Consider the following 50,201-nt stretch of genomic DNA (forward strand, 5'->3'; position numbering starts at 1 on the left):
GACGGCATCTGCGAATACGTGCCCAACAGCGCGCTGTGGAGCAATTCGATCCGCAATTACAGCCGCAATCCCACGCGCCGGCTCGACCTCGAAGTGGAGGTCTCGGTGCGCGACGACGTGAACCGCGCCATCGAGGTGCTGCGCACGCTCGCGGCTGCCGAGCCGCACGTGCTCGAAGCGCCCGCGCCGCAAGTGATGGTGAGCCGCTTCGACGACAGCACGGCAGTCCTGAATATTCGCTTGTGGTGCAACATCGACACGTTCTGGGAGATGCGCTGGAATCTCTCGCGCAAGGTGCGCCAGGCGCTCAACGACGCGCAATGCGCACTGCCGCTGCGCACGCGCGAGCTCCATATCGTGCAGACGCAGCCCGAGCCGTCGGCACAGGCTGCACCAAACACATCATCCGCACCAGCCGCCGCGGCGGGCCAGCCGGCCCAGCACGGCGCGTAACGTGACGCGAGTGACGTGAAGCCCAACCCGCCGACACCGCCATGAACGCCTTCGCGCGCCGCCTGCGCACGCTCGCCACCCAGCTCGTGCCGCATGGGTATCTCGCGCTGCTGCTCGTCGTCGACGGGCTGATGCTGCTGCGCCCCGTGGCCGAAAACGTGCTGCGCCATTCGCGCGGCTCGTGGTTCGAGGACTGGATCTCGCTCATCAACGCCTTCGGCGTGCTCGCGCTGCCCCAGGCCGTGATCGCGGCGGGCCTCACGACGATGGCCATCGGCATCGCGCTGCGCGCCCGCGTGGCGTGGGCGCTCTCGCTCCTGCTGCTCGCCGCGGCCGGCAGCATCAGCCTCTGGGGCGACTATCGCAGCAGCGTGGTGTTCGCGTTCACGCTCGCGCTGGCCGTCGCGCTCGTCTACTACTGGCGGCGCTTCGACCGCTCGAGCTTCGCCGCCAGCACATTGTTCGCGGTCCTGAGCATCAGTTCGCTGCTCATCTATGCGGTGTTCGGCGCGCTCTATCTCGGCGACGACTTCGCACCGCCCATCCGCACCATCGTCACGGCGTTCTACTTCTCGATCGTGTCGATGTCGACGGTGGGCTACGGCGATATCGTGCCGCGCTCGGATACCGCGCGGCTGTTTACGGCTTCGGTGATCGTGCTCGGCATTACCGTGTTCGCCACGTCGATCAGCGCCGTGCTCGGGCCGGTGATCGGCGGCAAGCTCAAACGCATCGTGAAGGGAGGCATCTCGAACGTGACCCGCAAGAACCATTATTTGATCGTCGGCGCCTCGCCGCTCGCGCATAGCGTGTACGCGGGCCTGAAGAAGCGCGGCTATGCCGTCACGGTGATCGTCGCGCCCGGCACGCAGCATAACTATCCGCCCGAGGCCGACCTCGTGGAAGGCGACGCGAGCGACACGGCCACGCTCCATCACGCGGGCGCGGAAACGGCGCTCGCCGTGCTCGCGCTACGCATGGACGACGCCGAGAACGCGTTCGTGATCCTCGCGATCAAGGAGCTCGCGCCGAAGGTGCGCACCGTGGCGCTCGTGAACGACAGCCGCAACCTGCAGCGCCTGCGCCTGCTGCAGCCCGACATGGTGTTCTCGCCGCAACTGCTCGCGGGGGAATTGCTCGCGCGCACGCTCAACAACGAGACCATCGACAACGATCTCATCGAGCATCTGCTGTTCGGCAAGACGGAGGCGGGCGGGGCCGCGTCGTAAGGCCGGCCTGCGTGAGGCGAAGCCGCTTGACGGCGCTGCGCCGGTTGCCCGGCGTGCCGATGCTTCAGCGCGTACGAGACGGCAGGCGGCGAAACAGCGTGGGATAGTCGATCACGAGGCCGTCTTCGTCGACGCGCAGGTTCGCGGTGAAGTCGCGGAAGATGCCTTCGTAGCGATACTCGCGATCCGGCTCGATGCAGACGTAGGCCTGTTCGACGCGCCTGGGCACGAGGCCGGGCGCCGCGATGTACGCGACCTCGATGGGCCGGCGCTCGCCGCGCGCGAGTCTCAGGCGCCGGATCGGCAGCGTATTCGTGAAGGGCGTGGCCGCGATGTCGATGTCGATGCAGCCTTCGATCGCCTTGAGCGCGCGGCCCTCGCCGTCGCGCCAGTGGCCCTGGCCGTCGCCATGCATGGCGATGGCCTTGCCGCCCATCACGCGAAACGCCGCGTAGGTCACGCGCCAACCGGCGTCGCAATGGACCGTGTAGCAGAGGCCATACGCCTTGCCGTAGCGCTGCCCGATCACCACGCTCTCCACGCGGATCGTGCCGCCGCTCGCGTCGAAGGCCAGATGCTCGATGCCTTCGCCCTCCTCCGAAGCCCAACGTACCTCGCGCATGATTCGTCTCCAGGCGGCTGTCCGGCCGCTGCGGCCATCGTAGCGCAGACGGCGGCGCCGGCACGCGATGCCCGTGAAGCCGGCGACGCCGCGCCCGCGGCCTCGCGCGGCGAAGTTCCGCCGGCAGCGCTCCCCCGCCCGCCATCGGCAAATAGCGACTATCAACGCCCGCGCATGCGCAGGACGGCCCGCTTCGCCTATCCTCGCGATGCGGGTCGTCCGGGCGCGGTTTCCGGCTCGCTGCTGCTGGTTTTCTGGTCAGCGCTTCGGGTCCGCGGTTCAGACCGCTGCGACCGCTGCTCGCTCGAATCCGCATTTCGCAGGCCGCGCCTTCCTCGCTTCCGTTCGCCCATCATGTCCACCCCAGCGCCCGACCAAGCCGATCCGGACGCCGCTTATGTCAGCCCGTGCGCCGACGACGCCTCGGCCACGGACGCCCCGCCGGGCCTCGCCGGGCCGTTGCGCACGCTGCTGCGCAGCCTCGGTCAGATCGTCCTGCAGCGGCATGCCGGCACCGGGATCTGCGTGCTCGCCGCGCTCGCCCTGTGCGATTGGCGGCTCGCGTGCGCGGCGCTGATCGGCGCGACGACGGCCAATCTCTGCGCGCTGCTGGGCCCCCAGTCGCGGCAATGGCATCAATCGCGCCAGGAAATCCGCGACGGCCTCGCGGGCTTCAACGGTGCGCTCGCGGGACTCGCGGCGTTCACCTTCGCGGGCGATACGGTCACGGGCGTCGCCCTCGCGCTGCTCGCGTCGGCGGCCAGCGCGTGGATAGGCGCACCACTCGCGCGCTGGCTGCGCCACGCGGGCCTCTCCGTCTATTCGACGCCCTGCCTCATTGTCACCTGGGCGTGGCTCGCGTTGGGCGCCGGCGGCAAGGCCACCGCTGCGGCCAGCGCGCTTGCGCCGGCCCGGCTCGCGCGGCCCTGGCTCGACGCGGCGGCGGGCGTCTTGAGCGGCGTCGCGCAGACCACGTTCGCCTCGGGCGCGCTCCCTGGCCTCGTGCTGCTCGCGGGCCTCGCCTGGTCGTCGCGCCGCGCGGCGGCCTTGGCGCTCGGCGGCGCGGCGCTCGCGAGCGCCATCGAATCTCTGTGCGGCGCGCCGGGCGCGAGCTTCGCCGCCGGGCTCTGCGGCTTCAACGGCGCGCTCGCGGCGCTCGCCGCCAGCGCGCTCGGCACGCGCGCCGCAGTCTGTGCGACGATGCTAGCCGCGGTGCTGCATCTAGCCGCCGTGCGTCTGCGCCTGCCCGCCATGACCGCGCCGTTCGCGCTCGCCGGCTGGACCGTGCACGGCGCATGGCGCTTGATGGCGTTCGAGGGGTCACGGCGAGGCCAAGGACTTGCAACCGGCGAAGTGCCCGCAGCGGGCGCTCGCGCCGTGCCTGGCGATGTGGTGCCCGCCGATACGGACATGCTCGCCGTGCCGCGAACGGGATTGCGGATCGGCGCGCTAGCTGAATCGCGAACCGATGCGAGAATCGGGGCGTCAACCCAATTGCCAATCGAATCGCCAATCGGTACGGAAACCCCACGCGAATCGCCACGCGACCCGCAAACCGTGCAACAAGCCTGGCCGCGAAACGAACCTCGCGCCCGCCCTGCCGTCCGCTGAAGGAGCCGTCCATGTCATTCGCCCACCGCCCGGCCAGCATCACCGACGACGCCGCGCCGCCCTCCGCCGCGGAGCAGCAACTGCGCGTGGACCTCGCCGCCGCCTACCGGCTCATCGCGCTTTACGGCTGGGACGACCTGATCTACACGCACGTCTCCGCCGCCGTGCCCGGCGAGCCGGGCCGCTTCCTGATCAACCCGTTCGGCCTCGCCTTCGACGAGGTGTGCGCTTCGAATCTCGTGAAGATCGACACCGAAGGCCGCATCGTCGGCAAGAGCGAGCATCCGGTCAACGCGACCGGTTTCGCGCTGCACGCGGCCGTGCATCTCGCGCGCCCCGATGCCGTCTGCGTGATGCATCTGCACAATACGGCGGGCATCGCCGTCTCGATCCAGCGCGACGGCCTGCTGCCCGCCTCGCAGCATGCGCTGCGTTTCTACGGCCAGCTTGGCTGGCACGATTACGAGGGCCTCGCGTTCTCGCCCGCCGAGGGCGCGCGCCTCACCGCGAGCCTGGACACGCATCCCGCGATGCTGCTGCGCAACCACGGCACGCTCACCACGGGCCGCACCATCGCCGAGGCGTGGGTGCTGATGGCAACGCTCATCAAGGCCTGCGAAATCCAGTTGCAGGCCCAGGCGGGCGGCGTGCCGCTCGTAATGCCGACGCCCGAGGTCTGTGCGCACACGGCCGAACAACTGCGCGACGGCGGCGCGATCGAGGGCGTGCTCGAATGGCCCGCACTGCTGCGCAAGCTCGATCGCATCGACACGTCGTATCGAGACTAAACCGGCGACTAAACCCGCGACTGAATCTGTTTCACTACCCCTGCAAACAAGGAGATCCGTATGCCGACTTTCCACATCGAAATGTTCGAAGGCCGCAGCGTCGAGAAGAAGCGCGAACTCGCTGCCGCGCTCACCGAGACCACCTGCAAGGTGCTGGGCGTGGACGCCCAATCCGTCGACATCATCTTCACCGACGTGAAGACCGAAAACTGGGCGACGGCCGGCAAGCTGTGGAGCGATCCGCGCTGAGTCCGCTCGACCCATAGATCGTTATCCTGACGATTTTTCGCGAGGCTTTGCCGCGGCTTCGACCGCAGGGTCCTCCAGACGCCGCGCGGCCTCGCACCTGCCCCATCAAACCGATTCGAACACCTCACATCTTCGCACCTGGGCGAATTGACGCACCACACGCCCCCGCATCCCGAATCGCGCCCGATTTGACGCAAATTGACGCAGTGTGCCCCCGCTATGCGCCCGATCAATCTGTAGCGAACTCTTAATCTAGTTGATCGTTATCAACGATTTAGCGCACGATTTTGCTACTCGGCGATTGACTGCTGCGACACGCTGGCGCACGTCGCAGTGCAGCAAAACACGTCCTGTTCCCCTATGCTTACGTCCATTCGCACGACGCCTCGCGCGAACGCGCTTTCCGCTACGCAAGCACACAGCAGGCACGCACATGCAATCGTCCATCCCCGCATTACAGACGTTATCGTCGCTCTCGGCATTCGATCTGGCCCGGCTGCAATTCGCCTTCACCGTCTCGTTCCACATCGTCTTTCCGGCGCTCTCCATCGGCCTCGCGAGCTTCATCGCGGTGCTCGAAGGCTGCTGGCTCAAGACACGCAAACCGTTCTACAAGGACCTGTGCCTGTTCTGGTCGAAGATCTTCGCCGTGGCCTTCGGCATGGGCGTGGTCTCGGGCGTGGTCATGAGCTACGAGTTCGGCACCAACTGGGGCGGCTTCTCGTCGTTCGCGGGGCCCATCACCGGCCCGCTGCTCATGTACGAGGTGATGACCGCGTTCTTCCTCGAAGCGGGCTTCCTCGGCATCATGCTATTCGGCTGGAACCGCGTGAGCCCGCGCGCGCACTTCGGCGCGACGCTGATGGTCGCCATCGGCACGCTCATCTCCACCTTCTGGATTCTCGCTTCGAATAGCTGGATGCAGACGCCGCAAGGCTTCAAGATCGTGGACGGCCACGTCGTGCCCACCGACTGGTTCAAGGTCATCTTCAACCCCTCGTTCCCGTACCGCCTCGCGCACATGGCGATTGCCGCGTTCATCGTGGCCGCGCTCGTGGTGGCCGCGACCGGCGCGTGGCATCTGCTCAAGGGCCGGCGCGATGCAGCCGTCAAGAAGATGTTCTCGATGGCGCTCGGCCTCCTGCTCGTGCTTGCGCCCGTGCAGGCCATGGTGGGCGACGCGCACGGCCTGAACACACGCGAATATCAGCCCGCCAAGATCGCCGCGATCGAAGGTCTTTGGGACACCGAACAAGGCGGCACCGCGCTCAACCTGTTCGGCATTCCCGACATGCAGGCGGAAACCACGCGCTACGCCGTGAAGATTCCGCATCTGGGCAGCCTGATCCTCACGCATAGCTGGGACGGCGAGATCAAGGGTCTCAAGTCGTTCCCGCCCGATCAGCGCCCGAACTCGACGCTCATCTTCTGGACTTTTCGCGTGATGGTTGGATTAGGCATCCTGATGATCGTGCTGGGCGTGGCGGGCTGGTGGCTACGCAAGCGCGGCACGCTCTACGAGTCGCGCGCGTTCCAGCGCTTCGCGCTGGCGATGGGCCCCACCGGCTTCATCACGCTGCTCGCGGGCTGGATCACGACCGAAGCGGGCCGCCAGCCGTGGGTGGTCTATGGCGTGATGCGCACCTCGCAGGCGGTCTCGCCGCTCACGGCGCAGCAGGTGGGCGTCTCGCTGATTGTGTTCGTCGCCGTGTACTTCCTCGTGTTCGGTACGGGCATCTATTACATGCTCAAGCTGATGCGCGGCGGTCCCGCGCTGCCCGGCGCCACGTCGGGCACGAAACCGCCCGCGTTGCGTCCGCTTGAAAATCCGCAGCCCGGTGCAGCCGCCACGGGCCCGCGTCTCGCGCCCGCCGCGCTCGCCCCGCTCGTCACAAGCCAGGCCGCGCGCCATTCGACTGCCGACGCAAACGCCGACCAACTGATCGACGCCTGAACCCGAGATCCGCGCGAACCGCAAACCACGCACACGAACCGCATTCGAAACGAGGCAACGCAAACATGGACGTCACCGTCATCTGGGCCGCGATCATCGCGCTCGGCCTTTTACTCTACGTGGTGCTCGACGGCTTCGATCTGGGCATCGGCATCGTGTTTCCGCTCTTTCCCGACGAAGAAGAGCGCGATCTCATGATGAATACGGTCGCGCCCGTCTGGGACGGCAACGAGACCTGGCTCGTGCTGGGCGGCGCGGGGCTCTTCGCCGTGTTCCCCGTCGTCTATTCGACGGTGCTCTCGGCGCTCTATCTGCCGCTCGTGTTCATGCTCGTGTGCCTGATCTTCCGCGGCGTCGCCTTCGAGATCCGCGCGAAGGCCAATCGCACGAAGCATCTGTGGGATCTCGCGTTCATCGGCGGATCGACGGGGGCGGCGTTCTTCCAGGGCATCGCGCTGGGCGCCTTCCTGCAGGGCATTCCGATGGCCGACGGGCGCTTCGCCGGCGACGCCTTCGGCTGGCTCACGCCGTTCAGCCTGCTCTCGGGCTTCGGGCTCGTGGCGACCTATGCGCTGCTCGGCAGTTGCTGGCTCATCGCCAAGACCGAAGGCGATCTGCAGCGCCGCCTGCACAAGCTCGTGTGGCCGCTCACGGTCATGCTGCTCGGCTTCATCGCGCTCGTGAGCGTGTGGACGCCGCTGCAGGACCCCGTCATTGCGCAGCGCTGGTTCGGCTCGGGTCTGTTCTGGCGGCTCGCGCCGGTGCCGCTGCTCGTGATTGCGTGCGCCGTGTGGATGCGCTGGGCCGTGCAATCGCGCCATCACAAGACGCCGTTCGCCGCCGCGCTCGCGCTCGTGCTGCTCGGCTATCTGGGGCTGCTCGTGAGCCTGTGGCCCTACGCGATTCCGCAGCAGCTCACGCTCTGGCAAGCGGCCGCGCCGCGCGAAAGTCAGACGTTCACGCTGGTTGGCGCATCGTTCATCCTGCCCATCATCGTCGCGTACACCGCGATGAGCTACTGGGTCTTCCGAGGCAAGCTCCGTCATGGCGACACCCATCACTACCACTAAGGCCGCAAGCGCCGGCATGTCCGGCAGGCGCGCTTCGCGCGAGCCACGCACCCTGCCCGGCTGGCTCTGGTTCGTGCTGCTCTGGTGCGGCGGCGTGGGCGCGGCGGTCTCGCTCGGCTATGCGTTCAAGATCTTCATGAACCTCACGCTCTTCGCGATTAAATAACGCGGGCATCCACGCGCCCGTCACTCGCGCCGCGTTAGACTGTAGGCCATCTGTAACTCTTGCGATAAAAATCATGCAGCAGATGACCTTCATGGAATGCGTGAAACACGCGTGGAAAAGCGCCGGGGAAGCGCTCACGCGCATGCCGGCACTCGTGCTCGGCACCTTCGTGGCCTATGCCGTGCTCGGCTGGCTCGCGCTGGCCGGGCGGCCCGTGCCGGGAGAAGGCGACTTGCCGTCCGTGGGCCTCGTGCTCGCCGCGAATGTGGCCTCGCTGCTCAACGGGCTCGTCTACGTTTGGTTCACGCTCAAGGTCTACCGCTTCGTGCTGCTCGACGAGCGAACCACGCCGCTAATGGCGTCCGGCGCGAGGCCGTTGCTGCGCGTCGTGGCGCTGGGCCTCCTCATGATGCTCGCGCTGATGGGCCTCGCGTTCGCCTTCTGGCTCGTGCTGCGTCCGCGCCACGAGGGCGGCGTGATCTTTCTTTCGCTGATCGTCGGCGTGATCTGGCTGTTCATCGGCGTGCGGCTCAGCCTGCTCTATCCGTCGCTCGCGATCGGCGGCCGCTTCGCGCTCGGCGCGGCGTGGCGCGACAGCCGCGGACACTTCTGGAGCGTGCTGGGCGTCGGGTTGGTCGCGGCGCTGCCGCTGCTCGTATGCGGTGTGGTCGCGCTGATCGGATTCGGCGTCGCCGGCGTCACGCCCGATACCGTGCAGACGCCCGCGGGTTTCACCGCGCTCGCCATCGGGCAGAGCGTCGTCAACGTGGCCTTCGCACTGCTCACGAGTTCGGCGCTCGCCTGGCTCTATCGGTGCTATGCGAACGAGCTCGCAAGCGGTCGCTGAACCTCGTCGATACCGCATTGCCCGGCCCTCACCAGATGCCGGGCACGAAGCGATACTTCACCCGCTCCAGATACGCGCCATAGCCCGGCAGTTCGGCGGCGAGCGCGCGTTCTTCCCGCACGGCGCGCCAGCCGATTCCCGCGACCATGAACGGCACGCACGCGAGGCCCCACCACGAGCCGAGCATGAGCGGCGTGCCCGCGAGCAGCAGGATCGCGAACGCATACATGGGATGGCGCACGTAGGCATAGGGGCCGCTATCGGTCACTGAATGGCCGCGCTCGCGCTGGATCTTCACGACGGGCGCAGCGTAGCGATTGGCCGCGAACACCGCGCGCGTGGCGTAGAGGTCGATGAAGATCGCCACCGCGCCGCACACGCTGAGCCAGAGCGGCACGTGCGACCAGCGAAAGCGCATCGCGTCGATACCCATGAGGACCAGAAATGCGCACCAGCCCACCGAGACCACCACCATGAAGATGCGGTCCCAGGCGGCCTGTTCGCGCTGCGCGAATGGCGCGAGCCGCTCGGCCAGCAGACCCGGGTCGGTGCGCGCGAGCCACAGGCCGATCCACGCGCCCAGCACGGCCCATTCGAGCAGCCAGAGCCACGCAGCGGTCCACGCCAGCGTGCCCGCCGCGACGAACAGCAGCGCGCCCTGAAACGCGAGCCAGATGAGCGTCTGCGTGAACAGACGCTTGACGAGAGGTTTGTCCATCGTGTCCTCCTGTGTCTTTCAGCGATTGACGCCCCGCCCTCGCACGCGCGCGAACAGCGCGTCCATGTCGAAGCCCGCCGTATCGAGACCGAAGCGCGCGCTCAGGCATCGCTCCAGTTCCTCCGGACTCCCGATCAAATGCTCGCTCGCCTGCTGGCCCGTGGCGTCGCGCTCCGAATAGCGGTCGTTGAAGAGGATCGCGCGGCTGTCTTCGCGCGCAATGCACGCAATCAGGTTCTCCCTGAAGAACGATTGCGGCGCCGCCGAGGTGTACCAGTTCGCCACTTCGTAATCGATCCATTGCGCGGGCGCGTCGTCGAAGCGATAGACGTCGGTCCACGCATTGCCGTCGTACTGCTCGAGCGTCCACTCGCGCTCGCCGAGCGGCGTGAGACGCGCCGGCTCGAGCAGCGTCTCCTGCGCGCCGCGCTCGGCGAACGCCATCGGCGCGCATAGCGACGCGCTGCCAAAACCCACGTCGGCGAGCCAGGCCGCGCCGTCCACGTGCACGCGCAGCAGCATATGCGTGCGCGGCGTGATCGTGCCGGGCGGCCGGCCGAACAGCACGCGCGCGGCCAGCGGCTCGACGCGAAAGCCCAATTGCATGAGCGCGTGCGCGAGCACTGTGTTGTGCTCGAAGCAGTAGCCGCCGCGCCGCGACGCCACGAGCTTGGCGAACACGTCGGGCGGCGCGACCGACACGGGCCGCGCGGCAAACGGATCGAGGTTCTCAAAAGCAATCGCGCGCGGATGCAGACGATGCACGGCGCGCAGTACGTCGAGCGACGCCTTGCGCTCGCCGTCGTAACCGATGCGCGCGAAATAACGATCGAGGTCGAAACGGAAGTCGGAATCGGACATGGAGGCGACTCGCTATTCGAAAGATGCGAAAGAGGCGAAGGGTTCGAAGAGGCCGAAGAATCCCGAAAGAGCCCGGAAAACGGCCCGATGTATCGATGATATTCGAGTTCTTTCCTCATACCGAACCGCGTCGAAGCTGACCGATTGTAATCAAGCGAATCGCTATTGACAGGCATTCGTAAAGCTCGCGCTTACACTAAGTAATTGTTTTGATAATCATTCTCATTTGTGTTGACGTCCGTATTCACGGTGAGTACGATTGGCGCCGTTCTGGAGGTAAATGATTCAAGCCGCTTGCATATGGCGCACGCGGATTCGGCCCGGCAAAAGAAAGCAAAAAGTAAGGAATGCAATGAAATTCAACCGGTCAACCCGTTCATCTGGACGACGCGCCCCCGCCGTGCGAGGACTCGCGTTGTGGGCAGCTTGTGCTGCGTTCATGTGCGGCAGCGCGCACGCGCAATCGAGCGGCAATCCCGATGCCGCGCCCGAGGCCCCCGAGGCCGATCTCTCGATCAAGGCGCAGCCCGGTGATTTCTGGACCGGTATCTGGACGCGCCAGAACCTGCTCGGCGACATGGGCGGTATCCGTCCGTGGCTCGGCAAATACGGCGTGACCTTTCAGTTGACCGAAACAAGTGAATATCTCGCGAACCTGCGCGGCGGCCTGAATCGCGGCGGCACCTACGACGGCCTCACCACGGCGACGGTCCAGGTGGACACGAGCAAGGCGCTCGGCATTCCCGGCGGCCTCTTCAATATCAGCGCGCTGCAGATTCACGGCTCGAACCTGAGCGCGGCGAACCTGGGCACGCTGAACACGGCGAGCGGCATCGAAGCGCAGGACACCACGCGCCTCTGGGAGATGTGGTACCAGCAGTCGTTCCTCGACAAGAAAGTCGACGTGAAGATCGGTCAGCAGAGCATCGACCAGGAATTCATCACGAGCCAGTACGCCGCGCTCTTCGTGAACACGATGTTCGGCTGGCCCGCGCTGCCCTCGTACGACATGCCCTCGGGCGGTCCGGCCTACCCGCTCTCGGGTCTCGGCGTGCGCGTGCGCGGCCAGATCACGCCTTCGCTCACGGGCCTCATCGGCGTGTTCGACGGCGACCCGCTCGGCAACAACCCGAACAACCTGAGCGGCACGAACTTCAACTTGCACAACGGCACGATGGTGATCGGCGAGTTGCAGTACGCGATCAATCAGCCGTCCGAAGGCGAGCTCGTGAGCGCCGACACCAGCCACGCGCTGCCCGGCACCTACAAGCTCGGCTTCTGGTACAACAACGAGTCGTTCGCCGACCAGCGCTACGACAACACGGGCCTTTCGCTGAACAATCCGGCCACGACCGGCATCCCGGCGCAGCATCACGGCGACTTCAGCATTTATGCCGTGGCCGACCAGATGATCTGGCGCCCCGACCCCGACGAGCCGCGCAGCATCGGCGTATTCGCGCGCGTGATGGGCGCGCCCGGCGACCGCAATCTCGTCGATTTCGCCGCCAACGCGGGCATCGTGATGAAGGCGCCGTTCAAGGGCCGCGACAACGACAGCGTGGGCCTCGCGCTCACCTACATCAAGGTCGGCAACTACGTGCACGACCTCGACATGGACTATCGCACCTTCAACACGGGGCCGTACGGCGTGCGTACCCAGGAGACGACGCTCGAAGCGACGTACCAGTACCAGGTCAACCCGTGGTGGCAATTGCAGGCCGACGCGCAATACACCTTCAACGCGGGCGCCGGCCAGAACCCGAACGACGCGACCCAGCCGCTGCGCAACACCTTCGTGGTGGGCGTGCGCACCAACATTACTTTCTAAGCATCATGTCCAACCCCAGGTCCTCGCACGCACTGTCGATTGAAGCCGCAACGCTTGCACGCGGCGCACGCGAGGCGCGGAGAAATACGATGAAACACGCCACGCGCCAGCTCCTGCTGTGCTCGGCCCATGCCACCCGCGCGGCGCTCGCGCTCGGCGCCGCTGCCCTCCTCGGCGGCGCGCCGCTCGCCGCCCACGCGGATCCGCAAGGCCTGCTCGAAACCGTCCACCACCACACCACGCTCATCAACACGGTGCCCGACAACGGCGACCAGAACCCGTATGCGATCGTCGTCGCGCCGGTGAGCGCCGGAACCGTGAAGCAGGGCGACGTGCTGGTCGACAACTTCAACAACGCCGCGAACATGCAGGGCACCGGCAGCACCATCGTCGACTATCACCCCGATACGAAGCAGATGACGCTGTTCGCGACCATTCCGCGTAATCTGAAGGAATGTCCGGGCGGCGTGGGCCTCTCCACCGCGATGACGATGCTGAAGTCGGGCTGGGTGGTCGTCGGCAGCACGCCGAGCAACGACGGCACGACCAACACCAAGGGCGCGGGCTGCCTGATCGTGCTCGACAGCAACGGCAAGATCGCGAAGGCGATCAGTACCCCGAACATCAACGACCCGTGGGGCAACATGGCCGTGGTCGACAACGGCGACCATGCCACGCTGTTCGTGAGCAACGCGGGCTTCGGCGTGGGCGGCGCGGACGGCGACCCGCCCGTGTTCAAGCAGGCCACGGTGCTGCGCCTCGACCTCGACATTCCGGAAGGCCAGGCGCCGGTCGTGAAGAAAGAAACGGTGGTCGCGAGCGGCTTCGGCGCGCAAGCCGACAAGGGCGTGTTCCTCGTCGGCCCGACCGGGCTCGCGCTCTCGCCCGACAACAAGCTGCTCTACGTGTCGGATGCGATCGGCAACCGCATCAATGTGATCGAAGACCCGCTCACGCGCGACTCCAGCGCGGGCGTGGGCCGCCAGCTCACCGCCGATGGCATGCTGCATCGCCCGCTCGCGATGATCCTGACGCCTCAGAACCACCTGCTCGTGACGAACGCGCTCAATGGCCAGGTGATCGAGATCGACCCGGCAACGGGCAAGCAGCTCTACGCGCGCTGGATCGACACCGACAAGGCGCAGACGCCGCCGGGCAATGGCGACCTGTTCGGCATCGCGCTCACTCCGGCAGGCGACGGCTTCTATTATGTTGAAGACGACGTGAATACTCTTGTGCTGGCGAAATAATCATGTCCTCCGATGATTCCCAAGACCGCCCGGCGCGCCTCGCGCGGCGCGGTTTCCTGAAGGCAGGCGGCGCCGCCGTAGCCGCGGGCGCCTCGCTGGGCGCGGGTCTCGCGGCGCCGGGCCTCGCGCAGGCCGCCGAGGCGAAGCGCCAGGCGATGGCCGCCGACCCGATGAACGCTGTCGAGCCGTTCTACGGCGAGCACCAGGGCGGCATCGTCACGCCGCAGCAGGCGCACACCTATGTGGCGGCGTTCGACCTCACGACCGCCTCGCGCGACGACGTGATCAAGCTGCTGCGCGAGTGGACCGAGTCCGCCGCGCGCATGACGCAAGGCCATAGCGCGGCTGCGCTCGACGGCGTGAGCGACGATCATCCCGCGCCGGATTCGGGCGACGTGCTCGGACTCGGGCCCGCCGGTCTCACCGTGACCTTCGGCTTCGGTCCCGGCTTGTTCACCTCGGCGGGCAAGGACCGTTACGGCCTCGCGCATCGGCGGCCCGCCGCGCTCGTCGATCTGCCGCGCTTCAACGGCGACCAGTTGATCGCCGAGAAAACCGGCGGCGACCTCTACGTGCAGGCCTGCGCGAACGACGCGCAAGTGGCCTTCCACGCGGTGCGCCAGCTCGCGCGCCAGGGCTATGGCAAGCTGACCATGCGCTGGGGCCAGGCCGGCTTCCTCTCGGGCCCGCGCGGGCAAACGCCGCGCAATCTCATGGGCTTCAAGGACGGCACCAACAATCCGCCGACCAACGACCCGAAGCTGATGAACCAGTTCGTCTGGGCCGGCGCGGCCGACGCGCCGTGGATGCAGGGCGGCACCTATACCGTGGTGCGCCGCATCCGCATCACGCTCGAGCACTGGGACCAGATGGAGCTCGGCTTCCAGGAGCAGGTGTTCGGCCGCCGCAAGTACAGCGGCGCGCCCATCGGCCAGGCCAAGGAGTTCGATGCAGTCGACCTGACCGCCCAGGACAAGGACGGCAATCCGCTGATTCCCGAGAACTCGCACGTGCATCTCTCGAATCGCGCCTCGAACAACGGCGCGCAGATCCTGCGCCGCTCGTACTCGTACAACGACAGCACGAACTTCTACATCGAGCGCTGGCCGCCGTGGCGCCAGGAAACCGAATACGACGCGGGCCTCATCTTCATCGCCCACCAGGGCGACCCGCGCACGGGCTTCATTCCGATCAACGAGAAGCTCTCGAAGTTCGACATGATGAACCAGTTCACCACCCACGTGGGCAGCGCGGTCTTCGCGTGCCCGCCGGGTGCGAAGGCGGGCTCGTTCATCGGCGCCGAGCTGTTCGAGGCCTGAGCACAGGCCCAGAAGCAGGCCCAGATTCAAACCGGATTCAATCGACAAGAACGGACAAAGACAGATATGAACACGATGTTTTTCCGTGCACGCGCCATTGCCGTTGCCATGACGCTCGCCGGCGCCCTGCCGCTCGCCGCGCATGCCGCTTCGATCACGCTCTACAGCGCGCAGCACGAGCAGGTGGTGAACCAGCTCGCCAAGGACTTCGAAAAAGAAAGCGGCATCGACGTGAAGATCCGCAGCGGCGAAGGTCCCGCGCTCGCCGCGCAGCTCGTGGCCGAAGGCGAGAAGACGCCCGCCGACGTCTACTTCACCGAAAACTCGCCCGAGCTGATGCTGCTCGAAGAGAAGGGCCTGCTCGCGCCCGTGCAGAATTCGACGCTCACGCAAGTGCCCGCGCGCTACAACTCGCCGGCTGGCCAGTGGGTCGCCGTGACCGCGCGCCAGAACGTGCTCGCCTATAACACGACGAAGGTGCAGCCTTCGCAACTGCCGCAATCGATCTTCGATCTCGCGAAACCCGAGTGGAAGGGTAAAGTGGGCATCGCGCCGAGCGACGCCGACTTCCTGCCGCTCGTGGACGCCGTGCTCGCCGAGAAGGGCGAAGCCGCGACGCTCGCCTGGCTCAAGGGCCTGAAGACCAACGCGCAGATCTTCGACGACGACGAAGGCGTGGTGGCCGCCGTGAACCGCGGCGCGGTGGCGACGGGCATCATCAACAACTACTACTGGGACCGCCTGCACGCCGAGATCGGCGACAAGCAGACGCGCAGCGCCGTGGCGCAATTCGCCGATGGCGACGTGGGTGCGCTCGTGAACGTGTCCGGCGCGGCGGTCACGAAGACCGCGCACAACCCGGACGGCGCGCAGAAGTTCCTCGCCTACCTCGTGAGCGAGCGCGCGCAGAAGCTGATGGCGCAAGGGCATATCAGCTTCGAGTATCCGCTGCGCCCCGGTGTGGCCGGCGACCCGATCAACAAGCCGTTCGATCAACTGAAGCCGCCCGCGCTGACGATCCAGCAGCTCGGCGACGACAGCCAGGCGGGCCGCCTGCTGCGCCAGGCGGGCCTCCTGTAATTTGCAGAGGATGCCTGAGTAAATTGTGAGTGAAGCTGTAACCCCGGCGCAAGCCGTGCCGCAAGGCCCCGACGACGCAGCGGGCAAGCCCGCGCGCCGGCAGGCGCCGCGCGCGCTTTTTCTGGCCGCCGCACTGGGTCCCGTGCTGGTGTTGCTGCCGCTCGCGCTGACGTTCTGGCGCGCGCTTTCGTTTGGCTTCGCCGATGCGGCCGAGCTGCTGTTCAGGCCGCTCGTTGGCGAACTGCTCGTCAATACGCTGAGCATCACCGTGAGCGCGACGCTGGCCTCGGCGGTGCTCGGCACCGCGCTCGCCTGGTTCGTCGAGCGCACCGACGTGCCGGGGCGCCGCGTCTGGGCCTTGCTCGCCGCCGCGCCGCTCGCGATGCCGGCGTTCATCACGAGCTATGCGTGGGTCTCGCTGAGCCTCGATCTGCAGGACTTTCTCGGCGCGCTCGTCGTCATCACGACCGCCTATTTCCCGCTCGTCTATCTGCCCGTGGCCGCCGCGCTGCGCGGGCTCGATCCCGCGCTTGAAGAATGCGCGCGCGCGCTCGGCTGCAGCCGCTGGACCACCTTCGTACGCGTGGTGCTGCCGCAATTGCGCCCTGCCCTGCTCGGCTCGATGCTGCTGGTCGCGCTCGGCGTGCTCTCCGAATTCGGCGCGTTCACGCTGCTGCGCTTTCGCACCTTCACCACCGAAATCTACGCGGAATACCGCACGAGCTTCGATGGCGGCGGCGCGTCGCTGCTCGCCTGCGTGCTGATCGTGCTGTGTCTCGCGTGCCTCGCGTTCGAGTTCCGCGTGCGCGGGCGCGCGCGTTACGAGCGCGTCGACCGCGGCACGCGGCGCGCGGGCGTGCGCCACGCGCTCGGACGCTGGCGCTGGCCCGTGGCCGCGGGCTTCGTCGCGCTCAACGTGGGCACGCTCGGCGTGCCGCTCGGGATGATCGGCTATTGGCTCACGCAGCCCGGCGCCGCCGCGATCACGCCCGCCGAGGTCTCGCCCGAGTTGCTGTTCTCGACCACGCTGGCGTCGCTGCGCCTCGGGCTCATTGCCGCCGTCTTCACGACGCTGCTCGCGCTGCCGCTCGCGTACCTGCTCGCGCGCTTCCCGGGCCGCGCGGCCACCTTTCTCGAGCGCACCGCGTTCATCGCGCAGGGCGTGCCAGGCCTCGTCATCGCGCTTGCGATCGTCTCGCTCGCCGTGCGTGCGCTCGAGCCGCTCTACCAGGGCACCACGCTCTTGATCGTCGCCTATGCGATCCTGTTCCTGCCGCTCGCGCTCGTGAGCGTGCGCGCGGCCTTGCTGCAGGCGCAGCAGCGGCTCGAAGAAACGGCGCGCTCGCTCGGCCTCGGCTGGTTCGCCACGCTGCGCCGCGTCGTGCTGCCGCTCGCAGGGCCGGGGCTCGGCGCGGCGGCCTCGATGGTGTTCATCTCGGTCGTGACCGAGCTCAACGCGACGCTGCTGCTCGCGCCCATCGGCACGCAAACGCTCGCCACCCAGGTATGGTCCGATACCTCGACGCTCGCATTCGCCGCCGCCGCGCCCTATGCGGCGCTCCTCACCGCGCTCTCGCTAGCGGCCTCGGGCCTGCTGTTCGCGTTCGCGGGCAAGTCGGCGCTCGCGGCGCACGCGTCCGGGCCGCTGCCCCCGTCAGCCGATGAGACGCCGCCTTCCGATGCCCCCTGATTGTTTCGCCCCGTTCAGCCCGCCACGTTCATGAGCACACTTCGCATTTCCGGCGTCTCCAAGTCCTTCGACAGCCAGCCCGTGCTGCACGACATTCACCTCACGGTGAACTCGGGCACGCTGGTCGCCCTGCTCGGCCCGTCGGGCAGCGGCAAGACCACGCTGCTGCGCCTGCTGTGCGGCTTCGAGCGCGCCGATGCGGGCACGATCGAGATAGGCGGCCAGCGCGTGGCCGGCGAGTCGCTGCATCTGGCTGCGGAGCAGCGGCAGATCGGCTACGTGCCGCAGGAAGGCGCGCTGTTTCCGCACCTGAGCGTCGCCGAGAACATCGTGTTCGGACTCCCGCGCGCGCAACGGCGCACGCAGCATCGCGTGGCCGAGTTGCTGGAGCTCGTCGGTCTTCCGCAGTCCTATGCAAATCGCGCGCCGCAGCAACTCTCGGGCGGGCAGCAGCAGCGCGTGGCGCTCGCGCGCGCACTCGCGCCCTCGCCGACGCTCGTGATGCTCGACGAGCCGTTCTCGTCGCTCGACGCGGCGCTGCGCGTGGAAACGCGCGAGGCCGTGGCGCGCGCGCTCGCGGCCGCGGGCGCGACCGCGGTGCTGGTCACGCACGACCAGGCCGAAGCGCTTTCGCTCGGCCATGAAGTGGCCGTGCTGTGGCGCGGACGTCTCATGCAGACCGCGCCGCCGCAAACGCTCTACCGCCGCCCCGTCACACGCGAGCTGGCTGCGTTCGTGGGCGAAGCGGTGCTGTTGCCGGGGCGCGTCGCGGGAGGCGCCGCGCATTGCGCGCTGGGCGCGTTGCCGCTGGCCGAAGGCACCCGGCCCGAAGACGGCGAAGTCGACGTGATGCTGCGCCCCGAGCAAATCGACGTGCTGCCCCAAACCGCGGCGCGCGACGGCGCGCAGACTACGCATGAGGCGCTCGTGCGCGAGGTCACGTTCCAGGGGCAAGACGCGGCGCTCACCCTCGAACTCGCCGGCACGCCGACGACGCTGCGCGCCCGCGTGCCGGGCTATCGCACGCCGCGCGCTGGCGAGCGCGTGCGCATCGCCGTGGGCGGCGAAGTCAGCGTTTATCCGCGCTGACGCCTGACCGAGAGATCCTGAACCATCTGTTGTACGAAGTAATCGCAGGTGGGCCGGTTCGACTTCACGCTGCGCGCGACGATGATATCGAGCGGCTCGATTTTCGGCAGCCCCTGCGCCTCGCCAAGAATCTCGAAGCGCGGCGGCACGCTGCAACGCGTGAGCGCCACCACGGCGATGCCCGCCTCCACGGTCGCCATCAACCCCATCAGGCTCGCGCTGCTATAGGCCGCGCGATAGCGGATGCGCGCCGCGTCGAGCGCGGCCACCGTATGCGCGCGCGCCACGCTGCCGTGCTCATAAAGACCCACCGGCAGCGGCGACATCGAGAGCGGCGCCGGATCGTCGGGCGAGCCCACCCACACCATGTCCTCGCTGCGCACGAATTCGCCGCGCAGCTTCCGGTCGCGCGTGACGAAAGCCACGTCGATCTTGTTGTCCGCGAGCATCGGCCCGAGCGCCACGCTCTGCGCGCACACGATCTCGATCTCCACATGCGGATAGAGCGTCGAAAAACGCTTGAGCACCGGCGAAAGCAGCGCTGCCATGTAGTCGTCGGGCGCGCCCAGCACCACGCGCCCCGTCACCTCGGGCCGCACCAGCGCCGACCACGCCTCCTCCTGCAGATCGAGCGCGCGCCGCGCATATTCGAGCAGCGTATTGCCGGGCCGCGTGAGCGCGAGATTGCGCGTATCGCGCGTGAACAGCATGGTGCCGAGCATCTGCTCCAGCCGCTTGATCTGCATGCTCACCGCCGCCTGCGAGCGATGCACGGTCACGGCGGCCTTCGTGAAGCTGCCCGCGTCCGCGACGGCCACGAAGGTGCGCAACAGGTCGAGGTCGAACTCGGGATTCATGATTCATAAGCCACGTTGATGGAATTCTTAAATTTAATTCGTTTGCCGATACCCCGCAACTGACGAATACTGGGCCGGTTTTCAACACGCTTTCTATCCACGGATTCCGGCCATGCAATCCGAACTCCACAGCGGCCGCCGCGAAGGCGTCTTCATGCTCGCGGGCGGCGGGCTCCTGATGGGCACGATCGGCATCTTCGTCGAGGAAGCGCGCCTCGGCGCGCTCACACTCGTGTTCTTTCGCTGCTTCTTCGGCATGCTCGCGCTCGCCGCGTACTGCACGTGGAAGGGCTGGCTCGCGCCAGCCCAGATCAAGCGCCAGTTCACGCGCCGCACGTTCGCGCTCGCGTTCATCTCGGGCGTGCTGATGGTCACGCAGTGGGTGGGTTTCTTCGATTCGATCCATCGCACGAGCATCGCGGTCGCGACGGTCGTGTTTCATGTGCAACCGTTCTGGGTCGTGCTGATGGGCGCGGCGCTCTTTCACGAGCGGCTGGGCGCGGACCGGCTCGGCTGGATCGCGATTGCTTTCGTGGGCCTCGTGCTCGCCTCGGGCGTGCTCGCGGAAAGCCATGTCGCGGACCATCCGCGCTATCTGATCGGTCTCGCCGAAGCGCTGGGCGGCTCCGTGCTCTATGCGAGCGTCACGCTGATCGCGAAAAGCCTGCGTGAATTCCGCCCGCATCTGCTCACGCTCACGCAATGCGCGGTGGGGACGATCTGCCTGCCGCTCATCGCGCCCTTCATCGCGCCGCTCGAATTCGCGCATATTGGCCCGGCGCAATGGGGCTGGCTCATCGGCATGGGCGTGCTGCACACGGGGCTCTCTTACGTGCTGATCTACGGCGCGCTGCCCAGGCTCACCACGCCCGTGATCGCCGTGCTGCTGTTCGTCTACCCGCTCACGGCGATCGCCGTCGATGCCATCGTCTACGGCCGCGCACTGAGCGCGCCGCAACTCGCGGGCATGGTGCTGATCGTGCTGGCGAGTCTCGGCGTGAATCTCGGCTGGCGTCTCTCGCCGATGGGTCTCGTGCTCAGGCGGCGCTGAAACGCGCCGCCTGGCGTGGCGCCCGAAAGCGTCGTGTAGCTCGCCTCACGCGGGCAGCGTCTCGCCCTTCGTCTCCGGTGCGAACGGAATGATGAGCAGGCCGAGCACGAATGCGATTGCCGTGAGCGCGACCGGCACGCCCAGGGTGTGCATATGCAGCACGGCCGCGCCCAGCAGGAAGTTCACGCCCGCGCCCACGAAGCGCCCGAACGAGGTGCAGAACGCGAACGCCGTGGCCCGCACGCGCGTCTCGAACTGCTCGGGCAGCCAGAGGCTGAAGAGCGCGAAATTGCCGCCGAAAAAGCCCAGCACGAACAGGATCGCGATGAACGGCACGAGCCCGTTCTCGAGGTAATACGCCCAGCCGAAGCTCGCCGCGATCGTCACAGCCATGCCCGCGAAATAGACCGCGAGCGTCCATTTGCGCCCGATGCGCTCGGCCATCGGCGGCAGCGCGAGACAGCCGAGAATCGTGCCGATCGAGAGAATACCGGTGGCGATCGACGCGGTGCGGATGGCGTCGGCCTTGCTCGCGCCCGCGCGGGTCGCGAGCTGGATCACGGCGGAGGGCTCGTACACGGCGCCCGCCCACAGGCCGATGATCGCGATGGTCAGGAGCGCGCACGCCACGACGGTGCGCAAACGATACGCACTGCCGAAGATCTCGCGCAGCGGGCGGCCGCGATGCACGTGGCTCGCCTCGGAGCGCTGCCATTTGGCCGGCTCCTCCACGCGCGTGAGCACGAGAATGGCGACCACCACGGGAATCGCTCCCGTGAGGAACATCGCGCGCCAGCCGAAGTGCACGCCCACCGTGTAGTTGAGCGCCGCCGCGATGAAAAAGCCCGCGTAATAGCCGGTCTGCAGATAGCCGGCGCCCATCTTGCGGCGATCCTCGGGCCACGACTCGGCCACATAGGTGCCCGCGAGCGCCCATTCGCCGCCGATGCCCACGCCCGCGAGAAAGCGGTAGATGCCGAGCGCCCAGACGCTTTGCGCCGTCGCCGAAAGACCCGTGAAGATCGCGAACATGAAGATCGTGCCCGCGAGCACGCGCGTGCGGCCGAAGCGATCCGCCATCGGCCCCCAGATGAACGACAGGCCCCATCCCACCAGAAAAAGCGCGAACAGGATCGAGCCCGCGAGGCCGACGTGCGCGGGCGTGGCCGTGTAGCCCGAGTGCGGCAGCAACTCGGTGAGCGCCGGCGTGAGCACGAGCGCGTAGATGAACGAGTCCATGCCGTCGAGCGTCCAGCCGGCCCAGGCGCCCCAGAAACCGGCGATCTGCGAGCGATTGAGCGGTGTTTTCTGGGCGCGCCGTGCGGCCCCGCTGATCGAATTCATGCGTCTGTCTCCTATCTGTGATGCCTTGCGCAAAAGCGCCAGGGCCACACGGTATGGAACGCGACCGGACTTGCGCCGGCTGTCTCCAGTTCCCTTCAGATCTTTGCTGCACCCACCGGAATACCCTGCGGTATTCGCGAGCCCCGCTTTTTGCCTCGCTTTCCTTGTGAAGCTCTCGTCCCAGATATCGGGTTATCGAGACTTCCAACATGCTCGTTTTATATATAATATTTGATCTTATGAGCCACGCAACGAATGGTTTTCCCCTGGAAGGCAGCGCCACCGATGCCGCGCAGCCGGCACCGCACGCGTTGCCGGGCCTGCCCGCCAGCGCGGCGCCGCGCACCAGCACCTCGCGCATGATCGCGGACGCGCTGCGCACCGCCATCGTGGAGGGCACGCTCGCGCCCGACGCGCCGCTGCGCCAGGACGCGATCGCGCGCCACTTCTCGGTGAGCGCGATTCCCGTGCGCGAGGCGCTGCGCCAGCTCGCGAGCGAAGGCTGGGCGCGGATCGAGGTCAACAAGGGCGCGAGCGTCGCGTCGCTCTCGCGCGACGAGGCCCGCGAGATCTACGAGATCCGCTCGGCGCTGGAGAGCCTCGCGCTCGGCCTCGCGATTCCGAATCACACGGCCGCCACGCTGCGCGAAGTGAGCGCGCTGGCCGCCGCCGCGTCGCGCGAGCCCGACCCGTCGCTTTATGTGGCGCGCAACGAGGCCTTCCATATGAGCCTCTATGCGCCCGCGGGCCGCCCGCAATTGATGGCGATGCTCGCGACCCTGCATCGCCGCGGCGAACGCTATCTGCGCCTGAAATTCGGCTTTCCCGCCTACAAGGGCGAGTCGGACGCCGAGCACGCCGAGATCCTCGCCGCCGTGAAGCGGCGCGACATCCCCGCCGCGCAGGCGCTCGTGGCCGCGCACCTGCTGGGCACGGGCGAATTGATCTATCGTTTCCTGACCGAGCGCGCCGCGGCGCAACCCGCCGCCAAAAAACGGCGCGCCGGAGCCGCTACCGCAGCGTCTTCGTCCGCTGCATCCGCCTCTCCCGCCACACCCCGCTCACGGAGCCGAACTCCCGATGAAGCCTCAAGCTGAAACGCCCACTTCGCCCGACCTCGCCAACGCGGCGCCGCGCTCGTGGACCACGCGCCGCGACGAGAAAGCCCGGCGCCTTGCCGCCATTGCCGGCTGGCTCGAAGACGGCGTGCTGCCCGCCGCGCGCACGACCGAAGCGCTGGAGCGGCTGATCCGCCCCGGCGACCGCGTCGCGCTCGAAGGCGACAACCAGAAGCAGGCCGACTTTCTCTCGCGCTCGCTCGCGAAGGCCGATCCCGCGAAGCTCAACAACATTCATCTGCTGATTTCGAGCATCAGCCGTCCCGAGCATCTCACGCTGTTCGAGCGCGGCATCGCGCACCGCGTGGACTTCTCGTTCGCGGGTCCGCAGAGCCTGCGCGTTGCGCAATTGCTCGAAGACGGCCAGCTCGAAGTGGGCGCGATCCACACTTACGTGGAGCTTTACGCGCGCATGTTCGTCGACCTGATTCCGCAGGTCGCGCTGCTGTGCGCGGAAAAAGCCGATCGCCACGGCAATCTCTACACGGGCCCGAACACCGAGGACACGCCGACGATTGCCGAAGCCGCCGCGTTCAGCCAGGGCATCGTGATCGTTCAGGTGAACGAAATTGTGGACGAGCTGCCGCGCGTGGACATTCCGGGCTCCTGGGTGGATGTGGTCGTGCAGGCCGACCGGCCCTTCGCGGTCGAGCCGCTTTTCACGCGCGACCCGCGCCATATCGGCGACCTGCAGGTGCTCACCGCGATGATGACCATCAAGGGCATCTACGCGCCGTACCACATCACCTCGCTCAATCACGGCATCGGCTTCGACACGGCCGCGATCGAGCTGCTGCTGCCCACCTATGGCGAATCGCTGGGCCTCAAGGGCAAGATCTGCCGCAACTGGACGCTCAATCCGCATCCCACGCTGATTCCGGCCATCGAATCGGGCTGGGTCGAGAGCGTGCATTGCTTCGGCAGCGAAGTAGGCATGGAGGCCTATGTCGCCGCACGCCCCGACGTGTTCTTCACGGGCAGCGATGGCAGCCTGCGCTCGAACCGCGTGCTGTGCCAGCTCGCGGGGCAATATGGCGTCGACCTCTTCATCGGCTCGACGCTGCAGATCGACGCCGACGCGAACTCGTCCACGGTTACGCGCGGGCGGCTCGCGGGCTTCGGCGGTGCGCCGAACATGGGCCACGATCCGCGCGGGCGCCGACACGCGAGCGAGGCGTGGCTCAAGCTGCTCAAGGCGAGCGCGCCGCAATCGCCGATCGGGCGCGGCCACAAGCTCGTCGTGCAGCTCGTGGAGACGTGGAAGAAAGGCGGCGAGCCGACTTTCGTGGACGAGCTCGACGCCATCGCCGTGGGCGAGAAGAGCGGCATGCCCATCGCGCCCGTGATGATCTATGGCGACGACGTGAGCCACGTCGTGACCGAGGAAGGCATCGTGCATCTGCATCGCGCGGAAGGCGTCGACGAGCGGCGTGCCGCGCTCGCGGCCGTCGCGGGCGTGACGCCCATCGGCCTGCGCGCAGAGCCGCAGAAGACCGAGGAACTGCGCCGCCGCGGCATCGTTCAGTTCCCCGAAGATCTCGGCATTCGCCGCGGCGATGCGAAGCGTTCGCTGCTCGCGGCGCGCAGCATCGACGATCTCGTGACGTGGTCGGGCGGGCTCTATACGCCGCCCGCGCGCTTCCGTAGCTGGTAAGCGCGATGCGCACGCTCTCACTGGAAACGCTGGCCGAAGGCGCAGCGGCCTCGTGGGCGACGACGACGTCGCGTGAAGCGCGCGACGCCGGCGATGCCGCGCTGGGCCCCGACGCGCAACTCGCGCGCTTCGCTCGCGATGCGCTGATCGAAGAAGCGCGTCTCACACCCAAGCCCGCGCTCGTGGACGCGCGCGGCAGCGGCGCGCACGTCGATCTCGACCTCGCGACGATGCTGCGTTCCGCGCACGCGCTCGAACCCACATTCGAAGCGCTCGCGCGCGCATCGCGCGGCGCCTCGCCGGGCCGCGCGCTGCGCACCGATCTCGCACGCATTGGCCGCGCCGGCGAAGCCGCAATGATGCGCGCAACGGGCGGCAGCAACGCGCATCGCGGCGCGATCTGGATCGTCGGCCTTCTGGTTGCGGGCGCAACTATCATGCACACGCCATCGATTGGCGCGAATATGCAGGCGCCGGGCGGCCTCTCGCACGCCGCTGAAATCGCCGAAACGGCGGCGCAGATCGCGCGCTTCGACGATCTGCTCGCGCCCGCCGTGCAGCCCGCGCAAAGCAACGGCGAACGCGTGCGCCAGCGCTACAACGTGGGCGGCGCGCGGCGCGAAGCGCAAGACGGCTTTCCGCACGTGATCTGCGTGGGCTTGCCCGCGCTTCACGCGGCGCGCACGCAAGGGCACGACGAAGCGGCGGCGCGCGTGGATGCGCTCCTCGCGATCATGGCCTCGCTCGACGACACCTGCGTGCTGCACCGCGCGGGCCTCGCGGGCCGCGAGGCCGCGCAGGCCGGCGCACAGCGCGTGCGCGACGCGGGCGGCATCGCCACGCGTGCGGGCCGCGCCGCATTCGACGCGCTCGAACGCGCGCTGCTCGCGCTCAACGCATCGCCGGGCGGCGCGGCCGATCTGCTCGCCGCGACGCTCTTCATCGACAGACTGGTTCACCACCGCATCGGCGGGAGGACGGTTTCATGGAACAACTGACATTCGACTATCCGGCGCAACGCGCCGTGACGACGCGCGCCCACGTGGGCGTGGTGGGCTCGGGCGATCTGGAAGTGCTGCTGCAGCCCGCCGGCGACATGCAGGCGCGCGTGGTCGTGCACACGAGCGTGGACGGCTACAGCCACATCTGGAAGAGCGTGCTCGACCGCTTCTTCACGCGCTACGACGGCGCGGCGCTCATCGAGATCAACGACTTCGGCGCGACGCCCGGCGTCGTCGCGCTGCGGCTTGCCGAAGCCGTGGAAGCAGCCCAGGACGGCGCACAAGGAGGCAACGCATGAGCGCGGGCACGAATACGCAAACTCTGCTGCGCGAGAGCTTCATCGAATTGAGCGCGCGCGAGCGCGCCGCCGCCGTGCTCGACAAGGGAAGCTTCCGCGAGCTGCTTGGCCCGTTCGACCGCATCGAATCGCCGTGGCTGCCGCTGCAGGGCATCGTCTGCCAGGCCGACGACGGTGCCGTGATCGCACGCGGCACGCTCGACGGCGAGCCCGCTGTCGTGTGCGCGATCGAGTCGGCGTTCCAGGGCGGCAGCATCGGCGAGGTATCGGGCAGCAAGATCGCGGGCGCGCTCGAACTCGCGCTCGCCGACTGCGAGCGCGGCACGCTCGTGCGCCCCGTCGTGCTGTTCGAGACCGGCGGCGTGCGCCTGCAGGAAGCCAATCTCGGCCTCGCCGTGATCGCCGAAATCCAGTCGGCCATCGTCGCTCTGCGCCGCCACGTGCCCGTGGTCGGCGTGATCGCGGGCATGGTGGGCTGCTTCGGCGGCATGTCGCTCGCGGCGGCGCTGTGCTCGTCGCTCGTGATGACGAAGCAAGGACGCCTCGGCATGAACGGCCCCGAAGTGATCGAGCAGGAAGCCGGCATCGAAGAACTCGATTCGAGCGACCGCCGCCACGTATGGCAGTTGATCGGCGGCGAGCAGCGCGCGCGCACCGGTTACGCCGATGCGCTCGTGGACGATGCCGTCGACGACGTGCGCGCGGCCGTGCGCGCCGCATTCGCACGCGGCGTGCCGCCCGCGCATCGCACCGAACAGGTCGACGCCACGCTCGCGAAGCTCGCGCAAATCGATCCCGCCAGCGTCTCGCCCGCAACGATGGGCGCGATGTTCGGCACGTCATCGTCTTCCAGTGCGCACGGAGAGCCCGCATGAGCGATACGAATTTGAGCCGTGGCGCGCGGTGGCTGCGCGCACTCGCAGGCGCGCCGGGCGATGCCTGCGCCCCTTGCGTGCAATATGCCGATGCGCCGCTCGACGGCGAGACCGCGCGCTTCATCACCGTCGCGCCCGATCCCGATAACCGCTTCCCACGCGCGCGCGACAACGTGGTCGGCCTCGAACAAGGCTGGCGGCTCGCGCAGGCCGTGCGCGAAGCGATTGCCGCCGATGCCGGAAGCGCCACGCGCCGCCCAATCATCGCCATCGTCGATGTGAAGAGCCAGGCATACGGCTATCGCGAGGAGATGCTCGGCATTCACCTCGCCTGCGCCGCGGCTGTTGACGCCTATGCGAGCGCGCGTCTCGCGGGGCATCCCGTAGTAGCCCTGATTGTTGGTCCGGCCATGTCGGGCGCGTTCCTCGCGCACGGCTATCAGGCGAACCGCATCGTCGCGCTCGACGCGCCCGGCACGATGGTGCACGCGATGGGCAAGGAAGCGGCGGCGCGCGTCACGCGGCGCAGCGTCGAAGACCTCGATGCACTCGGCGAGACGATCGTGCCGATGTCGTATTCGATGGCCTCGTTCGCGAAGCTCGGCCTGCTCGACGAATTGATCGCGGGCGTCGATGCCGATGCGCCCGATGACGCGCAAGTCGCGCGCGTGCGCGAGGTGCTGGCGCGAAGGGTGCGCGAGGCGCGCGCCGACTCGAGCGGCCTCGCCCATCGGCTGCAGGGCGACGCGGCGCAACGCACGCGCGCGGCGTCGATCGAGGTGCGCAAGCGGCTCGCGCAACAGTGGGACGCGAGCTGATGCGAGTGTGCGCCGCGCCGCCGTTCGCGCCCGACGCCCCGCGCGCCGACGACGCGCGCTGGCGCGCGCACGATCTGTTGCGGCTCAAGCGCCTCACGCCAGTGGAAAGCGAGCCGGGCTGGTTGCGCGCCGCCATCGCCCGCGCGCCGTTTGCGGTCGTGCGCCGCGCCCAAGCCGCGGCGGAATTCGTGGCGGCGGGCGTGCGCGGCGCCACTCGCGCCGAGCGCTTCGGGACATGGATCAATGTTGAGGATATCGAATCATCGTTGTCTCCCGAATCTTTGCTTGCGGCAATGCCCGCGCCCGAACGCGCCGCGCTCGCGGCATTCGTGGCCCTCGCGACGCTGCGCGAGACGCCGAGCGTCCTGCACGATTTCGTCTGGGGACCGACGGGCAGCGCGGGCTTCGAGCTGGCCGCGCAAGTCCCCACGCTCAGCGAATCCAGCGATCTCGACGTGCTGATCCGCATGCCCCAACGCGGCGATGCGGCAACGATAGAAGCGCTCGCCTCTGCTCTCGCGCAGGCTGCGCAGCGCGCCGGCACGCGCGTGGACGCCCAGGTGGAAACGCCTGCGGGCGGCATCGCGCTCGCCGAGCTCGCGCAGTTGGCGCATGGCAAGACGCGCGTGCTCGCACGCGCGAGCGATGGCGTGCGCCTCGTCGCGGATCCCTGGCAATCCTCATGAGCCTCGCCTGCCTTTTTCCCGGCCAGGGCGCGCAAAGCCCCGGCTTCCTGCACCGGCTGCCCGAGTACGCGGTCGTGCGCGCCACGCTCGACGAAGCCTCGGCAACGCTCGGCACCGACGTGCTGGCGCTCGATAGCGCAGAAGCGCTGCAATCGACCGTCGCGGTACAAATCGGCCTCGTGGTGGCCGGCGTGGCGCACGCCCGCGCGCTCGCCCAGATGGGGCTGACGCCGCAATTCAGCGCCGGGCTCTCGGTAGGCGCTTATCCCGCTGCCGTGTGCTGCGGCGCGCTCGACTTCGCCGATGCCCTGCGCATGGTGAAAAAGCGCGCCGAGCTGATGGAATCCGCGTGGCCGTCGGGCTATGGCCTCACGGCCATTTCGGGGCTCAGCGAGACGCAGGTCGAGACGCTCATCAATGCACATACACAGGACGGCGGAGAACGCATCTACGTGGCCAACGTCAACGCGCCGCGCCAGATTGTCGTGGCCGGCGCCGACACGGCGCTCGAAGCGTTCGCGACGCGCGCGCTCGCGGCGGGCGCACGCAAGGCGCAACGCCTCGCGGTTTCCGTTCCTTCGCATTGCGAACTATTGGCCGATGCGACGGAGCAGCTCGTGGCGTGGTCGCGCGATATTCCGTTTCGCTCGCCCGAAGGCGTCTACGTCGACAATCGCGGCGGCCGGCCGCTCCATGACGGAGAGGCAATCCGCGCCGACCTCGCCACCAATATGCGCTACACCGTGCTCTGGTTCGATGCGCTCACGGTCATGATCGAGTCGGGCGCGACGGTTCTGGTCGAAGCGCCGCCGGGCCAGGTGCTCACCGACATCGCGCGCGAGCATTACCCCGAAGTCGCGGCCTTGAGCGCGTCCACGCTGCCGCTCGACCGGCTCGCGGCCACGGTGCGGCGGCGTCTCGGCGTCGATTGATTACTTGCCCGGGGATCGGCGAATCCGCGAATTAAATATTTATGCGCATAAAGTTGAATTCACTTTTTAGCGCGATATCGTCTGACAGCGCGTCTGACAGCGCCTGACCCGCAGCGCAGCATCGCCCAACTTTCCGGCAAAACGCGCCAACTCACCTACTTCTTGCGCAATTCAGGCATCACCACCCGAAACGTGAGATTCACCCGTTCCCCGCTCACCGCAGGCTCCTTCGGCACGCGGTGGCGCCACTGCGCCTGGGTCTTGCCGCGCATCACGAGCAGGCTGCCGCTCGAAAGCGGGAATGAGCGCGTCACGCCGCTCGCGTTGTGGCGCAAGTCGAAACGGCGCGTCGCGCCGAGGCTCAGCGAGGCGATCACGGGCTGCGGGCCGAGCTCGGGTTCGTGGTCGGCGTGCCAGCCCATGCTGTCCGTGCCGCTGCGGTAGCGGTTGAGCAGCACGCTGTTGAAGCGCACGCCGCAGAGCGCGGCAAGGGCGTCGCGCAACTCGGCTACGGCCGGCGTCCAGGGCTGCGGCTCGTTGCGGATGCCCGAATAGATATAGACGGCGCCGGGGTCGCCCTGCCATGCGGTCAGGCGCGGCTGGTCGACCCAACCGCCCGGCGTGCGGATGCGCTCCTGCCGCCAGTCCGTTTCGGCGACGATGCGCGCCAGCCATGCGGCCGCCGCCGCGGGGGCGAGCCACGCGGGATGCCAGTCGACGTCGGGTTGCGGGGTATCGTCGAAAAGATCGAACATCGGCAGCGACAGCAGCAACAGAGCAGCAAAAGCGGCGGCCGCCTCAGGTCAGCAGCGCGATATAGAACACGGCCGCGCCGATCAGCGCGCCCACGAAGCAAAAGCCCTCGGGTGGCTCGTCGGTCGTGCGCGAGCGCAGCCACGCCCCCACCACGCCGAAAAACCCCGCGATGCCGAGCGCGACGAACACCATCACGACGTCGAATAGCGCGCTGCGGCCGATCTCGAGGATGTCGACGTGCCTGACCGCGAAATACAGCGCCACGGCCATGATCGACAGCACGACCATCGGCAGCATGACGTGACTGCCCTCGTGACCCACATGACGACCATGAAGCCCTTGCACAGCCGGCCTGGTGATTTTCATGACCCGTCTCCCCCCAGAGCGCCCGAAACCGCACGGGCCTCGATTCGAGCATAGTCCATCGGTCGGGCCGATTCAATGAACGTTTAATAGCGCACACAGGCCCGCAAGAAAATAGTGCGACGGCGCGCCGAGCTTGGCAATCCAGGGTTATGCCGCAGCGCCGCACCGGACCATTGGGCGGCGGTTTGCTTTGGTTCGCTTCATTTGCGCAGTCAGTGCATGAGCCCCGCGGGCTTGCTGCGAGCGCCGAAAGGCGCCTGCGCCGCGCCTTCGCACGCGCTGCTGCGGCGCGCCGACGGGGCACCCGCCCCGCTCCGGCACGAACATTGCGCTGCCGGTAGAATGCCTCGGATGCGCGAGCCAGTGCGTCGGCACGAATCCCCTCGCGGGCCATGCAACACGCGCCGCCTGCCCCGCACAAGCCGCCCGCGCGTTGCGGTGCAACGTATGTCCGCGCCCGCGCTTCCCATTGCGTTGCCCCAGTTTCCCGAGCTCACCATCGGCCCGACATGCCCCGACTCTCCTTTCTGGTCCGCTTCATTTCCATAGGCGTGCTATTGCACCTCTATGTCGGCTTCCGGCTGATTCCCGATCTGCCCGTGCCCGCCGCGGGCAAATGGCTCGCCGCGCTGTGGCTCGTGCTGTCCGTGCTGGTGATTCCGCCCGGCATGCTCGCGCGCCGCATCAAGCGTCAGCCGCTCGGCGACCGCCTCGCATGGGCCGGCATGCTCGCGATGGGATTCTTCTCGTCGCTGCTCATGCTCACGATCGTGCGCGACCTCGTGCTCGCCTCGCTCATGACGGTCGCTTCGATCTGGCCGCGCGCCGTCGATCTCGCGAGCTGGCGCACGGGTAGCGCCGCGGCCGTCGTCGTGCTCGCGTTCTGCTCGACCGGGTTCGGCTTTTTCAACGCCCGGCGGCGCGCACGCGTGCGCAGCGTCGACGTGCCGATCCGCGGGCTGCCTGCCGCGCTCGACGGCTTCACGATCGTGCAGCTAAGCGACATCCACGTGGGGCCCACCATCAAGCACGATTACGTCGATGCGATCGTGCGCGCCGTGAACCAGCTCGACGCCGACGTAGTGGCCATCACGGGCGACGTGGTGGACGGCAGCGTGCAGCATCTCTCGAATCACACGGCGCCGCTCGGACGGCTCGCATCGCATCATGGCGTCTACCTCGTCACCGGCAATCACGAGTACTACTCGGGCGCCGACGCCTGGGTCGCCGAGTTCCGGCGCATCGGCCTCACGGTGCTGATGAATCAGCACGTGGTGATCGAGCACGATGGCGCGCGGCTCGTGCTCGCGGGCGTGACCGATTACACGGGCGGCAACTTCGATCCCGCGCACCGCAGCGATCCGCAGGGCGCCCTGCGCGGCGCGCCCGCCGACGTGAACACGCGCGTCCTGCTCGCCCATCAGCCGCGCACCGCGCATGCCGCCGCCGACGCGGGCTACACGCTGCAGCTCTCGGGCCACACGCATGGCGGCCAGATCTTCCCGTGGAATTTTCTCGTGCGGCTCCAGCAGCCGTTCACGGCGGGCCTCGAAAAACTCGGCAGCCTGTGGGTCTACACGAGCCGCGGCACCGGCTACTGGGGGCCGCCCAAGCGGCTCGGCGCACCTTCGGAGATTACGCGCGTGCGGCTCGTCGGCGCGCGTTGAACTGGCCGCCTGATTCCGCCGCCATAGCCGTTGCGCGCGCAACCAGATCACGCCCGCAGCGCCGCAGAATGCCCCCTGCTTCGCGCCTCGCGAAAAACGCCGCTGCCCATGTGACACCGGCGGCGCGCAGCCTGCCGCCAGCGGCTCGCGCGAGGCCGTATCATGAACGGCAATCACGCCACCCGTTCGCACGGGTTTGCGCTTGCCCGGAACCCAAAGGAATCGATCGCCCATGGACGGCAACAAGCACCTCCACCAGAGCGCGTTCTATCTGCTGCTCTTCGTCGTCTCCATCGCGCTGTGCTTCGTGCTCGCGCCGTTCTTCAGCACCGTGCTGTGGGGCGCGATACTCGCGCTGATCTTCCAGCCCGTGCAGCGCCGCATCGTCGCGCGCCTCGGGCGGCGGCGCAATCTCGCCGCGTTCATCACGCTGATGATCTGTCTCGTCATCGTGATCTTCCCGCTCACGCTCGTGGCCGGTACGCTGATCCAGCAGGTCGGCTATGCGTATGCACAGGTGCGCTCGGGCAGTCTCGACGTCGGCGCCTACTTCAGCCAGATCGTGCATGCGCTGCCGCAGTCGGTGCAAAACCTGCTCGCGCGCTACGACCTGATGGACCTGCCCGGCCTCCAGCAGCGTCTTTCGGCGGCCGCCGCGCAAATCAGCCAGTTCCTCGCCACGCGCGCGCTGAGCGTCGGGCAAATCACAGTGCAGGTCATGGTGAGCTTCTGCGTGATGCTCTACATGTTCTTCTTCCTCCTGCGCGACGGCCGCGAGATTTCGCGGCTCGTACGCGATGCGATCCCGCTCGACGAACTGCACAAGCAGCATCTGATCCGCAAGTTCACGACCGTGATCCGCGCGACCGTGAAGGGCAATGTGGCCGTGGCGTTCGTGCAGGGCGCGCTGGGCGGCATTGCGCTCGCGGTGCTGGGCATTCAGGGCGCGCTGCTGTGGGGCTTCGTGATGATGCTGCTCTCGCTGCTGCCCGCGGTGGGCGCCGCGCTCGTGTGGGTGCCCATCGCCATCTACTTCATCTCGACGGGCGCGCTCGCCAAGGGCATCGGTCTCGTGCTGTTCGGCACGCTCGTGATCGGCACCGTGGACAACGTGCTGCGTCCCGTGCTGGTGGGCAAGGACACTCGCCTGCCCGACTGGGTCGTGCTGATCTCGACGCTAGGCGGCATCTCGCTCATGGGCATCAATGGCTTCGTGATCGGGCCGCTGATTGCCGCGCTCTTCATCAGCTGCTGGGATCTGCTGCGCCGCGACCAGCACCAGCACCACGACGACGCCGCCGGCCAGCAAGCGGACGACGACCTGGTCTAGGGGCACGCGCTCAGGACGAGATGTGCAGCGGCAGTCCCGCGCGCCCCTGGTGCGCGAGCTCGGGCACCACGGGCGCGGCGCTCGCCGCGTCGCCGCCCTGCGCAGCCACCGAGAAGCCGAACGTATTGACACCGTTCGCACTCCGCACGAATACCGTGCCGCCGTGCATCTCCGCCACGGCCTTGACGATGGAAAGCCCGAGGCCGTGGTTCTCGTGGCTATTCGAGCGCGCTTCCTGAATGCGGTAGAAGCGGTCGAAAATATGCTCGCGCACGACCGGATCGAGCGGCTCGCCGGGATTCGACACGGCAATCTCGACATGGCCGTTCTGCGGCGCGATGGTCGCCTGCAGCAAGGTCCCCGGCGGCGAGTGCTGGATCGCGTTCACGAACAGATTGCTCACCGCGCGGCCGATCAGCGAGGTGTTCACCCACGCGCGCGCATCGCCCTGCACCTGCACGGTCAATTGCGCTTCTTCGAGCGGCATCTCGAGGAACTCCAGCATGCGCTCGACTTCGGCGCGCAACGAGATCTCCGTGAGTTCGGTCGCACGCTCGCCGCGGTCGCTGCGCGAGAGGAACAGCATGTCGTTGACGATCACGCGCAATCGTTCGAATTCCTCAAGATTCGACTGGAGCGTCTGCTGCAACTGCTCGACCGAGCGGTCGCGCGTGAGCGCCACCTGGGTCTGGCCGATCAGGATGCTCACGGGCGTGCGCAGCTCGTGCGCGACGTCGGCGTTAAACGATTCGAGGCGCTCGTAGGCTTTGTCGAGCCGCTCCAGCGCGCCGTTGAATGAGGTGGCGAGTTCGTGAAGCTCCTCGGGCAGCTCGCCCGAGTGCAGGCGCTGGCGGCGGTTCGAGGGACTCAGTTGCGCGGCCTCGCGCGAGAGCCGCGTGAGCGGCGCGAGACCGAAGCGCGTGACCGCGCGGCTCAGGAGCGCCACCGCGATGGTCGAGAGCGCGATCAGCGCGCCCAGCGCGATGCCGAAGTGCCGCAGCATGCTTTCGGTACGCACGCAGTCGCTCGCCACCACGAGCTTCACCTCGGGCCGGTCGCCGCTCGCGGGCACCATCATGCTCGTGACGATCAGATCGTAATTGCAGCCCGCGGGCCGCACGAGCGGATGATTCGGCCCGACGTTGCCCATGATCTTGCCGACGATGGGCGCGCCGAAGCGAAAGCGCGGGTCGGGGCCTTCGACGTAATAATGCATGCGGCTATCAGAGGGCGAAAGATCGCGCAGCTTCTCCTGCACGAAGGCCCATTTCTTGACGTCCGGTGCATGCGCAACGATCAGGCCCGCGATGCGCGCGCGCGTGTCGAGCGTTTCGCGCAGCTCGTTAAAGAGCTGGTGCTGCATCAGCAGAAAGAGCCCCGCGCCGGTGAGCGTGAACACGATCAACGACACCGCTGCGAACATCGCCGAAAGCCGCAGCGAGATCGAGCGCTTCATGATGCCGGGCCTCCGTCCTCGCGCACGTCGCGCGCGTCGCGCATTTCGAGCACGTAGCCCATGCCGCGTATCGTATGCAGCAGCTTGGCCGCGTGCGGGCCGTCGAGCTTCGCGCGCAGCCGCTTGATGGCCGTCTCCACCACATTGGCATTGCTCTCGAAGTTCACGTCCCACACGAGCTCGGTGATGAGCGTCTTCGAGAGAATCTCGCCGCGCCGCCGCGCGAGCACCGAAAGCAGCTGAAACTCCTTGGCCGTGAGGTCGAGCCGCACGCCGTCGCGCGTCGCGCGGCGGCTGATGAGGTCCACCTGCAAGTCGCCCACGGAAATGAGCGTGGATTCCTGGGCGCGTGCGCGGCGCGTGAGCGCGCGCAGCCGCTCGACCAGTTCGAGGAACGAGAACGGCTTGGTCAGATAGTCGTCGGCGCCGTCGCGCAGGCCATGCACGCGGTCGTCCACGCGGTCGCGCGCGGTCAGCATGATGACGGGCGTTTCCTTCTTCGCGCGCACCGCGCGCAGCACGCCGAAGCCGTCGAGCTTCGGCAGCATCACGTCGAGCACGATCACGTCGAAGTCGTACTCGGTCGCCATCCATGCGCCCTCTTCGCCGTCCATCGCGACGTCGACCACCCAGCCCTGCTCGCTCAACCCGCTGCGCAGGTAGTCCACGACCTTGCGCTCGTCTTCGATCACCAATACTTTCATTATCATCCTCCCGGCGTTGCGTCCGCCCGCACCTCGCGGCAAGTGCCGGCACTGCAGGCGAGCGCGCGCTCGTCCGCGCTCCAGCCGCCGCCCAGCGCCTTCGCCAGATAGACCACGGTCGCCGCCTGCTGTCCGTGAATCTGCACCTCCTGGCGCTCGCTGGCAAGCAATTGCTGCTCAGAGTTGAGCACGTCGATGAACGCCACGAGGCCGCCCTGGTAGCGGTCGCTGGCGAGATCGAAGGACTTGCGCGCGTCGTCCACGGCGGCCTGGCCGTTCGCCGCCGCGCGGTCGAGCACCGAAAGCCCCGTCACCGCATTTTGCACCTCCTGGAAGGCGGTGAGCACTGTCTGCCGATACGAAGCCTGTGCCGACTCGTAGCCCGCCTGCGCATAGTCGACGCCGGCCGCGCGCTTGCCGCCGTCGAACAGCAGCTCGCCCGCCGTCGCGCCGAGCGACCACATCAGGCTCGGCGCCGTGAAAAGATTGCCGAAGCGCGTGGATTCCCAGCCCAGCGTGGGCGAGAGCGTGATGTCGGGGAAATACGCCGAGCGCGCCACGCCGATCTGCGCATTGGCCGCGGCCATCGCGCGCTCCGCCGAGGCCACGTCGGGACGCCGCTGCAGCAGCTCGCTCGGCAGGGCCGCCGGCAGCACGGGCGCGGGCAGCGGCGTAACCTGCGGCGCGAGCGCGAACTCGGGCGCGGGCTTGCCGATCAGCACGGCAATGGCGTGCTCGTCCTGCTGGCGTTGGTTGTCGAGCAATTGAAGCTGGGTCTGCGTGGCGTCGAGCTGCGCCTTCTGCTGCAGCAGTTCGAGGCCCGAGACCGCGCCCAGATCGTGTTGCGCGTTCACGAAATCGAGCGCCTTTTGCTGCAGCGCCACCGAGCGGTTCACCACGTCGACTTCGTCGTCGAGCTCGCGCAGCGCGAAGTAATCGGTCGCCAGCTCCGCGGTGAGCACGAGGCGCGCATTGGCGAGATCGTCGCCGGCCTGCTGCGCCGAGGCCTGCGCCGACTCCACCATGCGCCGGATGCGCCCGAACAGGTCGAGCTCGTAGCTGATGGTCGGCCCCACGGCGACGTCGTTCTGCACGGTCGACATGTTCGGCGTCACGTAGGTCAGCTGCGGACGGTTCGCGGAGACGCGCGCGCGGGCGAGGCTCGCATCCAGCGACACCTGCGGCGCCTGTTGCGAGGACACCGAAGCCAGGGTCGCGCGCGCCTGCTCGTAGTGCGCAACCGCGATGCGCAAGGTCTGGTTTTCTGCGAGCGCCTGGGTTTCCAGGCCGTCCAGCTCCGCGTTGCCGAACACCGCCCACCACTGCGGATCGAGCGGCGCGTGCGAGGGCTGCGCCGCGTGCCAGTACGCGTCGGCGGGGTCGATGCGCCAGGCGGCGGGACTCGCCGTCTGCGGCGCGTGATAGTCGGGGCCGACCGTGCACGCGGCCAGCCCCGCCACGCCGAGCGTGGCGAGCGCCGTGGCCGTCGTGCGCGCACGGCACCGCAGGCCGCGCCTGATGAGCCTTGCGGCGCTCACGTGGTGCCTCGTTGGGCCGCCTGGCTCGCACCCGTAGCCCCGGCAGCGCCGCTCTTGCGCGGCGCGACCACCACGACGCTGTCGCCATCGGCGATCGAGTCGCTCGGGTTCAGCACGACGCGATCGCCCGGATCGAGCCCGCGGCTGATTTCGAGCGTCTGCCCGAGATCCTGGGCGATCTCGACGGGCTTGAGCTTGATCTTGCCTTGCGCGTCCACGACCGCGAGGCGCGGACCTTCCGCGCGAAACAGCAGCGTGTTGCCCGGAACCGTCAGGAGTCCCTTCGAATCGGTTTGCAGCGCCGCCTGCACATAGGCGCCCGGCAGCAACTTGCCGTCGTGATTGGGCAGCGTGATCTCGACCTGCAAGGTGCGCGTGGCCACGTCGATGGCCTGCGCGGTACGCGTGAGCGTGCCGTCGAACGTCACGCCGGGCAGCTCCTGCTCGGTCACGCTCACATGCTGGCCGATGGCCACCTGGTTGGCATAGGTCTGCGGCACGTCGAGATAGAGACGCAACGGATCGGACTGCGCAATCGCGAAGAGCGCGCGCCCGGCGCCACCGTTACCCGCATTCACGAGGTCGCCGATATCGACGTTGCGCTGCGTGATCACGCCCGTGATGGGCGCGACGATACGCTGGAACGACTTCATCTGCTGCAGGCGGCGCACGTTGGCGTCCGCTGCCGCCACGTTCGCCACGTCCTGGTTGTATGCGCCCTGGCGGTCGTCGAGCTCCTGCTGCGAAACCGCATCGCGCTGGCGCAACTGCTGCGCGCGGTCGAACGAGGTCTTCGCGAGCGCGAGCGTCGATGCCGACTGATCGCGCTGGGCCTGCGCCTGCGCGAGCTCCTGGTCGATCTCGGGCGTATCGATATCGGCGAGCAGTTGCCCTTGCTGGACGTGCGCGCCGATATCGGCGTACCACTTGAGCACATAGCCGTTCGCGCGCGAATAGATCGGCGCCTCCACGTAGCCGCGCAGCGTGCCCGGCAGCACGATGCGGCCGTCCGCGCCAGCCGCGACGGGCTGCACGACGCTCACGTACTGCTTCGCGTTCTGCTTCGTGACATCGGCGAGATGATGGGCGTTCATTACGTTGGAGACGATCGTGCGCGCGGCGCCGGCCGCGAGCAGCAACGCGACGATGATCACCGCGATGCGCGCGCGTCTGCCTGCCTGCGCGCGTCCGGGTAGATCCATGCCTTGATCGCCGCCCACGGCGATGTCGAGGGATGAGTGGTGGTGAGGTTCGTTCATGTCTTCGACCAGGAAAGCGTATCCGGTTGGCGCGCGTATGGGCTCGACAAGCTCAACGCGCTCGATGCATTCATTGGCGCGGCGGGCGGCCGCGTTGCGCCTCGCGTTCGCGCCTTGCGTGGGCGCGGCGCGCGAGTCGCGAATGGACCGTCGCAAACATCAGGGGTACGAATAAAAGCGTGGAGACGGTCGCGAACATCAGGCCGCCGATCACTGCGCGCCCGAGCGGCGCGTTCTGCTCCGCGCCTTCGCCGAGGCCCAGCGCCATCGGCACCATGCCGATCATCATCGCGAACGCGGTCATCAGCACCGGACGGATACGCGTGGCGCCCGCCTCCAGCGCGGCCGCGAGCGGCGTCGCGCCTGCGGAGAGGCGCTGGCGCGCGAATGCCACCACGAGAATACTGTTGGCGGTCGCCACGCCCACGGTCATGATCGCGCCCGTGAGCGCGGGCACGCTCAGGTGCGTGCCGGTGATGAACAGCATCCACGCGATGCCCGCGAGCGCGGCCGGCAATGCGCTGATGATGATGAGCGGATCGGCCCACGACTGGAAATTCACGACGATCAGCAGATAGACGAGCACGATCGCCATCGCAATGCCCACGCCCAGGCCCACGAACGAGGTGCGCATGGTGCCGATCTGCCCGCGCATCGTGATGGTCGTGCCGCGCGGCGCGTGTGCCTGCGCGCCCTTGATGAGCGTGTCGATATGCGCGCCCACCGCGCCGAGATCGGTGCCCTCCACGCTCACGAGCAGGTCGATCACCGGACGGATGTTGTAGTGCGTGATGATGGCGGGGCCTTCGTGCGGCTTGAGCTGCACGAGGTTGCTCATGAGCTGCAGCGGCGCCGCCGCGCCGGCCGTTGCCGCGTGCGCGGACACGGGCGTCTCCATCACTTCGTTGAGCGACGCTTCGCGGTATTGCGGCGTCTGCACCGTGAGCGGATATTCCACGCCGGTTTGCGGGCTCACCCAGAAAGCGGGCGCGGTCTGCGAGCTGCCCGAGAGCGCGACCAGCACGTCCTGCGCGACGTTCTGCGGGCTCAGGTTCAGTTGCTGCATGCGCGAGCGGTCCATCGCGAGCATCAGCGCGGGCTCGTCGTCGCGCTGCTCGATGTGCGCATCGACGGCGCCCGGCAACTGGCGCACTTCTTTGAGCAGCGTGCTGGCGACCGCCATGTTCTTCGAGAGGTTCGTTCCCACCACCTGCACGTCGATCGCGGCGGGCTGCCCGAAGTTGAGGATCTGCGTGATGATGTCCGCGGGCTGGAAGAAGAACTCCACGCCCGGAAAGCGCTGCGGCAACAGCGTGCGCAGCTTGTCGATGTAGACGTGCGAGGGCGCGTGGCCGTCCTTGAGCGCGATCTGGATTTCGCCGTCGAGCGTGCCCATCGTGCCCGAGTTGCTATACGAGAGATTGATGCCGCTGTACGGCAGACCGAGATTGTCCACGATGGTCGACAACTGGTCGGGCGGCACGACCGCGCGGATCGTCTGCTCGACTTCGTCGGCGAGGCGCGCCGTCTCCTCGATGCGGTAGCCCGTGGGCGCGCGCATGTGCAGGCGGATATTGCCCGCATCGACCGAGGGGAAGAAGTCGCGGCCGAGGAAGAACACGAGCCCGAGCGAGAGCAGACAGAACGCGAGGAACGTGCTGCCAAAGAAGCGCCGCCGCGCGAGCAGAACGCTCAGGAGCGCGATGTAATTCGCGCGCACGCGTTCGAACGCATGATTGAAGCGCTGATGCACGCGCGCGAACGTCGAGACGCGCGCGCCGTGCTGCGCGTGCGCGCTCGGGTCATGGCCCGTGAAGAGCAGCATCGCGAGCGTGGGCACGAGCGTGCGCGAGAGGACGTACGAGGCGATCATCGCGAACACCACGGCCTCGGCGAGCGGCACGAACAGAAAGCGCGCCACGCCCGTGAGGAAGAACATCGGCACGAATACGATGCATATGCACAGTGTGGAGACGAGCGCCGGCACCGCGATCTCGCCCGCGCCTTCGAGGATGCCTTCATGCAGGTCCGCGCCCAGATGCAGGTGGCGCTCGATGTTCTCGATGGTGACCGTGGCGTCGTCCACGAGGATGCCCACCGCGAGCGCGAGGCCGCCGAGCGTCATGATGTTGATCGTTTCGCCGAGCGCGTAGAGCGCGATGATCGAGGCGAGAATCGAGAGCGGAATCGACACCGCAATGATGAGCGTGCTGCGCCAGTTGCCGAGAAACAGCAGGATCATCGCGGCCGTGAGCGCGGCGGCGATGAGCGCCTCGCGCACCACGCCCTGCACCGCCGCCGACACGAACACCGACTGGTCGAACAGCGGCTTGATGACGAGGTCCGCGGGCAGCGTGTCTCGCACTCTCGGCAGCAGGTTTTTCAGCGCGTTCACCACTTGCAGCGTGGACGCATCGCCGCTCTTGAGGATCGACATGAGCACGCCGCGCTGGCCGTCCTGGCGCACCACGTTGGTCTGCGGCGTGAAGCCGTCACGCACGTGCGCGACGTCGCCGAGATAGGTGGTCGCGCCGTTGACGGTCTGCACCGGAATGCGGTTCAGGCCCGCGATGGTGTCGGGCGATGCGTTGGTGTCCACGCGGTACTCGGTTTGTCCGAGCTTGGCCGTGCCGGTCGGCAGGATCAGGTTCTGCGCGTTGACGGCGTTCACGATATCGGCGGGCGTGAGGCCCTTCGAAATGAGCGCGTGCGTGTCGATATCCACGGAAATCACACGCGTCTTGCCGCCATACGGATAGGGCACCTGCGCGCCCGGAATCGTGATGAGCTGCGGACGCAGGAAGTTCATCGCGACGTCGGCGAGCGCCTGCTCGCTCATCGACTTGCTGGAGAGCCCGAGCTGGATCACCGGAATGCTCGACGCCGAATAGCTGATCACGAGCGGCGGCGTGGCGCCGGGCGGCATCTGCCGCAGCTGCGCCTGCTCGAAAGCGACGGCCTGGGCGATGGCCGACTGCTGGTTCGCGCCCGGCTGCAGGAACAGCTTGATGATGGCGATGCCGGGCAGCGACTGCGATTCGATGTGCTCGATGTTGCTGACCGTGGTGGTCAGGCCGCGCTCGTTGACCGAGGTGATGCGATCGGCCATGTCCTGCGCGGAAAAGCCCGTGTACGACCAGATGATGCTGATGACGGGGATGTTGATGTTCGGCAGCACGTCGGTGGCCATCGACATCAGCACGAACGGCGTGGCCAGCACGATCAGGATGGCCATCACGATGAACGTGTAGGGCCGCTTCAGCGCGAGGTTGACGATCCACATGAGGCGGTTTCGGGCAATTCAGGCGAGGGGTGAAGACGCTCGACGCATCGGTGGGCATCGATAAAAGGGTCCCGCATCATAGGCAATCGTGGTGGCCGCGCGCTGGCGCGAAGATGGCAAAACGGACAGGCACGTGCGCTTCCTGGAACGGCTCAGTTCACGAGCCGCAGGTGCTCGACTTCATGCGCGTCATGAGACTGGCGCGCTTCGCGCAGACGCGTGCGGGCCGGGGCGCGCTGGCGTTGCGACACATCGCAGGCCGCGAGCGACGCTTCCTGCTCGGCGAGCACGGCCGGCACCTTCTCGCGCAGGAACTCCACGAAGGTGCGGATCTTCGCGTCCAGATAGCGGCGCGACGCGTAGAGCGCGTAGATGTTGAGCTTTTGCAGACGATGCGTGGGGAGCACGCGCACCAGCGTGCCGTCGGCGAGGCCCGGCAGCGCCACGGGCACCGGCAGCGGGCCGATGCCCATGCCCTCGCGGATGGCCAGCGCGAGCGCTTCGGGATTGTTCACCTGGAACGGCGTCACGCCGGTATGGCGGAACGTTTCGCCGCGCGGCCCTTCCGAGACCCATTGGCCCACGGGCAAGCTCGCATCGGTCAGGTGCAGGCAGGTATGCGTATCGAGATCGTCGAACGAGCGCGGCTCGCCGCGCGAGCGCAAATACGTGGGCGACGCGCACAGAATGGCCGCGGTGCTGCCCAGGTGCTGCGAGATCAGCGCGGAATCCTCGAGCTCGTCGGCCACCACCACGGCCACGTCGAAGCCTTCCTCGATGATATCGGGCATCTCCTGCGCGATGGTCAGGTCGACGGCCACATCGGGCAGATGCTGCTGGTAGCGCGCGATCAGCGGCATCACATAGTGCTGGCCGAAGCTCGTGCCGCCATAGACGCGCAGCTTGCCCGCCGGGTTCGCCTGCGCGGCGGCGGCTTCGGCCTCCGCCTGTTCGATGTCGGCGAGAATGCGCTTGCAGCTTTGCAGGTAGCGCTCGCCCGCTTCGGTCAGCGACATGCGCCGCGTGGTCCGGTTCAGAAGACGCGCGCGCAGGCGCGACTCCAGATCGGTCACGGCGCGCGAAACCTGCGCCGTCGTCATCGTCTCGTTCGAGGCGGCGCGCGTGAAGCTGCCCGACTCCACCACCCTCACGAAGATCCGCATGTTGCGCAGTGTATCCATCAGCGACTCCTGGCCCATTCCATCATCAATAGAGCCAGTCTCGCCTAAAGGCCGTGGCTCCATGCTGACCCGTACATGGCAGTCGCGCCAGCTTGGCGAGCCGCCCGCTCCCGCGTATGATCCACGGCGCTATCCGCACTGTGGATGGCACCACGCGTCACCCCTGTCGCGCATCCCGCGTGCCGCTTTCATGACGGAACGATGACTTACGAATTCGCCTTGCGCCTTCTCGCGGCGTTCGCCTGCGGCGTCGCCATCGGACTGGAACGCCAGATGCGCCAGCGTACGGCGGGCCTGCGCACCATCACGCTCGTCGCCAGCGGCGCGTGCCTGTTCGTCACGCTCGGCGTGCTCACGGGCAACGGCACCAGCGGCGTCACGCAGATCGCGGCCTATGTGGTCTCGGGCGTGGGCTTTCTGGGCGGCGGCGTGATCATGCGCGACAAGGGCTCCATTCAGGGCATCAACACCGCCGCGACGCTATGGTGCTCGGCCGCCGTGGGCGTGCTGTGCGGCGCGGGCCACTATGTCCCGGCCCTCGCCGGCACGGGCGTGGTCCTGCTCACCAACACCGTGCTGCGCGAGGTGAGCCGCATCATCAATCAGGCGCCGGTCTCCAACGCCGATCTCGTGAGCGTCTACGTACTCACCGTGGTGTGCCGCGAAGAAGACGAGGTCCACATTCGCACCGTGCTCTCGAACTCGATGTACTCCACGCCACTCTCGTTTCAGAGCCTCACGAGCGAAGACCTGCCGGGCGATCCGCCGCGCCTGCGCGTCACGGCGACCTTGCGCCTGCATCCGAAATATCAGCCCAAGCTCGAGCTCATGGCGAGCCGCCTGAGCATGGAAAAAGGCGTTTCGAGCGTGAGCTGGACCGCCGCGGAAACCGAGGTTGCGCCCGAGTGACGGCGCGCGCCTTCGTCATTGCCACGCATTCCTTACGAATTCATTTCATCGCCGTTGCAATTTTTGCAACGCCGCGCGGCAGGCTACAAGAAATGTCAATTCTGGCCGCGTTTCATGGACTCGACCCCAACCTTGGACTAAGCTCCAGTTCACCGTGATTTCTTCACACCAACGAGGGGGGTTCTCCATATGCAACACGGCATCATCGCGTGGCTTATCATCGGCGCAGTCGCCGGCTGGCTCGCCGGAGTGCTCGTCAAGGGCGGCGGCTTCGGCTTGATCGTCGATATCATCGTCGGGATCGTCGGGGCATTCATCGGCGGCTGGCTTGCGGGCCTGCTCGGGATCCATATCGGCGGCGGCATGATCAGCTCGATCATCACCGCCATCATCGGCGCGGTCATCCTGCTCTTCATCATCAGGCTGTTCCGAAGAGCGTAGCGATTCGAGGCCATTAAAGAAAAAGCGGGAGCACCGTCACCGGTGCTCCCGCTTTTTTTATCGGCGCGCGGCTTTCGCCGCGTGCATGTTTCGCGCTGGTGCGATCGGCTGTTTTATCAGCCGTTCACGACGAGGCCGCCCGTCTCCGCCGGCAGCATCGAGCCGGTCTGGTTGAAGCGCAGATGCATCTCGTACGCCTTGGCGAGATCGTGCGGCGTCTGGCCGCCGATCTTCAACGCATCGCGATAGTAGTCGCCCAGCAGATCGCGATAGAGCGGATGCGCGCAGCGCTCGATGATCAGCTTCGCGCGCTCGCGCGGCGCGAGGCCGCGCAGGTCGGCAAGACCTTGCTCGGTGACGATCACGTCCACGTCGTGCTCGTTGTGATCGACGTGCGGCACCATCGGCACGATGCTGGAGATGCGGCCGTCCTTCGCGATGGCCTTGGTCGCGAAGATCGCGCACGAGGCATTGCGCGCGAAATCGCCCGAGCCGCCAATGCCGTTCATCATGTGCGTGCCGCCCACGTGCGTGGAATTCACGTTGCCGTAGATGTCGCATTCGAGCGCCGTGTTCAGCGCGATGAGACCCAGGCGGCGAATCACTTCCGGATGGTTGCTCACTTCCTGCGGACGCAGCACGAGCTTGTCGCGATAGCGGTCGAGCTCGGCGAGCACCTGTGCCTGGCGCGGCGCGGAGAGCGTCATGGAGGCGCCCGAGGCGAACACCATCTTGCCCGCATCGATAAGGTCGAAGGTGGAGTCCTGAAGTACTTCGGAGTACATCGTAAGTGCTTCGAACGGCGAGTTCACGAAGCCCGACAGCACCGCATTCGCGATCGTGCCGATACCGGCCTGCAGCGGCGGCAATTGCGCGCTCATGCGCCCATGCTTCACTTCGTGCTGGAGGAACTCGATGAGGTGGCCCGCGATGCGCGCCGTTTCTTCGTCGGCGGGCAGCACGGTCGAGGGGCTGTCGGCCTCGTTCGTGATAACGATGGCGGCGATCTTCTCGGCCGGAATGTCGATGATGGACGTGCCCACGCGGTCATGCGGGCTCACGATGGGCAGCGGGTCGCGATGCGGACGGCGGCCCGGAATCCATACGTCGTGCAGACCTTCGAGCGCGAGCGGCTGGGCGAGATTGAGTTCGACGATCACTTTCTCCGCGAGGATCGCGAAGCTCGCCGAATTGCCGACCGAAGTCGTGGGGACGATGCCGCCCGTCTCGGTGATCGCGGCGGCTTCGATGATCGCGAGGTCGAGCTTGCCGAGCAGGTTCGCACGCAGCATCTCGACCGTCTCGGAGAGATGCTGGTCCACGAACATGACTTCGCCGCGATTGATGGCCTTGCGCAACGTGGTGTCCACCTGGAACGGCAAGCGGCGCTCGAGCACGCCGGCTTCGGTCAGCATGCGGTCCACGTCGTGGCCGAGCGAGGCGCCCGTCATCAGCGTGATGCGCAGCGGCTCCTTCTCTTCGCGCGCGCGGCGCGCCAGTTCGATGGGCACGGCCTTCGTGTCGCCCGCTCGCGTGAAGCCGCTCGCGCCGACGCGCATGCCGTTGCGCACGAGTTTCGCGGCCTCGGCAGCCGAAGTGATCTTCCCGCGCAATGCGGCACAACGAATACGGTCTTCGTACATCAAAGTCTCCACAAACTCACTGATCGCCAAGTGCCCTTTTCAGGTCTCGCTTCGGCGGCCTTGCATTACGGCATTTGCAATACAGCTTTGCAGCCACAATGCGCAAAGCCGCGGGACCTCTTACGAAGGCGCCGCGGCAAGGAATTCAAGCTTGCGCCTCGCTCATGATGGCGGGCGGTCACTCGATCTCAGCTACCGAAATAAAGGTTGCAAAAGCTGACCGGACCGACGCATTCGTCTTTCTTTTCCGGCTTTGCGATCTGATTGGCGGGCGCCTGCGCAGCCGGCTGGGCTGCGCTTTGCGCGACCTGCTGAGGGACGCTCGCTGCCGGTGCTTCGTTCTGTGCATAAGCAGCGGCGGCGGCAAACAGCGAACAGGCAACAACAGCGATCTTCAGGGACTTCATTTTACTCTCCAGTGCTAACGGGTACTGCGAAGCAGTGATGTGACTATATGACCGAGGCCAGGAATGATTAAGAGGGCGGGGTGGAAGGCATATTTCCAGACTGCGGCAAGATCGCGCACGAGCGCTTTGCGCAACCGTCGCTTCAAGGTGTTCCCTGAGGCAACGAATGACCGCGCGAGTAACGGCGCGCATGGCGGCGTCGTGCCTGACGCGACAGCGCGCCGAGCGGCGCATCGCGGTCGATCAGCGCGCTGCGGATGAAATGCAGATGGCTCAGGAGCCGCTGCACGTCGTGCCTGCGCTCGCGGTCGTGGTGAACGCCGGGAAGCGCTTCCTGAGCGATCCAGGTGGCCGCACGCACCGACGAGAGCGCACGCTCCTGTTGCGCCGCGCCGGGGCTCTCGAAAAGGCGCGCGATATCGTCGAGCACCTGATCGAAACTCGCCGACCATCTGGGCTCGGCAGCATCGAGCCACGTGGCCGCCCGCGCTTCGTGGCGCAAGTCGATCACGGCGTGCCCCACTTCGAGCGTGATCAGCATCCAGCGCAGCGCGCGCCGGTGTGCCTGCTGGCGGCCGTTGAGCAGCAGCCGCAGCTGATGCATCAGGTCATGCGTACCGGACTGGAATTGCTGGCCGAGGCCTGGCAGCTCGCCGCGGCAGGCCAGTTCGACTTGAGCGCGCAGCGCGACGCGCATGCGCTCGACGAGCCAGTTCATGTGCGGGGGAAAGACCACCGCGAACGCGAGCGCGGCCACGACCATCGCCGCGACGACTGCAATGCCGTTGTTGATCAGCAGATCGGGCGTGTAGGCGATCACGTTGTCGGGGCCCGCGAGCAGACAGAAAAACACCGAGAACCCGACCCCGAAACCGGCGATCCGTGGCCGCGTCGCGAAGAACGCGCCCAGCGCGAGCACCGGTGCGAGCGCGGCGCAGAGCAGCGGGAAGCCGTCGACGTTCGGATACACGTAGCAGGTGAGCAGATAGCCGACGACGGCCGCACAACCGGCGCCCGCGGCCATCTGGAAAGCCATGCGCGTGGCGCGTGGCGCCGACGAGGTGAGCGCGCAGGTCAGCGCGGCGGCGATCATCGCGAGGCCGCCGCTCGGCCAGTCGGTCTCCACCCAGAACCAGCCCAGCGCGGCCACCACCACGGCGGTGCGCATGAAGGTGAACGCCACGACGTACCAGCTCGTGCGCGGCACATAGCGCGTGATGCGCGGCTCGGGCGGCAGACCGGCCTGCGTGAGCGATGCCCACGTGCTGCTGTAGCGGCCAATCTCGCTCGTGAAGCGATAGATCAGCTCGGCGGAGGTATCGAAGTCCTGCAGCGCATCGGGCCCAGCCGCCTCGAGCGGCCGGCGCGTCTCGCGCACGTGACGCGGTAGCGTGCGCTTGAACGCCTCCAGGTCTTGCGCGATCCGCAGTGCATACGCACGATCGGTCTCGCCTTGACGAGGACGTTGCGCGAGCAGCGTCGCAAGCTCGCTGAAATACGGCGCAAGCGGCGCGATGGTTTCGTCGCTCCAGCGCAGACGCTTCTTCAACTGACGCAGCGCATGCAGGCGCGCGCAAACGTCCATGAACTCGCTGTTCAGGCGCGCGAGCAGCTGGCTGCGCGAGCGCATGGTCGGGTCCTCGAAAAATGAGAAAGCGCGCGTGGCCTCAAAGCCGACGATCTCATCGACGAGCTTCGCGAATCGCCCTTCAAATGCGCCTCTTTCGAGTCCACCGGACAGCACAAGCGCTGCGAACGCAGTAAAATCAAGATAGCGAGCGCGCAAGGTGCGTTCGAGCACCGAGCCCGACTGCCGGGGCACGATAACGGCACTGACCACCCCGGAGCACAGAATCCCGACCGCCACTTCGGCCCCGCGCCCAAGCGCGGCGAGAAAGAGTCCGTTGGGCTGCATCACGAGCGGAATGCCGATCAGCGCAGCGGTATAGCCTGCCAGCACGAAAGCGTACCAACGAAAATGGCGATTGCGCATGGCGGCCGCGGTACACGCGGCCACCCATCCCGTCATCCCGAGTATGTAGAGTTCGGGCTGCTGGATGAACACGGCCCCCAGCACCACCGCCGCGACCATGCCCACCGCGGTGCCCACGATGCGGTAGACGCTCTTCGCGAACACCATGCCCGAGAGCGGCTGCATCAGCACGAACACTGTCGTCATCGCAATGCGCGGCTGAGGCAGGTCGAGCAGCATCGAAATGCCCATCGCGAGCAATCCCGCAGCCACCGTTTTCAGCAGATGCAGCCAGATCGCACCACTGCTGCCCTGCCAGTCTCTCAAGCCGCGCCGCGCGGCTCGCCATATGATTTCGGCGCGACGACGCGGGTCGATCGCTCGATGTATCGCTGGCTGGCGGTTCATTTAAAACGCACTACGTCCGGATTGTTACGAAGAAAGGCGCTGCGGATGCAGTGGCTCGGTAACGAAGTTGCATGAGACCAGAAAGCACTGAAGCGCAAACTCTGGTCGACAGGCGCCGATTGTAGGAGCGTCAGTTGAGCGAATTAACGGGACGGGCGGGGAACGTCCGTTCCAGATCACTCAACAATGTCGGGGTCCGCAAGGCGGACAATATTGTTTTCGTACCGAACAAGAAGTTCTTAAAGAAGGTCTGATGGATACGCTACAAAATATGCGGGTGTTTGTCCGCGTTGTCGAAGCCGGCAGTTTCACCGCCGCGGCCCAGTCGCTCGATTCGACCACGGGCGCGATGTCGCGCGCGGTCTCTGAACTCGAAGCGCATCTGCGTACGCGCCTCTTGAACCGCTCGACGCGCCGACTCGCGCTCACGCCCGCCGGCGAACGTTATCTGAAACGCTGCTCGCAAATTCTCGCGGACGTCGACAGCGCCGAAGAAGAAGCCAGTTGCGCCCACGAGCGCCCCGCGGGTGCATTGCGTATGCACAGTTTCGCGAGCATCGGGCAACAGTACGTGCTGCCCGCAATTTCGCGTTACCGTGCTTTGCACCCCGAAGTAACGGTCGAGCTTACGCTCTCCCAACGCATGCCCGATCTGTTCGAAGGCAGCAGCGACGTCTCGGTGGTGACTGCGGCTTCATTGCCGAATTCCGATCTCGTCTCGCATCAACTAGGTTCGTCGTGCAGCATCCTGTGTGCGTCGCCGGCCTACGTGCATACGCACGGCGCACCGCGCACGCCGGCGGATCTCGCGCATCACGACTGCCTGATCCTCAAGACGCCGACGGCGCCCGCGCACGAATGGGTGCTCGAAGGTCCTGAAGGAAGCGTCGAGATGCAGGTGGACGGTCCGGTACAGGTGAATATTGCAGAGTCGCTAGCGGTAGCGATTCGCGAAGGAATGGGCATCGGCATGCTGCCGGTGTATGCGGCAATAGAAGGTCTGCGCAACGGCACGCTCGTGCGCGTGCTGCCCCAGCACATCCTGCAGAAGAACCATGTGTATGCGCTGTATCCGTCGCGCAAGTTCGTGGATGCAAAAACGAAGACCTGGGTGGAATTCCTGCGCGCGCATCTCCCGCAGGTAATCGCTCGCGATATGGCGTTGCTCGAAGAGCTCACGCAGGAGCAGCTCGCAGACGCCGCCGCGATTTCGGCACCCGATGTGCTCGCGGCAACGCAGAAGGCGAAAGCTACGCATTGAAACCCGGCCCGCGGTAGTTCTGAGGCCGAATGCAAAACAGCCGTCCCTTGGGACGGCTTTTTTTGTGTACGCGACTGGGTGTCTGAGGTGTTTATTGAGCGGGTATTGGTTGCTTGCAGTTCTCCGCTACTTTTCATCCGCGTAAACGCCAGAACCCCGGT

General features: G+C 67.1%; 45 protein-coding genes (1 of these 45 only partly in view). 29 read left to right on the forward strand and 16 right to left on the reverse strand.

Going from position 1 to position 50,201, the window contains the following annotated elements:
• Together U5775_RS24885 and kch are read left to right on the forward strand one after the other, a co-directional pair.
• Positions 1–453 carry the final stretch of a mechanosensitive ion channel family protein gene (locus U5775_RS24885; protein ID WP_322060756.1) on the forward strand. The gene continues 462 nt to the left of window position 1, outside the view, so 453 of the gene's 915 nt are visible here — the last part of the coding sequence; the start codon falls outside the window, past its left edge; the stop codon is at positions 451–453.
• 41 nt (positions 454–494) lie between these two features.
• A complete protein-coding gene (kch, locus tag U5775_RS24890) occupies positions 495–1,682 on the forward strand; it encodes a voltage-gated potassium channel protein (protein ID WP_322060757.1) in 1,188 nt (395 codons plus the stop codon).
• Positions 1,683–1,746: 64 nt separating this feature from the next.
• Here kch and U5775_RS24895 read toward each other — a convergent pair whose 3' ends face one another.
• The gene (locus U5775_RS24895; RefSeq protein ID WP_322060758.1) at positions 1,747–2,304 is read right to left on the reverse strand and encodes a putative glycolipid-binding domain-containing protein; all 558 of its coding nucleotides are present in this window, start codon (positions 2,302–2,304) and stop codon (positions 1,747–1,749) included.
• Between the two features lie 354 nt (positions 2,305–2,658).
• Between U5775_RS24895 and U5775_RS24900 the strand changes: the two genes are divergently transcribed.
• The 7 genes from U5775_RS24900 (at position 2,659) to U5775_RS24930 (ending at position 8,989) form a co-directional block, all read left to right on the forward strand.
• The gene (locus tag U5775_RS24900) at positions 2,659–3,915 is read left to right on the forward strand and encodes an urea transporter (protein ID WP_322060759.1); all 1,257 of its coding nucleotides are present in this window, start codon (positions 2,659–2,661) and stop codon (positions 3,913–3,915) included.
• An 11-nt stretch (positions 3,916–3,926) separates the two neighbouring features.
• Positions 3,927–4,703, forward strand: coding sequence for a class II aldolase/adducin family protein (locus U5775_RS24905; protein WP_322060760.1), 777 nt, complete (start codon positions 3,927–3,929; stop codon positions 4,701–4,703).
• Positions 4,704–4,763: 60 nt separating this feature from the next.
• Complete coding sequence (locus U5775_RS24910; RefSeq protein ID WP_028221520.1) at positions 4,764–4,952, forward strand: 4-oxalocrotonate tautomerase; 189 nt, start codon at positions 4,764–4,766, stop codon at positions 4,950–4,952.
• 433 nt (positions 4,953–5,385) lie between these two features.
• Positions 5,386–6,906, forward strand: a complete 1,521-nt coding sequence (locus U5775_RS24915) for a cytochrome ubiquinol oxidase subunit I (protein WP_322060761.1) — start codon at positions 5,386–5,388, stop codon at positions 6,904–6,906.
• Positions 6,907–6,971: 65 nt separating this feature from the next.
• Positions 6,972–7,976: a cytochrome d ubiquinol oxidase subunit II gene (cydB, locus tag U5775_RS24920; RefSeq protein ID WP_322060762.1), complete on the forward strand. Its 1,005-nt coding sequence runs from the start codon at positions 6,972–6,974 to the stop codon at positions 7,974–7,976.
• 16 nt (positions 7,977–7,992) lie between these two features.
• Positions 7,993–8,142, forward strand: coding sequence for a hypothetical protein (locus tag U5775_RS24925; RefSeq protein ID WP_415913645.1), 150 nt, complete (start codon positions 7,993–7,995; stop codon positions 8,140–8,142).
• A 73-nt stretch (positions 8,143–8,215) separates the two neighbouring features.
• The gene (locus U5775_RS24930; RefSeq protein WP_322060764.1) at positions 8,216–8,989 is read left to right on the forward strand and encodes a hypothetical protein; all 774 of its coding nucleotides are present in this window, start codon (positions 8,216–8,218) and stop codon (positions 8,987–8,989) included.
• A 28-nt stretch (positions 8,990–9,017) separates the two neighbouring features.
• Here the strand turns inward: U5775_RS24930 and U5775_RS24935 are convergent, their stop codons facing one another.
• Positions 9,018–9,707 (reverse strand): isoprenylcysteine carboxylmethyltransferase family protein, encoded by a 690-nt coding sequence (locus U5775_RS24935; protein WP_322060765.1) that lies wholly within the window; start codon positions 9,705–9,707, stop codon positions 9,018–9,020.
• Positions 9,708–9,725: 18 nt separating this feature from the next.
• A complete protein-coding gene (locus U5775_RS24940) occupies positions 9,726–10,568 on the reverse strand; it encodes an arylamine N-acetyltransferase (protein ID WP_322060766.1) in 843 nt (280 codons plus the stop codon).
• A gap of 352 nt (positions 10,569–10,920) precedes the next feature.
• On the opposite strand from U5775_RS24940, the gene U5775_RS24945 reads away from it, so the two are divergent.
• From U5775_RS24945 to U5775_RS24970, 6 genes are all read left to right on the forward strand, one after another.
• A complete protein-coding gene (locus U5775_RS24945) occupies positions 10,921–12,396 on the forward strand; it encodes a carbohydrate porin (RefSeq protein WP_415913646.1) in 1,476 nt (491 codons plus the stop codon).
• A gap of 89 nt (positions 12,397–12,485) precedes the next feature.
• Entirely contained in the window at positions 12,486–13,646 is a 1,161-nt protein-coding gene (locus U5775_RS24950) for a hypothetical protein (RefSeq protein WP_322060768.1), read from the forward strand.
• Positions 13,647–13,648: 2 nt separating this feature from the next.
• Positions 13,649–14,965, forward strand: a complete 1,317-nt coding sequence (gene efeB / locus U5775_RS24955; RefSeq protein WP_322060769.1) for an iron uptake transporter deferrochelatase/peroxidase subunit — start codon at positions 13,649–13,651, stop codon at positions 14,963–14,965.
• A gap of 75 nt (positions 14,966–15,040) precedes the next feature.
• On the forward strand, positions 15,041–16,045 hold the full coding sequence (locus U5775_RS24960; RefSeq protein ID WP_415913649.1) for an iron ABC transporter substrate-binding protein: 1,005 nt from the start codon (positions 15,041–15,043) through the stop codon (positions 16,043–16,045).
• Positions 16,046–16,100: 55 nt separating this feature from the next.
• The gene (locus U5775_RS24965; RefSeq protein WP_322060804.1) at positions 16,101–17,735 is read left to right on the forward strand and encodes an iron ABC transporter permease; all 1,635 of its coding nucleotides are present in this window, start codon (positions 16,101–16,103) and stop codon (positions 17,733–17,735) included.
• 30 nt (positions 17,736–17,765) lie between these two features.
• Positions 17,766–18,824, forward strand: a complete 1,059-nt coding sequence (locus U5775_RS24970) for an ABC transporter ATP-binding protein (RefSeq protein WP_322060771.1) — start codon at positions 17,766–17,768, stop codon at positions 18,822–18,824.
• Here U5775_RS24970 and U5775_RS24975 read toward each other — a convergent pair.
• The gene (locus tag U5775_RS24975) at positions 18,812–19,681 is read right to left on the reverse strand and encodes a LysR family transcriptional regulator (protein WP_322060772.1); all 870 of its coding nucleotides are present in this window, start codon (positions 19,679–19,681) and stop codon (positions 18,812–18,814) included. The two genes, U5775_RS24970 and U5775_RS24975, sit on opposite strands and share 13 nt — an antisense overlap.
• Positions 19,682–19,793: 112 nt before the next feature.
• On the opposite strand from U5775_RS24975, the gene U5775_RS24980 reads away from it, so the two are divergent.
• Positions 19,794–20,732 carry a DMT family transporter gene (locus U5775_RS24980; RefSeq protein WP_322060773.1) on the forward strand — a complete coding sequence of 313 codons (939 nt, stop codon included), beginning with the start codon at positions 19,794–19,796 and terminating at the stop codon, positions 20,730–20,732.
• Between the two features lie 45 nt (positions 20,733–20,777).
• On the opposite strand, the gene U5775_RS24985 is transcribed toward U5775_RS24980, so the two are convergent.
• Complete coding sequence (locus tag U5775_RS24985) at positions 20,778–22,076, reverse strand: MFS transporter (protein ID WP_322060774.1); 1,299 nt, start codon at positions 22,074–22,076, stop codon at positions 20,778–20,780.
• Positions 22,077–22,315: 239 nt separating this feature from the next.
• Here U5775_RS24985 and U5775_RS24990 point away from each other — a divergent pair, with 239 nt between their 5' ends.
• Genes U5775_RS24990 through mdcH form a run of 8 tightly spaced genes read left to right on the forward strand, consistent with a single transcriptional unit; the run spans position 22,316 to position 29,459 of the window.
• Entirely contained in the window at positions 22,316–23,173 is an 858-nt protein-coding gene (locus U5775_RS24990) for a GntR family transcriptional regulator (RefSeq protein WP_322060775.1), read from the forward strand.
• On the forward strand, positions 23,157–24,848 hold the full coding sequence (gene mdcA, locus U5775_RS24995) for a malonate decarboxylase subunit alpha (RefSeq protein ID WP_322060776.1): 1,692 nt from the start codon (positions 23,157–23,159) through the stop codon (positions 24,846–24,848). The genes U5775_RS24990 and mdcA overlap by 17 nt, the downstream gene beginning before the upstream one ends.
• A gap of 5 nt (positions 24,849–24,853) precedes the next feature.
• Positions 24,854–25,846 carry a triphosphoribosyl-dephospho-CoA synthase gene (locus U5775_RS25000; protein ID WP_322060777.1) on the forward strand — a complete coding sequence of 331 codons (993 nt, stop codon included), beginning with the start codon at positions 24,854–24,856 and terminating at the stop codon, positions 25,844–25,846.
• The gene (locus U5775_RS25005; protein ID WP_322060778.1) at positions 25,834–26,148 is read left to right on the forward strand and encodes a malonate decarboxylase subunit delta; all 315 of its coding nucleotides are present in this window, start codon (positions 25,834–25,836) and stop codon (positions 26,146–26,148) included. The genes U5775_RS25000 and U5775_RS25005 overlap by 13 nt, the downstream gene beginning before the upstream one ends.
• Entirely contained in the window at positions 26,145–27,023 is an 879-nt protein-coding gene (locus U5775_RS25010) for a biotin-independent malonate decarboxylase subunit beta (protein ID WP_322060779.1), read from the forward strand. The genes U5775_RS25005 and U5775_RS25010 overlap by 4 nt, the downstream gene beginning before the upstream one ends.
• On the forward strand, positions 27,020–27,841 hold the full coding sequence (mdcE, locus tag U5775_RS25015) for a biotin-independent malonate decarboxylase subunit gamma (RefSeq protein ID WP_322060780.1): 822 nt from the start codon (positions 27,020–27,022) through the stop codon (positions 27,839–27,841). The genes U5775_RS25010 and mdcE overlap by 4 nt, the downstream gene beginning before the upstream one ends.
• Positions 27,841–28,527 carry a malonate decarboxylase holo-ACP synthase gene (locus U5775_RS25020; protein ID WP_322060781.1) on the forward strand — a complete coding sequence of 229 codons (687 nt, stop codon included), beginning with the start codon at positions 27,841–27,843 and terminating at the stop codon, positions 28,525–28,527. Before mdcE ends, U5775_RS25020 begins: the two co-directional genes overlap by 1 nt.
• On the forward strand, positions 28,524–29,459 hold the full coding sequence (gene mdcH, locus U5775_RS25025; RefSeq protein ID WP_322060782.1) for a malonate decarboxylase subunit epsilon: 936 nt from the start codon (positions 28,524–28,526) through the stop codon (positions 29,457–29,459). The genes U5775_RS25020 and mdcH overlap by 4 nt, the downstream gene beginning before the upstream one ends.
• 155 nt (positions 29,460–29,614) lie before the next feature.
• Here the strand turns inward: mdcH and U5775_RS25030 are convergent, their stop codons facing one another.
• A complete protein-coding gene (locus U5775_RS25030; protein WP_322060783.1) occupies positions 29,615–30,214 on the reverse strand; it encodes an alpha-ketoglutarate-dependent dioxygenase AlkB family protein in 600 nt (199 codons plus the stop codon).
• A gap of 43 nt (positions 30,215–30,257) precedes the next feature.
• Positions 30,258–30,581, reverse strand: coding sequence for a hypothetical protein (locus U5775_RS25035; protein WP_322060784.1), 324 nt, complete (start codon positions 30,579–30,581; stop codon positions 30,258–30,260).
• 509 nt (positions 30,582–31,090) lie between these two features.
• Between U5775_RS25035 and U5775_RS25040 the strand changes: the two genes are divergently transcribed.
• Together U5775_RS25040 and U5775_RS25045 are read left to right on the forward strand one after the other, a co-directional pair.
• The gene (locus U5775_RS25040) at positions 31,091–32,248 is read left to right on the forward strand and encodes a metallophosphoesterase (protein WP_322060785.1); all 1,158 of its coding nucleotides are present in this window, start codon (positions 31,091–31,093) and stop codon (positions 32,246–32,248) included.
• 232 nt (positions 32,249–32,480) lie between these two features.
• Positions 32,481–33,578 carry an AI-2E family transporter gene (locus U5775_RS25045; RefSeq protein ID WP_322060786.1) on the forward strand — a complete coding sequence of 366 codons (1,098 nt, stop codon included), beginning with the start codon at positions 32,481–32,483 and terminating at the stop codon, positions 33,576–33,578.
• Positions 33,579–33,588: 10 nt separating this feature from the next.
• On the opposite strand, the gene U5775_RS25050 is transcribed toward U5775_RS25045, so the two are convergent.
• The 6 genes from U5775_RS25050 to U5775_RS25075 form a co-directional block, all read right to left on the reverse strand.
• Positions 33,589–35,034 carry a heavy metal sensor histidine kinase gene (locus U5775_RS25050; RefSeq protein WP_322060787.1) on the reverse strand — a complete coding sequence of 482 codons (1,446 nt, stop codon included), beginning with the start codon at positions 35,032–35,034 and terminating at the stop codon, positions 33,589–33,591.
• Positions 35,031–35,738 (reverse strand): heavy metal response regulator transcription factor, encoded by a 708-nt coding sequence (locus U5775_RS25055; RefSeq protein ID WP_322060788.1) that lies wholly within the window; start codon positions 35,736–35,738, stop codon positions 35,031–35,033. The genes U5775_RS25050 and U5775_RS25055 overlap by 4 nt, the downstream gene beginning before the upstream one ends.
• Before the next feature lie 2 nt (positions 35,739–35,740).
• A complete protein-coding gene (locus U5775_RS25060; protein ID WP_415913647.1) occupies positions 35,741–37,276 on the reverse strand; it encodes an efflux transporter outer membrane subunit in 1,536 nt (511 codons plus the stop codon).
• Complete coding sequence (locus U5775_RS25065) at positions 37,273–38,535, reverse strand: efflux RND transporter periplasmic adaptor subunit (RefSeq protein WP_322060789.1); 1,263 nt, start codon at positions 38,533–38,535, stop codon at positions 37,273–37,275. Before U5775_RS25065 ends, U5775_RS25060 begins: the two co-directional genes overlap by 4 nt.
• A gap of 70 nt (positions 38,536–38,605) precedes the next feature.
• Entirely contained in the window at positions 38,606–41,818 is a 3,213-nt protein-coding gene (locus tag U5775_RS25070) for an efflux RND transporter permease subunit (RefSeq protein ID WP_322060790.1), read from the reverse strand.
• A gap of 152 nt (positions 41,819–41,970) precedes the next feature.
• Positions 41,971–42,999, reverse strand: a complete 1,029-nt coding sequence (locus U5775_RS25075) for a LysR family transcriptional regulator (RefSeq protein ID WP_322060791.1) — start codon at positions 42,997–42,999, stop codon at positions 41,971–41,973.
• A gap of 201 nt (positions 43,000–43,200) precedes the next feature.
• Here U5775_RS25075 and U5775_RS25080 point away from each other — a divergent pair, with 201 nt between their 5' ends.
• The gene (locus tag U5775_RS25080; RefSeq protein ID WP_322060792.1) at positions 43,201–43,908 is read left to right on the forward strand and encodes an MgtC/SapB family protein; all 708 of its coding nucleotides are present in this window, start codon (positions 43,201–43,203) and stop codon (positions 43,906–43,908) included.
• Positions 43,909–44,097: 189 nt separating this feature from the next.
• Entirely contained in the window at positions 44,098–44,349 is a 252-nt protein-coding gene (locus tag U5775_RS25085; protein ID WP_322060793.1) for a GlsB/YeaQ/YmgE family stress response membrane protein, read from the forward strand.
• A 116-nt stretch (positions 44,350–44,465) separates the two neighbouring features.
• On the opposite strand, the gene U5775_RS25090 is transcribed toward U5775_RS25085, so the two are convergent.
• The 3 genes from U5775_RS25090 to U5775_RS25100 form a co-directional block, all read right to left on the reverse strand.
• Complete coding sequence (locus U5775_RS25090) at positions 44,466–45,992, reverse strand: acetyl-CoA hydrolase/transferase family protein (protein ID WP_322060794.1); 1,527 nt, start codon at positions 45,990–45,992, stop codon at positions 44,466–44,468.
• A 188-nt stretch (positions 45,993–46,180) separates the two neighbouring features.
• Positions 46,181–46,399 (reverse strand): hypothetical protein, encoded by a 219-nt coding sequence (locus tag U5775_RS25095; RefSeq protein WP_322060795.1) that lies wholly within the window; start codon positions 46,397–46,399, stop codon positions 46,181–46,183.
• A gap of 142 nt (positions 46,400–46,541) precedes the next feature.
• Positions 46,542–48,779, reverse strand: coding sequence for an FUSC family protein (locus U5775_RS25100; protein WP_322060796.1), 2,238 nt, complete (start codon positions 48,777–48,779; stop codon positions 46,542–46,544).
• Between the two features lie 253 nt (positions 48,780–49,032).
• Between U5775_RS25100 and U5775_RS25105 the strand changes: the two genes are divergently transcribed.
• Positions 49,033–50,040: a LysR family transcriptional regulator gene (locus U5775_RS25105; protein WP_322060797.1), complete on the forward strand. Its 1,008-nt coding sequence runs from the start codon at positions 49,033–49,035 to the stop codon at positions 50,038–50,040.
• Positions 50,041–50,201 lie beyond the last annotated feature (161 nt).

This window comes from Paraburkholderia sp. J63 (assembly GCF_905220245.1).
Taxonomy (GTDB): Bacteria; Pseudomonadota; Gammaproteobacteria; order Burkholderiales; family Burkholderiaceae; genus Paraburkholderia.

Bases quoted from the DNA above. Each gene is read 5' to 3' on its own strand.
- U5775_RS24925 (WP_415913645.1), top strand. From the start codon at position 7,993: ATGTCCGGCAGGCGCGCTTCGCGCGAGCCACGCACCCTGCCCGGCTGG.
- U5775_RS25070 (WP_322060790.1), bottom strand. From the start codon at position 41,818: ATGTGGATCGTCAACCTCGCGCTGAAGCGGCCCTACACGTTCATCGTG.
- U5775_RS24905 (WP_322060760.1), top strand. From the start codon at position 3,927: ATGTCATTCGCCCACCGCCCGGCCAGCATCACCGACGACGCCGCGCCG.
- U5775_RS25005 (WP_322060778.1), top strand. From the start codon at position 25,834: ATGGAACAACTGACATTCGACTATCCGGCGCAACGCGCCGTGACGACG.
- U5775_RS24990 (WP_322060775.1), top strand. From the start codon at position 22,316: ATGAGCCACGCAACGAATGGTTTTCCCCTGGAAGGCAGCGCCACCGAT.
- U5775_RS25050 (WP_322060787.1), bottom strand. From the start codon at position 35,034: ATGAAGCGCTCGATCTCGCTGCGGCTTTCGGCGATGTTCGCAGCGGTG.
- U5775_RS24985 (WP_322060774.1), bottom strand. From the start codon at position 22,076: ATGAATTCGATCAGCGGGGCCGCACGGCGCGCCCAGAAAACACCGCTC.
- U5775_RS24980 (WP_322060773.1), top strand. From the start codon at position 19,794: ATGCAATCCGAACTCCACAGCGGCCGCCGCGAAGGCGTCTTCATGCTC.
- U5775_RS24900 (WP_322060759.1), top strand. From the start codon at position 2,659: ATGTCCACCCCAGCGCCCGACCAAGCCGATCCGGACGCCGCTTATGTC.
- U5775_RS25065 (WP_322060789.1), bottom strand. From the start codon at position 38,535: ATGAACGAACCTCACCACCACTCATCCCTCGACATCGCCGTGGGCGGC.
- cydB (WP_322060762.1), top strand. From the start codon at position 6,972: ATGGACGTCACCGTCATCTGGGCCGCGATCATCGCGCTCGGCCTTTTA.
- U5775_RS25055 (WP_322060788.1), bottom strand. From the start codon at position 35,738: ATGAAAGTATTGGTGATCGAAGACGAGCGCAAGGTCGTGGACTACCTG.
- kch (WP_322060757.1), top strand. From the start codon at position 495: ATGAACGCCTTCGCGCGCCGCCTGCGCACGCTCGCCACCCAGCTCGTG.
- U5775_RS25095 (WP_322060795.1), bottom strand. From the start codon at position 46,399: ATGAAGTCCCTGAAGATCGCTGTTGTTGCCTGTTCGCTGTTTGCCGCC.
- efeB (WP_322060769.1), top strand. From the start codon at position 13,649: ATGTCCTCCGATGATTCCCAAGACCGCCCGGCGCGCCTCGCGCGGCGC.
- U5775_RS25100 (WP_322060796.1), bottom strand. From the start codon at position 48,779: ATGAACCGCCAGCCAGCGATACATCGAGCGATCGACCCGCGTCGTCGC.
- mdcE (WP_322060780.1), top strand. From the start codon at position 27,020: ATGAGCGATACGAATTTGAGCCGTGGCGCGCGGTGGCTGCGCGCACTC.
- U5775_RS24960 (WP_415913649.1), top strand. From the start codon at position 15,041: ATGTTTTTCCGTGCACGCGCCATTGCCGTTGCCATGACGCTCGCCGGC.
- U5775_RS25000 (WP_322060777.1), top strand. From the start codon at position 24,854: ATGCGCACGCTCTCACTGGAAACGCTGGCCGAAGGCGCAGCGGCCTCG.
- mdcH (WP_322060782.1), top strand. From the start codon at position 28,524: ATGAGCCTCGCCTGCCTTTTTCCCGGCCAGGGCGCGCAAAGCCCCGGC.
- U5775_RS25080 (WP_322060792.1), top strand. From the start codon at position 43,201: ATGACTTACGAATTCGCCTTGCGCCTTCTCGCGGCGTTCGCCTGCGGC.
- U5775_RS24915 (WP_322060761.1), top strand. From the start codon at position 5,386: ATGCAATCGTCCATCCCCGCATTACAGACGTTATCGTCGCTCTCGGCA.
- U5775_RS25105 (WP_322060797.1), top strand. From the start codon at position 49,033: ATGGATACGCTACAAAATATGCGGGTGTTTGTCCGCGTTGTCGAAGCC.
- U5775_RS25085 (WP_322060793.1), top strand. From the start codon at position 44,098: ATGCAACACGGCATCATCGCGTGGCTTATCATCGGCGCAGTCGCCGGC.
- U5775_RS25020 (WP_322060781.1), top strand. From the start codon at position 27,841: ATGCGAGTGTGCGCCGCGCCGCCGTTCGCGCCCGACGCCCCGCGCGCC.
- U5775_RS24930 (WP_322060764.1), top strand. From the start codon at position 8,216: ATGCAGCAGATGACCTTCATGGAATGCGTGAAACACGCGTGGAAAAGC.
- U5775_RS24935 (WP_322060765.1), bottom strand. From the start codon at position 9,707: ATGGACAAACCTCTCGTCAAGCGTCTGTTCACGCAGACGCTCATCTGG.
- U5775_RS25045 (WP_322060786.1), top strand. From the start codon at position 32,481: ATGGACGGCAACAAGCACCTCCACCAGAGCGCGTTCTATCTGCTGCTC.
- U5775_RS25075 (WP_322060791.1), bottom strand. From the start codon at position 42,999: ATGGATACACTGCGCAACATGCGGATCTTCGTGAGGGTGGTGGAGTCG.
- U5775_RS24895 (WP_322060758.1), bottom strand. From the start codon at position 2,304: ATGCGCGAGGTACGTTGGGCTTCGGAGGAGGGCGAAGGCATCGAGCAT.
- U5775_RS25040 (WP_322060785.1), top strand. From the start codon at position 31,091: ATGCCCCGACTCTCCTTTCTGGTCCGCTTCATTTCCATAGGCGTGCTA.
- U5775_RS24910 (WP_028221520.1), top strand. From the start codon at position 4,764: ATGCCGACTTTCCACATCGAAATGTTCGAAGGCCGCAGCGTCGAGAAG.
- U5775_RS24940 (WP_322060766.1), bottom strand. From the start codon at position 10,568: ATGTCCGATTCCGACTTCCGTTTCGACCTCGATCGTTATTTCGCGCGC.
- U5775_RS24970 (WP_322060771.1), top strand. From the start codon at position 17,766: ATGAGCACACTTCGCATTTCCGGCGTCTCCAAGTCCTTCGACAGCCAG.
- U5775_RS25030 (WP_322060783.1), bottom strand. From the start codon at position 30,214: ATGTTCGATCTTTTCGACGATACCCCGCAACCCGACGTCGACTGGCAT.
- U5775_RS24975 (WP_322060772.1), bottom strand. From the start codon at position 19,681: ATGAATCCCGAGTTCGACCTCGACCTGTTGCGCACCTTCGTGGCCGTC.
- mdcA (WP_322060776.1), top strand. From the start codon at position 23,157: ATGAAGCCTCAAGCTGAAACGCCCACTTCGCCCGACCTCGCCAACGCG.
- U5775_RS25010 (WP_322060779.1), top strand. From the start codon at position 26,145: ATGAGCGCGGGCACGAATACGCAAACTCTGCTGCGCGAGAGCTTCATC.
- U5775_RS24945 (WP_415913646.1), top strand. From the start codon at position 10,921: ATGAAATTCAACCGGTCAACCCGTTCATCTGGACGACGCGCCCCCGCC.
- U5775_RS24950 (WP_322060768.1), top strand. From the start codon at position 12,486: ATGAAACACGCCACGCGCCAGCTCCTGCTGTGCTCGGCCCATGCCACC.
- U5775_RS25090 (WP_322060794.1), bottom strand. From the start codon at position 45,992: ATGTACGAAGACCGTATTCGTTGTGCCGCATTGCGCGGGAAGATCACT.
- U5775_RS25035 (WP_322060784.1), bottom strand. From the start codon at position 30,581: ATGAAAATCACCAGGCCGGCTGTGCAAGGGCTTCATGGTCGTCATGTG.